At 60.3% G+C, this 56621-nt stretch carries 53 protein-coding genes and 4 tRNA genes (1 of these 57 running past the window's edge); 30 read left to right on the top strand and 27 right to left on the bottom strand.

Features of this window, described 5'->3' with window-relative positions:
• Positions 1 to 29: 29 nt before the first annotated feature.
• The 6 genes from msrQ to IF199_RS25510 all read right to left on the bottom strand — a co-directional run bounded on the left by msrQ (position 30) and on the right by IF199_RS25510 (position 6018).
• On the bottom strand, positions 30 to 653 hold the full coding sequence (gene msrQ / locus IF199_RS25485) for a protein-methionine-sulfoxide reductase heme-binding subunit MsrQ (protein WP_192559000.1): 624 nt from the start codon (positions 651 to 653) through the stop codon (positions 30 to 32).
• The gene (msrP, locus tag IF199_RS25490) at positions 653 to 1666 is read right to left on the bottom strand and encodes a protein-methionine-sulfoxide reductase catalytic subunit MsrP (protein ID WP_192559001.1); all 1014 of its coding nucleotides are present in this window, start codon (positions 1664 to 1666) and stop codon (positions 653 to 655) included. The genes msrQ and msrP overlap by 1 nt, the downstream gene beginning before the upstream one ends.
• A 63-nt stretch (positions 1667 to 1729) precedes the next feature.
• A complete protein-coding gene (pssA, locus tag IF199_RS25495) occupies positions 1730 to 2587 on the bottom strand; it encodes a CDP-diacylglycerol--serine O-phosphatidyltransferase (RefSeq protein WP_096820923.1) in 858 nt (285 codons plus the stop codon).
• Positions 2588 to 2734: 147 nt separating this feature from the next.
• Complete coding sequence (gene ilvC / locus IF199_RS25500) at positions 2735 to 3751, bottom strand: ketol-acid reductoisomerase (RefSeq protein WP_003228216.1); 1017 nt, start codon at positions 3749 to 3751, stop codon at positions 2735 to 2737.
• Positions 3752 to 3799: 48 nt separating this feature from the next.
• On the bottom strand, positions 3800 to 4291 hold the full coding sequence (ilvN, locus tag IF199_RS25505; RefSeq protein ID WP_003205610.1) for an acetolactate synthase small subunit: 492 nt from the start codon (positions 4289 to 4291) through the stop codon (positions 3800 to 3802).
• A 2-nt stretch (positions 4292 to 4293) separates the two neighbouring features.
• The gene (locus tag IF199_RS25510; RefSeq protein WP_096820933.1) at positions 4294 to 6018 is read right to left on the bottom strand and encodes an acetolactate synthase 3 large subunit; all 1725 of its coding nucleotides are present in this window, start codon (positions 6016 to 6018) and stop codon (positions 4294 to 4296) included.
• Between the two features lie 400 nt (positions 6019 to 6418).
• Between IF199_RS25510 and IF199_RS25515 the strand changes: the two genes are divergently transcribed.
• Complete coding sequence (locus tag IF199_RS25515) at positions 6419 to 6835, top strand: DUF4124 domain-containing protein (RefSeq protein WP_102621069.1); 417 nt, start codon at positions 6419 to 6421, stop codon at positions 6833 to 6835.
• A gap of 18 nt (positions 6836 to 6853) precedes the next feature.
• Here IF199_RS25515 and IF199_RS25520 read toward each other — a convergent pair whose 3' ends face one another.
• The 3 genes from IF199_RS25520 to mrcB are packed head-to-tail and all read right to left on the bottom strand — an operon-like array spanning position 6854 to position 10276.
• Positions 6854 to 7189: a YqcC family protein gene (locus IF199_RS25520; RefSeq protein ID WP_192559002.1), complete on the bottom strand. Its 336-nt coding sequence runs from the start codon at positions 7187 to 7189 to the stop codon at positions 6854 to 6856.
• Positions 7189 to 7935 (bottom strand): tetratricopeptide repeat protein, encoded by a 747-nt coding sequence (locus IF199_RS25525; RefSeq protein ID WP_096820920.1) that lies wholly within the window; start codon positions 7933 to 7935, stop codon positions 7189 to 7191. The genes IF199_RS25520 and IF199_RS25525 overlap by 1 nt, the downstream gene beginning before the upstream one ends.
• 16 nt (positions 7936 to 7951) lie before the next feature.
• Positions 7952 to 10276: a penicillin-binding protein 1B gene (gene mrcB / locus IF199_RS25530; protein WP_096820919.1), complete on the bottom strand. Its 2325-nt coding sequence runs from the start codon at positions 10274 to 10276 to the stop codon at positions 7952 to 7954.
• Between the two features lie 117 nt (positions 10277 to 10393).
• Here mrcB and IF199_RS25535 point away from each other — a divergent pair, with 117 nt between their 5' ends.
• The 4 genes from IF199_RS25535 (at position 10394) to IF199_RS25550 (ending at position 13686) form a co-directional block, all read left to right on the top strand.
• Positions 10394 to 11950: a bifunctional aminoglycoside phosphotransferase/ATP-binding protein gene (locus IF199_RS25535; RefSeq protein WP_102621073.1), complete on the top strand. Its 1557-nt coding sequence runs from the start codon at positions 10394 to 10396 to the stop codon at positions 11948 to 11950.
• 91 nt (positions 11951 to 12041) lie between these two features.
• Positions 12042 to 12386: a pentapeptide repeat-containing protein gene (locus IF199_RS25540; protein WP_096820917.1), complete on the top strand. Its 345-nt coding sequence runs from the start codon at positions 12042 to 12044 to the stop codon at positions 12384 to 12386.
• Positions 12387 to 12606: 220 nt separating this feature from the next.
• Complete coding sequence (locus IF199_RS25545) at positions 12607 to 12879, top strand: TfoX/Sxy family protein (protein ID WP_003228231.1); 273 nt, start codon at positions 12607 to 12609, stop codon at positions 12877 to 12879.
• Between the two features lie 15 nt (positions 12880 to 12894).
• On the top strand, positions 12895 to 13686 hold the full coding sequence (locus IF199_RS25550) for a Crp/Fnr family transcriptional regulator (RefSeq protein WP_192559003.1): 792 nt from the start codon (positions 12895 to 12897) through the stop codon (positions 13684 to 13686).
• A gap of 227 nt (positions 13687 to 13913) precedes the next feature.
• Here the strand turns inward: IF199_RS25550 and IF199_RS25555 are convergent, their stop codons facing one another.
• Genes IF199_RS25555 through IF199_RS25570 form a run of 4 tightly spaced genes read right to left on the bottom strand, consistent with a single transcriptional unit; the run spans position 13914 to position 17457 of the window.
• Entirely contained in the window at positions 13914 to 14762 is an 849-nt protein-coding gene (locus IF199_RS25555) for a ChaN family lipoprotein (RefSeq protein WP_192559004.1), read from the bottom strand.
• Between the two features lie 21 nt (positions 14763 to 14783).
• The gene (locus tag IF199_RS25560) at positions 14784 to 15551 is read right to left on the bottom strand and encodes a heme ABC transporter ATP-binding protein (RefSeq protein WP_192559005.1); all 768 of its coding nucleotides are present in this window, start codon (positions 15549 to 15551) and stop codon (positions 14784 to 14786) included.
• Positions 15551 to 16534, bottom strand: a complete 984-nt coding sequence (locus IF199_RS25565; protein WP_170931651.1) for a FecCD family ABC transporter permease — start codon at positions 16532 to 16534, stop codon at positions 15551 to 15553. Before IF199_RS25565 ends, IF199_RS25560 begins: the two co-directional genes overlap by 1 nt.
• A 50-nt stretch (positions 16535 to 16584) precedes the next feature.
• Positions 16585 to 17457 (bottom strand): heme/hemin ABC transporter substrate-binding protein, encoded by an 873-nt coding sequence (locus IF199_RS25570; RefSeq protein ID WP_192559006.1) that lies wholly within the window; start codon positions 17455 to 17457, stop codon positions 16585 to 16587.
• A 162-nt stretch (positions 17458 to 17619) separates the two neighbouring features.
• On the opposite strand from IF199_RS25570, the gene IF199_RS25575 reads away from it, so the two are divergent.
• Positions 17620 to 17937 (top strand): Rieske (2Fe-2S) protein, encoded by a 318-nt coding sequence (locus IF199_RS25575; protein WP_102621079.1) that lies wholly within the window; start codon positions 17620 to 17622, stop codon positions 17935 to 17937.
• Here the strand turns inward: IF199_RS25575 and sfsA are convergent.
• The gene (gene sfsA, locus IF199_RS25580; protein ID WP_192559007.1) at positions 17934 to 18647 is read right to left on the bottom strand and encodes a DNA/RNA nuclease SfsA; all 714 of its coding nucleotides are present in this window, start codon (positions 18645 to 18647) and stop codon (positions 17934 to 17936) included. The two genes, IF199_RS25575 and sfsA, sit on opposite strands and share 4 nt — an antisense overlap.
• Positions 18647 to 19819 (bottom strand): pyridoxal phosphate-dependent aminotransferase, encoded by a 1173-nt coding sequence (locus tag IF199_RS25585; protein WP_102621080.1) that lies wholly within the window; start codon positions 19817 to 19819, stop codon positions 18647 to 18649. Before IF199_RS25585 ends, sfsA begins: the two co-directional genes overlap by 1 nt.
• 333 nt (positions 19820 to 20152) lie before the next feature.
• On the opposite strand from IF199_RS25585, the gene dksA reads away from it, so the two are divergent.
• The 15 genes from dksA to IF199_RS25660 all read left to right on the top strand — a co-directional run bounded on the left by dksA (position 20153) and on the right by IF199_RS25660 (position 40264).
• Positions 20153 to 20596: an RNA polymerase-binding protein DksA gene (gene dksA, locus IF199_RS25590; protein ID WP_085712147.1), complete on the top strand. Its 444-nt coding sequence runs from the start codon at positions 20153 to 20155 to the stop codon at positions 20594 to 20596.
• Positions 20597 to 20679: 83 nt separating this feature from the next.
• A complete protein-coding gene (gene gluQRS, locus IF199_RS25595) occupies positions 20680 to 21576 on the top strand; it encodes a tRNA glutamyl-Q(34) synthetase GluQRS (RefSeq protein WP_192559008.1) in 897 nt (298 codons plus the stop codon).
• A 77-nt stretch (positions 21577 to 21653) separates the two neighbouring features.
• Positions 21654 to 21830, top strand: coding sequence for a hypothetical protein (locus IF199_RS25600; protein WP_003176118.1), 177 nt, complete (start codon positions 21654 to 21656; stop codon positions 21828 to 21830).
• Complete coding sequence (locus IF199_RS25605; protein WP_192559009.1) at positions 21814 to 24768, top strand: sensor histidine kinase; 2955 nt, start codon at positions 21814 to 21816, stop codon at positions 24766 to 24768. The genes IF199_RS25600 and IF199_RS25605 overlap by 17 nt, the downstream gene beginning before the upstream one ends.
• 22 nt (positions 24769 to 24790) lie before the next feature.
• The gene (locus IF199_RS25610) at positions 24791 to 26227 is read left to right on the top strand and encodes a sigma-54-dependent transcriptional regulator (RefSeq protein WP_192559010.1); all 1437 of its coding nucleotides are present in this window, start codon (positions 24791 to 24793) and stop codon (positions 26225 to 26227) included.
• Positions 26228 to 26961: 734 nt separating this feature from the next.
• A complete protein-coding gene (locus IF199_RS25615) occupies positions 26962 to 28362 on the top strand; it encodes a polynucleotide adenylyltransferase PcnB (RefSeq protein WP_192559011.1) in 1401 nt (466 codons plus the stop codon).
• 3 nt (positions 28363 to 28365) lie between these two features.
• Complete coding sequence (folK, locus tag IF199_RS25620; protein ID WP_192559012.1) at positions 28366 to 28851, top strand: 2-amino-4-hydroxy-6-hydroxymethyldihydropteridine diphosphokinase; 486 nt, start codon at positions 28366 to 28368, stop codon at positions 28849 to 28851.
• A gap of 319 nt (positions 28852 to 29170) precedes the next feature.
• Positions 29171 to 29971: a 3-methyl-2-oxobutanoate hydroxymethyltransferase gene (gene panB / locus IF199_RS25625; protein WP_096820903.1), complete on the top strand. Its 801-nt coding sequence runs from the start codon at positions 29171 to 29173 to the stop codon at positions 29969 to 29971.
• Positions 29968 to 30828, top strand: coding sequence for a pantoate--beta-alanine ligase (gene panC, locus IF199_RS25630; RefSeq protein WP_192559013.1), 861 nt, complete (start codon positions 29968 to 29970; stop codon positions 30826 to 30828). Before panB ends, panC begins: the two co-directional genes overlap by 4 nt.
• A gap of 358 nt (positions 30829 to 31186) precedes the next feature.
• A complete protein-coding gene (gene pgi / locus IF199_RS25635; RefSeq protein ID WP_192559014.1) occupies positions 31187 to 32851 on the top strand; it encodes a glucose-6-phosphate isomerase in 1665 nt (554 codons plus the stop codon).
• Between the two features lie 114 nt (positions 32852 to 32965).
• Complete coding sequence (gene acs, locus IF199_RS25640; protein WP_192559015.1) at positions 32966 to 34903, top strand: acetate--CoA ligase; 1938 nt, start codon at positions 32966 to 32968, stop codon at positions 34901 to 34903.
• 50 nt (positions 34904 to 34953) lie between these two features.
• Complete coding sequence (locus IF199_RS25645) at positions 34954 to 35823, top strand: oxygenase MpaB family protein (RefSeq protein WP_192559016.1); 870 nt, start codon at positions 34954 to 34956, stop codon at positions 35821 to 35823.
• 54 nt (positions 35824 to 35877) lie between these two features.
• Positions 35878 to 36894, top strand: coding sequence for a class I SAM-dependent rRNA methyltransferase (locus tag IF199_RS25650; RefSeq protein WP_192559017.1), 1017 nt, complete (start codon positions 35878 to 35880; stop codon positions 36892 to 36894).
• Positions 36895 to 37016: 122 nt separating this feature from the next.
• Positions 37017 to 39968, top strand: coding sequence for a DUF748 domain-containing protein (locus IF199_RS25655; protein WP_192559018.1), 2952 nt, complete (start codon positions 37017 to 37019; stop codon positions 39966 to 39968).
• Complete coding sequence (locus IF199_RS25660) at positions 39968 to 40264, top strand: DUF2845 domain-containing protein (RefSeq protein ID WP_102621087.1); 297 nt, start codon at positions 39968 to 39970, stop codon at positions 40262 to 40264. Before IF199_RS25655 ends, IF199_RS25660 begins: the two co-directional genes overlap by 1 nt.
• Positions 40265 to 40432: 168 nt before the next feature.
• Here the strand turns inward: IF199_RS25660 and IF199_RS25665 are convergent, their stop codons facing one another.
• A complete protein-coding gene (locus tag IF199_RS25665) occupies positions 40433 to 40789 on the bottom strand; it encodes a BON domain-containing protein (RefSeq protein WP_096820895.1) in 357 nt (118 codons plus the stop codon).
• Between the two features lie 298 nt (positions 40790 to 41087).
• A complete protein-coding gene (locus IF199_RS25670) occupies positions 41088 to 41528 on the bottom strand; it encodes a pilin (protein WP_096820894.1) in 441 nt (146 codons plus the stop codon).
• Positions 41529 to 41754: 226 nt separating this feature from the next.
• On the opposite strand from IF199_RS25670, the gene pilB reads away from it, so the two are divergent.
• From pilB to yacG, 5 genes are read left to right on the top strand one after another with little or no spacing between them, the layout of a single operon-like run.
• Positions 41755 to 43455 (top strand): type IV-A pilus assembly ATPase PilB, encoded by a 1701-nt coding sequence (gene pilB, locus IF199_RS25675; RefSeq protein ID WP_096820893.1) that lies wholly within the window; start codon positions 41755 to 41757, stop codon positions 43453 to 43455.
• A 2-nt stretch (positions 43456 to 43457) separates the two neighbouring features.
• Complete coding sequence (locus tag IF199_RS25680) at positions 43458 to 44675, top strand: type II secretion system F family protein (RefSeq protein WP_192559019.1); 1218 nt, start codon at positions 43458 to 43460, stop codon at positions 44673 to 44675.
• A gap of 1 nt (position 44676) precedes the next feature.
• Complete coding sequence (locus IF199_RS25685; RefSeq protein ID WP_192559020.1) at positions 44677 to 45549, top strand: prepilin peptidase; 873 nt, start codon at positions 44677 to 44679, stop codon at positions 45547 to 45549.
• Entirely contained in the window at positions 45546 to 46169 is a 624-nt protein-coding gene (coaE, locus tag IF199_RS25690) for a dephospho-CoA kinase (protein ID WP_096820890.1), read from the top strand. Before IF199_RS25685 ends, coaE begins: the two co-directional genes overlap by 4 nt.
• Positions 46166 to 46366, top strand: coding sequence for a DNA gyrase inhibitor YacG (gene yacG / locus IF199_RS25695; protein ID WP_192559021.1), 201 nt, complete (start codon positions 46166 to 46168; stop codon positions 46364 to 46366). Before coaE ends, yacG begins: the two co-directional genes overlap by 4 nt.
• Positions 46367 to 46374: 8 nt before the next feature.
• Here the strand turns inward: yacG and IF199_RS25700 are convergent, their stop codons facing one another.
• On the bottom strand, positions 46375 to 46590 hold the full coding sequence (locus IF199_RS25700) for a hypothetical protein (RefSeq protein WP_096820888.1): 216 nt from the start codon (positions 46588 to 46590) through the stop codon (positions 46375 to 46377).
• Between the two features lie 65 nt (positions 46591 to 46655).
• Positions 46656 to 47345, bottom strand: coding sequence for an energy-coupling factor ABC transporter permease (locus IF199_RS25705; RefSeq protein WP_192559022.1), 690 nt, complete (start codon positions 47343 to 47345; stop codon positions 46656 to 46658).
• Positions 47346 to 47478: 133 nt separating this feature from the next.
• Between IF199_RS25705 and IF199_RS25710 the strand changes: the two genes are divergently transcribed.
• The 4 genes from IF199_RS25710 (at position 47479) to IF199_RS25725 (ending at position 50406) form a co-directional block, all read left to right on the top strand.
• Positions 47479 to 48105 carry a DUF1780 domain-containing protein gene (locus IF199_RS25710; protein ID WP_003228301.1) on the top strand — a complete coding sequence of 209 codons (627 nt, stop codon included), beginning with the start codon at positions 47479 to 47481 and terminating at the stop codon, positions 48103 to 48105.
• 144 nt (positions 48106 to 48249) lie between these two features.
• Complete coding sequence (locus tag IF199_RS25715) at positions 48250 to 48423, top strand: DUF3094 domain-containing protein (RefSeq protein WP_096820886.1); 174 nt, start codon at positions 48250 to 48252, stop codon at positions 48421 to 48423.
• 63 nt (positions 48424 to 48486) lie between these two features.
• Positions 48487 to 49785: an NAD(P)/FAD-dependent oxidoreductase gene (locus tag IF199_RS25720; RefSeq protein WP_096820885.1), complete on the top strand. Its 1299-nt coding sequence runs from the start codon at positions 48487 to 48489 to the stop codon at positions 49783 to 49785.
• A gap of 213 nt (positions 49786 to 49998) precedes the next feature.
• A complete protein-coding gene (locus IF199_RS25725; RefSeq protein WP_096820884.1) occupies positions 49999 to 50406 on the top strand; it encodes an HvfA family oxazolone/thioamide-modified RiPP metallophore in 408 nt (135 codons plus the stop codon).
• Positions 50407 to 50480: 74 nt separating this feature from the next.
• On the opposite strand, the gene IF199_RS25730 is transcribed toward IF199_RS25725, so the two are convergent.
• From IF199_RS25730 to rluD, 8 genes are all read right to left on the bottom strand, one after another.
• Positions 50481 to 52106 carry a methyl-accepting chemotaxis protein gene (locus tag IF199_RS25730; protein ID WP_192559023.1) on the bottom strand — a complete coding sequence of 542 codons (1626 nt, stop codon included), beginning with the start codon at positions 52104 to 52106 and terminating at the stop codon, positions 50481 to 50483.
• 159 nt (positions 52107 to 52265) lie between these two features.
• Positions 52266 to 52342: transfer RNA gene (locus IF199_RS25735), tRNA-Pro, on the bottom strand.
• Between the two features lie 97 nt (positions 52343 to 52439).
• A tRNA-Lys gene (locus IF199_RS25740) sits at positions 52440 to 52515 on the bottom strand.
• A gap of 5 nt (positions 52516 to 52520) precedes the next feature.
• A tRNA-Pro gene (locus tag IF199_RS25745) sits at positions 52521 to 52597 on the bottom strand.
• A 9-nt stretch (positions 52598 to 52606) separates the two neighbouring features.
• Positions 52607 to 52682 (bottom strand) — tRNA-Asn (locus IF199_RS25750).
• Positions 52683 to 52980: 298 nt separating this feature from the next.
• The gene (gene clpB / locus IF199_RS25755) at positions 52981 to 55545 is read right to left on the bottom strand and encodes an ATP-dependent chaperone ClpB (protein ID WP_192559024.1); all 2565 of its coding nucleotides are present in this window, start codon (positions 55543 to 55545) and stop codon (positions 52981 to 52983) included.
• 131 nt (positions 55546 to 55676) lie between these two features.
• Positions 55677 to 56399: a peptidoglycan editing factor PgeF gene (gene pgeF / locus IF199_RS25760; RefSeq protein ID WP_096820881.1), complete on the bottom strand. Its 723-nt coding sequence runs from the start codon at positions 56397 to 56399 to the stop codon at positions 55677 to 55679.
• Positions 56396 to 56621 carry the 3' end of a 23S rRNA pseudouridine(1911/1915/1917) synthase RluD gene (gene rluD, locus IF199_RS25765; protein ID WP_096820880.1) on the bottom strand. Its footprint extends 737 nt past the window's final position, so 226 of the gene's 963 nt are visible here — the last part of the coding sequence; the start codon falls outside the window, past its right edge — the gene reads right to left on this strand; its stop codon occupies positions 56396 to 56398. The genes pgeF and rluD overlap by 4 nt, the downstream gene beginning before the upstream one ends.

Here is a 56621-nt window from a genome sequence, read left to right on the forward strand (position 1 = left end):
TATAGGCCTCCAGAATCTGCCGTCAACTCTTAATTACGCTTTTCTTGCAAAACCTGCCTTTTACCCGGCAAACGCGGGATTCGGCGGGCTACCGGTGGCAGTCGCAGCACAAGAAGCAACCCACCTATAGAGGCATAGACCGCCCACTCTTTAAGATCGGCGCGCACAATCCACAGCATATGCAGCAATCCCAACCCGAGAATCACATACGCCAGCCGGTGCAACTTCTTCCAGCGCGCGCCCAGGCGACGCTGGCTATAACGATTGGACGTCACCGCCAACGCCAGCAACCCCAGAAACCCAAGCGTGCCGACAATAATGTACGGACGCTTGCGCAACTCGACGCCCAGCTGCGACCAGTCGAAACCCAGGATGAACGCCATATAGCTGCATAAATGCAAAACCACATACGCAAAACACCAGAGCCCCAACTGCCGGCGCACAGCGATCCACCCTGCCCACCCCGTAAGCTTCTGCAGCGGCGTCATGCTCAAAGTGATCAACAGCAATACCAATGTCCCGAGCCCAAGTCGATCAACCAGGACTTTTCCGGGATCTGGCCCGAGCAGATCCTCAAAGGCCTGATAGAACCACCACAACGGCCAGATAGCCGCCGCAATAAAAACGCCCACACGCCAGAACGGATATCGCATCAGTAATTCTTCCGTAGATCGAGCCCTGTATATAAAGAAGCGACTTCGTCCGAGTAGCCGTTGAACATCTGCGTATCACGCACATTCGGCTTGAACAGACTATTAGGAAGACGTCGTTCCCGAGCCTGAGTCCAGCGGGGGTGATCAACCGTCGGGTTCACATTGGCATAAAACCCATACTCGTCCGCTGCAATGCTTTGCCAGGTCGTCTTTGGCTGCTCACTGACCAGACTGATCCGCACGATGGATTTGACACTCTTGAAGCCATACTTCCATGGCACCACCAGACGCAACGGCGCGCCGTTCTGATTCGGCAATTCACGGCCGTACATGCCCACTGCCAGGATCGCCAATGGATTCATCGCCTCATCCAGACGCAAGCCTTCTACATAAGGCCAGTCGATCAGAGCAAATCCCGACCGCTGTCCGGGCATGCTCTTCGGATCCTGCAAGGTTTCAAAACGAATGTATTTGGCGTTGGACGTCGGCTCCACCTGCTTGAGCAGCGCCGAAACAGGGAAACCGATCCAGGGGATGACCATCGACCACGCCTCGACACAACGCAGGCGATAGATGCGCTCCTCCAACTGATAAGGTTTCATGAAGTCCTCCAGTGCATAGCGCCCCGGCTTCCCCACCTCCCCGTCCACCACCACACTCCAGGGTTCGGTCTTCAGCGATCCGGCATTCGCCGCCGGATCCCCCTTGTCGGTACCGAACTCATAGAAGTTGTTGTAGTGGGTCGCGTCCTTATAGGGCGTGATCGCCTCATCCTTGACGTTCACGGCGCCCCATTTAATAGAAGGCTGCTTCTCGGTAAACCAGGCGGGCGCATTGCCAGACTCGACATCGGCATAACGGGCGGCCTCTTCGGCACTGGCCCAACGCGGCAAGCTGCTCACGGCCAAGCCTGCCGCAGTTGCTCCGAGCAATTGCCGGCGAGAGAGATAAATGGATTCAGGCGTGACGTTCGACTCGTGGCAGTCGGACGCTTTGGGGATTTTGATCAGCATGACAACTCCGCAGTTTTGGAGGACAGATGCACCCATAGACTGCGGAGTATGAGGGAAATTACATCACTCGACGTTTTTGTGGCGACGAAGATGCAACAGGTACTGCACAGGGCCCGAGGCTGCATAGGCAAGGAACACCAACAGCAGAATACGCGGAGGATCACTGAACACCACGGCGAACACCAGTACCACCGCCAGGATCGCCACGAATGGTACGCGCCCTTTCAGGTCCAGCTCCTTGAAGCTGTTGTACTTGATGTTGCTGACCATCAGCATGCCGGCAGCCGCCACCATCAATGCAACCAGGAACGACATCTTCGAACCCTGGATCCCGTAATCGCTGAACGCCCAGACAATCCCCGCGACCACACCGGCAGCTGCCGGACTGGCCAGACCGATGAAGTAGCGCTTGTCTGCGGTGCCCACCTGAGTATTGAAGCGCGCCAGACGCAACGCTGCGCCGGCCACATAGATGAAGGCGACCATCCAGCCGACCTTGCCCATGTCACCCAAGGCCCAGCCGAATGCCAGCAATGCCGGCGCGACGCCAAACGCAACCATGTCCGACAGCGAGTCGTACTCGGCACCGAATGCACTTTGGGTGTTGGTCATGCGTGCCACACGGCCGTCGAGACCATCGAGCACCATAGCGACAAAAATCGCGATAGCCGCGAAGGCGAAGTACTTGCTCGCACTCGCCGAATCCCCGGCGCTCAACGCAGCCTGGGCACTCATCGAATTGATGATGGAATAGAACCCTGCAAACAGGTTCGCAGTGGTGAACAGATTCGGCAAAAGATAGATACCACGATGCCGGACTTTACGACCTTCTGCGTCATGCCCTTCTTCGACATGCTCATCGATGGGCAGCAGGCTTTCGGCGTCTGAAGCCTGGTTCGGCTCTTCGGGACGTTCGCTCATGGACATTACCTTGCAACGGATTGGACATTTTCGACAGGTGTCTGGGACGACGGTTCGGCCACAAACGATGCAGCTTTATACCAGAACCGCCCGCCCATACGAAAAAACGCGGCCGAGGCCGCGTTTTTTCATACAAGGGTCGACGACTTAGTTTTTGGCTTTGTCGACGATCTTGTTGGCACCGATCCACGGCATCATGGAGCGCAGTTGCTCGCCGATGATTTCGATACCGTGAGCGGCGTTGTTACGACGCTTGGCGGTCATCGAAGGGTAGCCGGTTGCGCCTTCGCTGATGAACATTTTGGCGTATTCGCCGTCCTGAATACGTTTCAGGGCGTTGCGCATGGCCTGACGGGACTCGGCGTTGATCACTTCCGGGCCCGTCACGTACTCGCCGTACTCAGCGTTGTTGGAGATCGAGTAGTTCATGTTGGCGATACCGCCTTCGTACATGAGGTCAACGATCAGTTTCAGTTCGTGCAGGCACTCGAAGTAGGCCATTTCCGGCGCGTAGCCAGCTTCAACCAGGGTTTCGAAACCGGCTTTTACCAGTTCAACGGTACCGCCGCACAGAACGGCTTGTTCGCCGAACAGGTCGGTTTCGGTCTCGTCCTTGAAGGTGGTTTCGATGATGCCGGTACGACCGCCACCAACGCCGGCGGCGTAGGACAGTGCAACGTTCTTGGCGTTGCCCGAGGCGTCCTGGTAGATCGCGATCAGGTCAGGGATACCGCCGCCTTTCACGAACTCGGAACGTACGGTGTGGCCCGGGGCTTTCGGCGCGATCATGATCACGTCGAGGTCGGCACGCGGAACAACCTGGTTGTAGTGGATCGCGAAGCCGTGGGAGAAGGCCAGGGTGGCGCCTTTCTTGATGTTCGGCTCGATTTCGTTCTTGTACAGGGAAGACTGGAACTCGTCCGGGGTCAGGATCATGACCAGGTCGGCAGCAGCAACGGCGGAAGCAACATCAGTCACTTTCAGGCCGTGGGCTTCAGCCTTGGCAACGGTAGCCGAACCTTTACGCAGACCGACGGTAACGTCGACACCGGAGTCTTTCAGGTTGCACGCTTGAGCGTGGCCCTGGGAGCCGTAACCGATGATGGCAACTTTCTTGCCCTGGATGATCGACAGGTCGCAGTCTTTATCGTAGAAAACTTTCATGAATTTCCCCTTTATATCCAGGCCGTTCAGGCCATTCGCTAATTTGGTTTAGATGCTGAGTACTTTGTCGCCGCGGGCAATACCGGTGACGCCACTACGGACCGTTTCCAGAATCGATGCGGTGCCGATGGACTGAATGAAGCTGTCGAGCTTGTCGCTGGTACCGGTCAGTTGAACGGTATACACGCTGGCGCTGACGTCGACGATCTGTCCACGGTAAATATCGGTGGTGCGTTTGATCTCGGCGCGCTGGGCGCCAGTGGCCTTGACCTTGACCAGCATCAGTTCGCGCTCGATGTGAGCACTTTCCGACAGGTCCACCAGCTTGACCACTTCGATCAGCTTGTTCAGGTTTTTGGTGATCTGCTCGATGATTTCATCGTGGCCGACAGTGGTCAGCGTCAGACGCGACAGAGTCGGGTCTTCGGTCGGCGCCACGGTCAGGCTTTCAATGTTGTAGTTGCGCTGCGAGAACAGGCCGACTACGCGAGACAAAGCACCGGGTTCGTTTTCCAGAAGCAAGGAAATAATGTGCCGCATGATTAGGTACGCTCCGTCTTGCTCAGCCACATATCGCGCATGGAGCCGTCTTTGATCTGCATCGGGTAGACGTGCTCGCTGGTGTCGACCGAAATGTCGAGCACCACCAGGCGATCCTTCAGGGCGAACGCTTCTTCCATCTTCGACTTCAAATCTTTCGATTCGGTGATGCGCACGCCGACGTGACCATAGGCCTCGGCCAGCTTGACGAAATCAGGCAGCGATTCCATGTAGGAGTGCGAGTGACGGCTGCCGTAACTCATGTCTTGCCACTGACGAACCATGCCCAGTACACCGTTGTTCAAGATCACGATCTTGACCGGCAAACCGTATTGCAGGCAGGTCGACAGCTCCTGGATGTTCATCTGGATGCTGCCTTCACCGGTGACGCACGCAACGTCAGACTCAGGGAAGCTCAAGGCGATACCCATCGCGGCCGGCAGACCGAAGCCCATCGTGCCCAGACCACCAGAGTTGATCCAGCGGTTCGGCTTGTTGAACTTGTAGTACTGCGCAGCAAACATCTGGTGCTGGCCCACGTCGGAGGTCACAAAGGCATCGCCCTTGGTCACTTCGCACAGGGTTTCGATCACGGTCTGCGGCTTGATCTTGCTGCCGTCGCCCTTGTCATAAGGGAACAGGCCGCGATCACCGCGCCACTCGTCGACTTGCTTCCACCAGCTGGCGACCGCTTCCTTGTTCGGGGTTTCGCCGATTTCCTTGAGGATCGCGACCATTTCGGTCAGGACGCTCTCAACCGGGCCAACGATTGGCACGTCAGCCTTGATGGTCTTGGAAATCGAAGCCGGGTCGATGTCGATGTGAATGATCTTGGCGTTCGGGCAGAACTTCGGCGCGCCGTTGATCACGCGATCATCGAAACGCGCACCGACCGCCAGGATCACATCGGCATGGTGCATCGCAAGGTTCGCGGTGTAGCTGCCGTGCATGCCGAGCATGCCAATGAACTGACGGTCAGTGCCAGGGTAGCCACCCAGGCCCATCAAGGTATTGGTGACCGGCAGGTTGAGCATTTGCGCCAGTTCGGTCAGCGGCGCGGAGCCGTTGCCGAGAATCACGCCACCGCCGGAGTACAGCACGGGACGCTTGGCCGCCAGGAGCATTTCTGCTGCCTTGCGGATTTGCCCGGAGTGACCGCGAACGGCCGGGCTGTAGGAACGCAGTTTGGCTTTCTTCGGGAAGATGTATTCGAACTTCTCGGCCGGGTTGGTCATGTCTTTCGGGATATCGACCACGACCGGGCCCGGACGACCGGATTGCGCCAGGTAGAAGGCTTTCTTCATGACTTCCGGGATTTCGGACGCGTGCTTGATCATGAAGCTGTGCTTCACGATCGGCCGGGAGATACCGATCATGTCGGTTTCCTGGAACGCGTCGGTGCCGACCATGGTGCTTGGCACCTGACCGGAAATGATCACCATCGGAATCGAGTCCATGTAGGCCGTGGCAATACCGGTGATGGCGTTTGTGGCGCCTGGACCGGAAGTCACCAATACCACGCCGGCTTTACCGGTGGCACGGGCGTAGCCGTCAGCCATATGGGTAGCCGCTTGTTCGTGACGAACCAGGATGTGGGTCACTTCCGGTTCTTTGAACAGGGCATCGTAAACATGAAGAAGAGCACCACCCGGGTACCCGTAGATATATTTGACGCCTTCGTCACGCAAGAAGCGGACGAGCATCTCACCGCCAGATAAAAGCTCCACGTTGTTCACCTCTAAAACGCCAGAATACCGTCCACAAAAAAGCGAACGGGTCTTAATAGGTTTACTTCTCGGCAGAGCATGAGCGACGGTGGTCGCCGACTACGTCAGCACTGACTGAGCAAGTATTGGGATCGTCCCAAGTGTTGCGGGCCTTTCCCACCCAGCGCGAGGTAACGCGTTGCGGGTGTAACAGGTCGACGCGGATATGCGCCTCATGATCTGCCGAGAGGGTCTGCTTCTGGCAGTCCCTGTACAGCGGACTTTGGATTCTTCTGTTTCGCCCTCTCCAAGTCAAGCCGTCAATGTGCTTAATTGTGGGTAAGCACATGAGAACGCAAGAAAAAACCTGAAAAGCGCTACTCTGTTAGCGTCAATTGCGCAATTTTGCCAAGGAATCAGCATGCGAACGCTCCTCGTCATCCTGCTGATCGGCCTCAGCCCCTGGTGCATGGCCGGTCAGATCTACAAATGGGTCGATGCTCAAGGTGTCACGCATTTCGATGCGCAGCCGCCACAAGGTCAAACGGCGACCACAGTGCAAACGCCGCCCTCGCCTGCTCCGCGCCCCACTGCGATGCCCGGCAGCGGCGCGTTGGGCGATCAGAAAGCCATCGACGACAAGGTCAGGAAACAGGTCGCCGAGCAACAGGCTCAGCTCAAGACCTTCTGCGAACAGGCACGCACGAACCTGGCGCAGTTACAGAACAATCCGCGCTTGAGGGAAGAGACCGAGGGAGAATTGCGTCGGCTGAGCGATACGCAACGTCAGGAGCGTATCGCAGAGACGCAGAAGCAGATCGCCGAGAACTGCCAGTGATCACTGGCAGTCGGCCGTTCAGCGCGAAGCAGTGATCAGCAGGTCGAACTCTTTGAGCAATACCTGCAACTGCCGATCCTTGCCCTGCAGATTGCGTTGGGCGAAGACCATTTCGGCCATTTCCTGAATGCCCGAGGCATTGGGCAATGGCAGGTCCTGCTCGAGGATCATCTTCATCCGCGGCAGGAAGATCCATTGCAGCCACTGCTCGAAATCGAGCGTGTCGACCGAGAATGGCTCGACACTGCTCAAGGCTTCAGCCGAAGGCTGGACGTCATCCCACCAGCCCTGGGTACGCAGTTCGCGCTCGATCAACAGCAGTTGATCGGCAACTTTCGAGAAACGCGCGTCCATCACAGCGAAACCTTGGCCTTCTGACGGGCCAGTGCGGCGCCAGCGGAATCACCTTGTTTCTCACGTGCCTGAGCGATCAGTTCCCACAGGCTGGCCTGCAAGTCCGGACGACCGTTGGCCATGGTCAGCGCGCGGCGGGCAGTTTGCTCGGCTTGCGGGGCATCGCCCTGAGCCATGCGCACCTGCGCCAGACGGTAAAGCACTTGTGGCTCACGCGGGGCAACACGCTGAGCGCGCTCAAGGCTGGAGGACGCACCGTTCAGATCACCACCGGCCTGCTGTTGCTGCGCGGTGGTCAACAAGGCGAGCACCGGGCCGTCCAGTTGCTCGTCGGCGGACAGACCGCCACCGCTGCTGGCCGAAGGAATGCCGCTAGGCGTCGAAGGCATGCTGTAACTGCCGGAGCTGATCGGTGCCGATTCGACCGGCGAAGGGTTGTATGGCCCCGCAGTGATACCACCGGACGCCGGGCCCGGAACAATCGGCGAGCTGCTGATCGGCGTCGACGTCGCAGCGCCACCCGGCACCATCACCACCACACCGGTATCGCCCTGCGGGATAGCCTGAGTCTGGCCCTGCACAGGACGTTTCACCGTCGTCTGCCGGAAGCCGCCATTGGCCGAAATGCGTTCACTGTTGGACACAGCCGTGCCCGAATCGACAACCGGGATCGAACCACGCTGTACGGTGGAGCAGCCGCTGAGCAAAGCCACGGCGGTCACCGCTGGAATCAACCACTTGTTCACTTGAAACCCTCTTCGCTTAATTCATCCAGCCCTTGACCCAATCCATCACCGACTCGCTCGACGCCGGGCTTTCGCCCGCGCAGGAGGCGCCGGGTGGCGGTTCGCTGCCGCGAATATACGGCATCTGCACGGCGCCCGGACAGTTGGCATCAGAGCCCTGGCCGGTACGCGAATCAACCCACGCCTGAACCACGTTGTCCGGCTGCGGCATGTCCAGCGGCAGCGGATCGGCCTTGCGCATGAAACTGGTCCAGACCTGCAACGCACCGGTAGCACCGGTGAACGGCGTCTTGCCGTTATCGTCACGACCGAGCCAGACCACCGCCAGCAGATCCTGACTGAAACCGGCGAACCAGCTGTCGCGCGAATCGTTACTGGTACCGGTCTTGCCGGCCAGTGTCAGGGTTTTGGGCAGCACGTTGTAGACCGAGCTGCCGGTACCTTCACGCATGACGCGCTGCATGGCGTTCTGGATCAGGTAGATCGAGGCCGGATCGAAACGCTGCTCGATCTGGAACGGATAACGCTTGAGCGGCTCGCCCTCGGCGGTCAGCACGCTGCGAATCCCGCGCATCGGCGTATTGAAACCACCGTTGGCGAGGGTCTGGTACATGGTCGCCACTTCGATCGGCGTCATGCCACCGGCACCCAGCAGCATCGACGGGAAGGCCGGGAACTCGCGAGTTACGCCCAGACGCCCGATGGTCTTGAGGACATTCGGAACACCCACCGCCAGCCCGAGACGCGAGGTCGACAGGTTGTAGGAGTGCGCCAGCCCTTGATAGAGGAACACCGTACCGTGGGAGCGGCGATCATAGTTCTGCGGTTTCCAGACCTGACCGTCTGCGCCCTTGATGGAAAGCGGATCGTCCGACAGCCAACTGGTCAGCGTGTACTGGCTCGGTTTCTCCAGTGCCGTCAGATAAACCGCAGGTTTGACCAGCGAGCCAATCGGCCGCACGGCATCCAGTGCCCGGTTGAACCCGGCGTAACTGGCCTGACGGCTGCCGATCATCGCCTGGACTTCGCCGGTTTCCGGGTTGGTCACGACCATCGCCGCTTCCACGTCATCGGAACCCTTGCGGCCGGAAAGACGCTTGAAGGTGTCGTTGACCGAAGCTTCGGCTTTCATCTGCAGGATCGGGTCGAAACTGGTGAAGATCCGCAGACCTTCCTCGGTCAAGTCTTCGTCGCGGTAGTCTTCACGCAACTGGCGTTTGACCAGATCGATGAAGCCCGGGAACGAGCTGTCGGCCAGCTTGCCGCGCGAGGTCACGCCCAGCGGCATTTTCTTCGCGGCTTCCACCTGCTCGGCAGAGGCGACACCCTGTTGCTCAAGCACGTCGAGCACCAGGTTGCGTCGCTCCAGCGCCCGCTCCGGGTTGCGACGCGGGTTGTAATAGGAAGGGCCTTTGACCATCCCGACCAACAGCGCGACCTGATGCAGTTTCAGCTCGGACAATGGCTGACCGAAGAAGAACTGACTGGCCAGACCGAAACCGTGTACCGCACGCTGACCGTCCTGACCGACGAAGACTTCGTTGAGGTAGGCCTCAAGAATTTCCTTCTTGTCGTAATGCACCTCGAGCAACAGCGCCATCATCGCTTCGGTGAGCTTGCGGGTCAGGCTGCGTTCGTTGGTGAGGTAGAAGTTCTTGACCAGTTGCTGGGTCAGCGTACTGCCGCCCTGAGTCATCTTGCCGCCAGAGGTGTTGACCCAGATCGCCCGGGCAATCGACTTCGGCGACACACCCCAGTGACTGTAGTAATCCCGGTCTTCCACAGCGACCAGGGTTTCCAGCAGGTACGGCGGCACCTGATCGAGCTTGATCAGAATCCGGTCTTCAAGGTTTTTCGGGTAGATCCCGCCGATCATCAGCGGCTCCAGGCGCACCACCGACAACTTCGAACCGTTCGTCGCCGAAAGCTCGGCCACGTAATCACCGGAGAAACGCACGCGAACCGGCTGCGGTTTCTCGAGGCCTTCATAGAACTGGAAGCCACGGGTGTTCAGATCGACGGTATTGCCGTTGACGGCTGCAGCGCCGGGGCCATTGCTCACGGCCTCGCGGCGATAGCCCAGGGCGTCGAGCTCAGTGAGGAAATCGTCCTTGCTCAGTTTCTGTCCGACGAACAGCTCGAGCGGACGCGCGTATACCTTGGCCGGGATGGTCCAGCGCTTGCCGGAGAATTTCTCCTGCACCACGGCATCGAGGTAAACGGCGAAGCCAGCCAGCACCACAAGGCCGACCAGACTGAGTTTAAGGGCCCAGCCCAACCATGGGCGCAGGCCCCGGGAAGGTGGTTTTTTAGGGGTGCGGGGGGATCGAGTACGAGTCATGGCGGCGGATTATACGCACTTTATTCATACTCAACAGGAGCGCTCCGAGGTTTGCGTCGGGCTGGCGAGCGGCCATAATGGCGACCTCGAATTTCCCCAGTCTCTGAAGGATCGCCTGTGAGCCAGTCCCTGATCGCCGCCCTGCAAAACCCGGCCCTGTTTGCGCACCCTGTCGAAGGGTTTCAGGTCATCGAAACCCATATCTCGTGGGTCCTGCTCACTGGTCCTTACGCTTATAAAGTGAAGAAGCCGGTGAACTTCGGCTTTCTCGACTTCACCAGCCTCGAATCCCGCGAGCATTTCTGCGGCGAAGAGCTGCGCCTCAACCAGCGCCTGACCGACGATTTGTATCTGGAAGTGATTCCAGTCACCGGCACTGTCGAAGCCCCGCAACTGGGTGGCGAAGGCCCGGCCATCGAATACGTGCTGAAAATGCGCCAGTTCCCGCAGACCGGCCTGCTGAGCACCCTGCAAGCCAATGGCGAGCTGACCACCACACACATCGACGAAATGGCCGAGCAGATCGCTCGTTTCCACCTCAGCGCGCCGATAGTCCCGGCCGAGCACGATGCCGGCACGCCTGAAAGCGTGATGGCGCCGGTACGCCAGAACTTCGAACAAATCCTGCCATTCCTCAGCGACAAAGCCGATCTGCTGCAACTGGATGCCCTGCAAGCCTGGGCCGAAAGCAGCTTCGAACGCTTGAAGCCACTGTTCGCCCAGCGCAAGGCACAAGGTTTCACCCGCGAATGCCACGGTGACATTCACCTGGGCAACGCCACGCTGATCGACGGCAAAGTGGTGATTTTCGACTGCATCGAATTCAACGAGCCGTTCCGCTTCACCGACGTCTGGGCCGACACCGGTTTCCTCGCGATGGACCTGGAAGACCGCGGCCTGAAATCCCTGGCCCGTCGTTTCATCAGCCAATACCTGGAGCTGACCGGCGACTATCAGGGCCTGGAAGTACTGAACTTCTACAAGGCTTACCGCGCGTTGGTCCGTGCGAAAGTTGCGCTGTTCAGCATGCCGGCCGACGCAACCCCGGTGCAGCGCGCCACCACCCTGCGCCAGTACCGCAACTACGCCAACCTGGCGGAAAGCTACAGCACCATTCCTTCGCGCTTCATGGCGATCACCCACGGCGTATCCGCTGTAGGCAAAAGCCACGTAGCCATGCGTCTGGTCGAGGCGCTGGGCGCAATTCGCCTGCGTTCCGATGTTGAACGCAAGCGTCTGTTCGGCGAGCAAACCGTTGCCAATGATGTTCAGGCCGGGATTTACAGCGCCGACGCCAGCACAGCGACTTATGCTCGCCTGCATGAAATCGCCGAAGTGATCCTGCACGCCGGTTTCCCGGTAGTGATCGATGCCACTTACCTCAAGCGCGAACAACGTGACAGCGCAGCCAAGGTCGCCGAGGCCACTGGCGCGCCGTTCCTGATCCTCGACTGCAACGCGCCACAAGCGGTGATCGAGAGCTGGCTGGCCCTGCGTCAGGCAGACAAAAAGGATCCGTCCGACGCCACGCTGGCCGTGATCGAAGCACAACAAGCCAATCGTGAAGCGCTGACCCCGGACGAAATCCTGCGCAGCAAACGCGTGCAGACCAATGAGTCCGGCACCCTGGACACCGTCGTGGCGCAAATCCGCCAACGCCTGCCAGGTCTGTAAGAAACTATTTCGGCCGTGAAGCCCTCGCTCGCTTCACGGCCGTCAAATAGTGGCACTATACTGGCGTCATAAAACCAACAGGTGATCTGACATGAGCCAGCCGAAACTTCTCGACACCCCGCTTTATGCCTTGCTGCACAAAGACGACATAACCGGTTTCAACAAAGAACGTCCGAAAGACGGTCCGATCGATATGGTCGGCGGTGATTTTCGCGGCCTCGACCTGCGTGAACTGAACGCCGATGGCGTGGATTTCCGGGACGCCTACTTCCGTTCCGCTGATCTGCGCGGCATCGACTTTCGCAACGCCGCGCTGGAAGGTGCGAGCCTGGCCCACGCGCAGATTTCCGGCGCTTACTTCCCGCCGGAACTGAGTGCAGACGAAATCCTGATGTCGATGAACTTCGGTACACGCCTGCGCTATCGCACTCGCTAAGCCACCGAGAGGCTGACCCGTCCAGCGCCCCCGCTTTGCGCTGGACTGCGTGCTATTCGTGCTTTTCCCACGCCCTCCCCAACCTGATTCATCAGCGAAAACCTGACCTTTCTTAGAAGCGTTTGCGTCGAATCCGACCAAACAACCACGCTTTTCCTACTGATGGCTACACTCCTGAGAAGCTCGCCCACGCACCATTCGGCCGTCGCAAGGAGGCTTGATGAATGATGAACTGCAACACCTGAAGAATCTTGGCAAGACGTCGGCGCAATGGCTGCATGCCGTGGGCATCCACAGCGCCTCGGATCTGCGTCGCCTGGGCGCCGTGGATGCCTATCGGGCCGTGCGCACGCGCGGGTTCCGGGCGTCGAAGGTGTTGTTGTATGCAATCGAAGGCGCCTTGATGGATGTGCACTGGAATGACATCCCCGCTGAACGCAAGGACGCACTGAACAAACAGCTCGAAGCCATTTCCTCTCGCCACAAGAACTGACGGGCACCCACCTTCATGTATCTGCTCGGGGAACAATCGGCACCGGCCGAAGCAATGATCAACCGTTTGCAGAGTCTGCCCGGCCAGTTTCTACGGGACCTTGCACCGTGCGGACCCGCGCTGGAACTGGAGGCCACGGATGATCTGATGGCGCAGTTGCCTGACGATCAACTGTTTCTACTGACTGAGGGCATCATCAATGGCCAGTTCGGTGGCCGGGCGCTTTTCTATTGGCAGGAAGGTGATCTGATCGGTCTGCAGCAAAGCCCGGACTGGACGGATTGCATCCTGCGTTCGGAAGGACCGTTGAGCCTGCTGCCCTACCGTCAACGCGATTTGTTTCAGCATGTGCATTCGGAACCCGTACGTTCGGAGCAGTTTCTGCACTATCTGCTCGGGCAAATGGCGCTCCTGGCCCATGCGGTTGCCGAGCTGAAGCCACGGGAGTTTCGCAGCACCAATGGCTTCAAACGGGTCGAGGCCGGAGAAGTGTTGATCCGCGAGGGCGACCCCGCCGATCACGTGTTCGTGATCATCGAGGGACACGCGCAGGCATTCGTCGACGGGCACAAGGTTGGCGAAGTGCCAAAGGACGAGATTTTCGGTGCCATGGCGATATTTACCGGCGAGCCCCGCAACGCCACGGTCATCACCTGCGAGCCGAGCACGGTGATGCTGATTCCTGGCGATCAGTTTCTGAGCATGACCCGCAGCAATCCGAAAATCGCCCACAGCCTGATCGAAAGCATGGCGCGGCGCATCGACCAGCTCAACAAGCAGCTCACGGCACTTGATCGTCCAAGCTGAAGCCTAGTGTTTGCAGGGCTTTTCAGCCATTCCCCAAACAAAACCGAAGAAATGGAAAAACACACGTTGACTTGTTAATGAGAATCGCTATGATTATCACAACTGGTCGCGAGATCAGTCGATATTCTGAAAAGCCCTTGGTTCGGACTCTCAGATTATCTCCTCATCAGGCTAATCACGGTTATTTGACCCGGTTTTTACCGGGTCTTTTTTTGCCTGCAAGAAAGTCATTGGCCGAACTGTTTACGCATCTCGGCGCAGTAATCCGGTTTCGGTGTGGCCGGCGTGAACCAGACATAATCGGCCATGGCCGCCGTGACCTCGCTGCCCTGCTCCGCCAGCATCAGCACCGTCGGCGCTTCGGGCGCGCCCAGATCCAGCACATGCAGCGGCACACCAACATCCTTGCGCGCATGGAACGCACCAGCGAACAACAACGCCGGCGCAGGCGCCGCCATCAATCGTGAAGCCATCCGCCGATCCCGTTGCTGCTGCACCGCCAGCATCGCCGGCATTTGCGATTGGGGCAGCAAGCCGCAGTGAGAATCGTTGATCTGCCCGGCCAGCTCGTTTTTCACCGACTCGGCGTTGCTGCGATCCCCCTTCAATACCGGAGGGTCACGATAGAACGCACGAATTTCAATGTTATCGAGATTGGCCGCCAGCAATGGATACGGTTGCGTAAAGGCAAACCGCACAATCGGTCCATAGAGTTTCCAGTCCCAACCGTCCTGCCACGCCAGCTCGACCGGAAGATCGACAGGAGGCTTTGGGGAATGGTGTACGTCATCAACCCGCGATTGTTGATCGGGTGTCAGCATTTCAAGCAGGAGACTGCCCTGAGGACGCGCTTCGCCCAGCGTCTGCAACAGCCACAATTGCACGGCATGATGATCGGCGTTGTCATGTTGCTCACCGACGATCACCCGTGCCGGCTTGCCCAGACGCGTCAGCAATTCGTGCGGGGTAATCAGTGTTCCGCTGCGCAGGTCGCGAATCTCGCCAGTGACCGGTGGCGGAGCGACATGTTGGCAACCGCCAAGCAACAACACCGCAAACAGCAAAATCCCACGCATGCTTTCACCTCGATGACGAAATCAGCGGGCGATGATCAGCGGATGCCCGCGCTCCGGGTGCGACTGCACCAAAACCTCCAGACCGAATACGGCCTTGAGCGATTCCGGACGCAACACCTGCTGCGGCGTGTCCAGCGCCACCGGGCGCCCGCTTTCAAGCAGCAGGATGCGATCACAATAGCGCGCCGCCAGGTTCAGATCATGCAGGATCACCATCACTGCAGCGCCACGATCGGCAAACTCACGCACGGCTTGCAACGTGGTGTGTTGATGCAAAGGGTCGAGCATCGAAGTCGGCTCATCCAGCAACAAGGTCTGCCCGGCCTGCCCCGGCCACAACTGCGCCAGCACACGGGCCAGATGCACCCGCTGGCGCTCGCCACCGGACAACGCCAGATAACTGCGCCCGCTCAGATGACTGGCATCCGCTGCCAGCAACGCGGCGGTAACAATCTCGTCGTCGCGCACTCTGCCGGTCTGATAAGGCAAACGCCCCATCCCGACCACTTCTTCAACGCGAAAGGCAAAATCCAGCGTCGACACCTGGGGCAATACCGCCAGCCGCTGAGCGCGCTGACTGCCACTCCAATGGCTCAAGGCTTCGCCGTCGAGAGAAACGCTGCCTTCACTGGCCGTCAGTTCCCCGCACAATGCCCCGAGCAACGTGCTTTTGCCGGCGCCATTGGGGCCGAGTACACCGAGCACTTCACCCGACTCCAATTGCAGATTGACGTCAGCCAGTACCGTCTTGCGGCCACGACGTATGTGCAGATTATGTGCACGCAACATCAGGCACGCCCTCGCAACAGCAGATATAGGAAGAACGGCGCGCCGATGAATGCGGTGACGATACCGATCGGCAACTCTGCCGGCGCCAGCGCCAGCCGCGCCACCAGGTCCGCCAGTAACAACAGACTGGCACCGGCCAGCACCGAAGCCGGCAACAACACGCGATGATCCGGCCCGGCGAGCAAACGCACCAAATGCGGTACTACCAGCCCGACGAAGCCGATCATCCCTGCCGCCGCCACTGCCGCCCCGACACCCAACGCCGTGCAGAACACCAGCTCACGCTTGAGTCGCTCGACATCGATCCCCAGATGCCCGGCTTCCGACTCCCCGAGCAGCAACGCATTCAGGGCTTTGGCCCGACGCGGAAGCCATAACGCGACACCGGCGCTGATGATCAGCAGCGGCCACAACCGCGCATAACTCGCGCCGTTGAGGCTGCCAAGGTTCCAGAAAGTCAGGGTTCGCAGGGTCGCGTCGTCCGCCAGATAGGTAAAAAGCCCCACAGCAGAACTGGCGAGCGCAGTCAGGGCGATGCCTGCCAGCAACATGGTCGCGACATTGGTCTGCCCGTTGCGACGGCCGAGCCGGTAGACCAGCGCCGTCACACCAAGACCACCGAGAAATGCACACACAGACAGCAGATACGGCCCGAACCACTCCGGCAATCCGCCGAAAAACGAACCACCGACAATCGCCACCGCCGCGCCTAAAGCAGCACCACTGGAGACGCCAACCAACCCGGGATCGGCCAGCGGATTGCGAAACAAGCCCTGCATCGCCACACCGGACAACGCCAGCACGCCGCCGACGGCCAACCCGAGCAAAGTCCTCGGCAGGCGAATCTGCCCGAGAATCAGTTCAGCCTGCTCCAGCCCGTCCGGCGCCAGCGGCACGCCGATCATGCGCAAGGCAGCCCGCAAGGTATCGAACAGCGGCAGGCTGACCGGCCCCAAGGCCAGCGACAGCCAGATCGCCAACAGACACAGCAGGATCAGGCCGATGAACAAGCCACGGGGTTTGACCAGCGTGGTCATTGGCCGCTCTGGGTCGGGTAGAAGCCGTCAGACAGGGTTTTCAGCGCTCCCGGCAAACGCGGCCCGAGCCCGCCGACCAGCAGCGTCGGGTCCAGCTCCAGCACGCGTCCGGACTTGGCCGCACGGCTGGAATTGAGGATCGGGTTCTCCTTGAACAGCGCCGCTTTCGCCGCTTCGCCGGTCAGTGCGCGGTCAGCAAACACCAACACTTCGGGGTCGAGCCCGGCCAGGGACTCCACGGAAAACGGTTTGTAACCGGTGTGGGTGGCCAGGTTGTGCCCGCCCGCCTGTTGCAGCAGCCAATCGGCGGCGGTGTCCTGGCCGGCAATCAATGGTTTGCCGCCGGCATGCCCGAGCAGCAACAACACACCGGGAGCCTTGTGTTTTGACTGCACCGCAACCACCCGCGCCTTCTGTGCGTCGAGTTGCTGTTGATAACTTTGCAGCAGTTGCGTCGCCTGAGACTCGGCGCCCAGCAACTGGCCCAGATGGGTGACGTTTTTTTCCAGTGTCGGCAGATCCGGCTGAGCGGAGAACAATTCCACCTGCACCTTGGCACCGCGAACCTGCGTGATCACCGGAGGCGGGCCCATTTCCTCGGTGCCGATCAGGATGTCCGGACGCAGGCTGAGGATGCCTTCCGCCGACAGACTGCGCTGGTAACCAATGCTCGGCAGCGACTTGAGGGATTCGGGATGCTGGCTGGTGGTGTCGACGCCCACCAGTTTCGCCTCGCCGCCCAACGCACTCACCCACTCCGACAAGGCACCGCCGGCACTGACCCAACGTTGCGGCAATTGGGCCGCTGCAGCCTGGTGGCTGACAAAAAGTCCGACACACAGCACGGCAACGCAGGTACTCAGGCGCATAGACAGCTTCCTTGAAGGATTTTCCCGGGCATCGGGACGGCAGGCCAAGTATCCTAGGCAGCGGTCACCGCGCAGCGGGCGAAGGCGGCCATTTGATAATTGTTTGCATTTAAACGTCAAGCTCGGACATATCCGGACACGCGCTGACACTTGAGGATAGCCATGAAGTTTCTGTGCACGGGCGCCGATCTGGCCGAGGCCGCCAGCCGCGGTTTCGAGATCGACGGTAAAAAACTGTTCGCCGTACGCCGGGCCGGCCAGGCGTACGTCTACCTCAACCGTTGCCCGCACCGGGGCGTCGGGCTCGAATGGCAACCCGACCAGTTTCTCGACCCGAGCAACAGCCTGATCCAGTGCGCCACTCATGGCGCACTGTTTCTGATCGAGGACGGTGAATGCGTGGCGGGCCCCTGCGCCGGGCAATCGCTGACGGTCATCGATTGCCGTGAGGACGCACAAGGGCTGTGGGTCGACGTTTAACCGTCGAGCAATACGTCCAGCCGACGATCGATCAACATTTCCTCATGATTTAACCGCACACCATAAGCCAGCACCTCGACCCCGGACGCCACCGCCTCACGCAAGGCATCGGCGTAGGCCGAATCGATTTCCACGGCTGGGCGCACCGCCTCGATGCCGGTCAGGTTCACGCAGTACAACTGCACCGCCCGAATCCCCTCGCGCGCCAGATGCGCGAGCTCACGCAAATGCTTGGCGCCGCGCTCTGTCACCGCATCGGGAAAGGCCGCCACCGCCGTACCGTCGAAACCCAGCGTGACACTTTTCACTTCCACGTACGCCGGCCCTGTCGGGTATTCGAGGCGAAAGTCGATGCGGCTTTTTTCCTGTCCGTAGGCCACTTCACGCTTCAGCGCGGTAAAACCGTTCAACTCGCTGATGACACCGGCCTGCAACGCTTCTTCGACCAGCGTGTTGGCGCGCCCGGTGTTCACACAGAACAACCGGCCCTGCGGGGTTTCGCCAATTTCCCAGGTGCCGGGCAGCTTGCGCTTGGGGTCATTGGAGCGGCTGAACCAGACCTGACCTCCCTCGACCTGACAATTGAGCATCGAACCGGTGTTCGGGCAGTGAATCGTCAGCAATTCGCCGCCAACGGTTTCGATGTCGGCGAGAAAGCGCTTGTAACGGCGGATCAACCGGCCTTCTTCAAGAGGAGGATGAAAGCGCATCAGCCTTGCCAGCTCTTCAAGCCACGGGCGATGCGCTCCACCGCTTCCTGTAGGCGAGGAAGGTTTTGCGTGTAGGCAAAGCGCACGTGATGACTGGCCTGATAGCGACCGAAATCCAGGCCCGGGGTGAACGCCACATGTTCGGTTTCAAGGAAGTGACGGCAGAACGCGAAGGCATCACCGCCGAACTGGCTGATATCGGCATACAAGTAGAACGCGCCTTCCGGCTCTACGGCGATATTGAAGCCCAGCTCCCGCAGTGCGGGCAGCAGGAAATCGCGACGACGGCCGAATTCGGCGCGGCGCTCCTCGAGGATCGCAATGGTCTCCGGCTCGAAACAGGCCAGCGCCGCATATTGGGCCATGCTCGGCGCACTGATGTAGAGGTTCTGCGCGAGTTTTTCCAGCTCACTGACCGCCGCATCCGGCGCCACCAGCCAGCCGAGGCGCCATCCGGTCATGCCGAAATATTTGGAGAAACTGTTGAGGACAAACGCACTGTCGTCGACTTCCAGCACGCTGGCGGCATCGGTGCCGTAAGTCAGGCCGTGGTAGATCTCGTCCACCACCAGATGCCCGTGCCGCGCCTTGATGGCTGTGGATAACCCCGAAAGCTCATCGCGGGTCAGAATCGTGCCGGTCGGGTTGGCCGGCGAGGCGACCAGTGCGCCGACACTGTCGTGATCCCAGTGGCGTTCCACCAGATCAGGCGTCAGTTGATAGCGTACATCCGGCCCGACAGGAACCAGTTGCGCCGCGCCTTCAACCAGACGCAAAAAGTGCCGGTTGCACGGATAACCAGGATCGGCCAGCAGCCAGTGCTTGCCTGGATCCACCAGCAAAGCGCTGGCCAGCAGCAGCGCCCCGGAGCCACCCGGCGTGATCAGAATCCGTCGCGGATCAATATTCAGGCCATAGCGGGTCTGGTAGAAACCGGAAATCGCCTCTCGCAGCTCAGGAATGCCACGGGCGGCGGTGTAACGGGTTTTCCCCGCCGTCAGCGCGGCCTGGCCGGCACGGATGATCGGTTCGGCGGTCGTGAAGTCCGGTTCGCCGATTTCCAGGTGGATCACGTCGTGGCCGTCAGCCTGCAATTCATTGGCCCGCGCCAGCAACGCCATCACATGGAACGGTTCGATCGCACGACTGCGCGCACTGTAGGGCTGAGCCATTGGCCTTCCTTCAACGAGGGAAAAGAAACGATTCTACCCATCTGCCGGAACGAGCGAGAACCCGTAGTGGTCACAGCCTCAAGAACACTGGACTGTAACGACACAAGCGTACGCTCCAGGATTGACTAAAATGATTGATTGTCAGGTCTCCAGCACCACCAGACATGGCTTGGCAAACATTTGCAAGCACCACCGGCCGCGGGCTCGACATCCGGGAGTAGCGCGGGCCGAATTGATCTGGTAAGTTCGCCCGCTTGCAGCCGCAGGGCCGGCAGGTGTCGGTGATGGAGCAATCCTGCGCAATGGATTACAAGAGTAGAGGCGGTCCATTTCATGCCCACCCAAGCAAAGCAACAGCAGCAACAGGCGATCAGCGGTTTCGAACCTTACGTTCCGGCCGAAGGCGAAGAGTACATGGGCAAGCCCATGCGCGCGCACTTCACCAAGATCCTGACCAAGTGGAAACTGGACTTGATGCAGGAAGTCGACCGCACTGTTGATCACATGAAAGACGAAGCAGCCAACTTCCCTGATCCGGCCGACCGTGCCAGCCAGGAAGAAGAATTCGCCCTTGAGCTGCGTGCCCGCGACCGCGAGCGCAAGTTGATCAAGAAGATCGACAAGACGCTGCAACTGATCGAAGACGAAGAGTACGGCTGGTGTGATTCCTGCGGCATCGAGATCGGCGTCAAGCGCCTCGAAGCCCGCCCGACTGCCGACATGTGCGTCGACTGCAAGAACCTTGCGGAAATCAAGGAAAAGCAGGTCGGCAAGTAATCCCGACCTGAACGAGAAACGGAGCGTGCGAACGCTCCGTTTTTGTTTCTGCTGTTTTTTGACTCTCTAGTAGCATCGCTCTCATGACTGCCAACACCTCCCCCGCCTACATCGGCCGCTTTGCGCCTACACCCAGTGGACACCTGCACTTCGGTTCGCTGGTGGCTGCACTGGCTTCTTATCTGGATGCCCGTTCGGTGAACGGCCACTGGCTGGTGCGCATGGAAGATCTCGATCCGCCCCGAGAAGAGCCCGGAGCACAGGCGGCGATTCTCAAAGCGCTGGAAAGCTACGGCTTCGAATGGGACGGCGAAATGGTCCGCCAGAGCGACCGGCATGACGCCTACGCGCAAGTGCTCGACAGTCTGTTCAATCACGGTCTGGCGTACGCCTGCACCTGCTCGCGCAAACAACTGGAGCCCTATCACGGCATTTATCCGGGACTGTGCCGCAATGCCGGCCATGGCCAGGAAGACGCCGCGATCCGCCTGCGCGTGCCCGAGCTGGAATATCACTTCATCGACCGGGTGCAGGGCGAATACCGTCAGCACCTGGGCCGTGACGTGGGTGATTTCGTGATCCGCCGCCGCGACGGCCTCTACGCCTATCAACTGGCGGTGGTGCTGGACGACGCCTGGCAGGGCATCACCGACATCGTGCGCGGTGCCGACCTGCTCGACTCGACGCCTCGCCAGCTCTACCTGCAAGAACTGCTGGGCCTGCGCCAGCCGCGTTATCTGCACCTGCCGCTGATTACCCAGCCCGACGGCAACAAGCTCGGCAAGTCCTACCGCTCGCCACCGCTGGAAGCCGATCAGGCCACGCCACTGCTGCTACGGGCGTTGCGGGCACTGGGGCAAAATCCCGGCGCCGAACTGGCCCACGCCTCGCCGCAAGAACTGTTGAATTGGGGCAGCGCCCACTGGGATGCCTCGAAAATCCCGCGCACACTGACCCTGCCTGAAGCGCAACTGCTGTGACGACACTTGCAGTGGCGCGCCCATCCGTTACCATCGCCGCACGTTTTCGGGCACGCGCATAAAAAAGAGAGGCCGGGATGTACATCTATCGCTTGGTCCTGCTTCTGGTCGTGGGGATCTACCTGTTTTCTCCCGCCATCATGGATTGGTGGATCGACGCCACGGGCGCCTGGTATCGCCCTTATCTGCTCTGGCTGATCCTGATCGTCGTGACCTTCATCCTTCAGAGCCAAAAAGATGCCGATGAGCTTTAGCCTGACCCAGATGCTGCTGATCAGCGCCGCCTACCTGGCCGCGCTGTTCGGGGTGGCCTGGATCAGTGAACGGGGCATGATCCCGCGGGCGATCATTCGCCATCCGCTGACCTACACCCTGTCGCTGGGGGTCTACGCCAGTGCGTGGGCGTTCTACGGTACGGTCGGTCTGGCTTATCAGTACGGCTACGGCTTTCTGTCCAGTTATCTCGGGGTGTCCGGCGCGTTCTTGCTGGCGCCAGTGCTGCTGTATCCGATCCTGAAGATCACTCGCACCTATCAACTGTCGTCGCTGGCGGACTTGTTCGCCTTCCGCTTCCGCAGCACCTGGGCCGGTGCGCTGACCACGATTTTCATGCTGATTGGCGTATTGCCGTTGCTGGCGTTGCAGATCCAGGCCGTGGCCGATTCCATCGGCATTCTTACCGGTGAACCGGTGCAGAGTCGCGTGGCCCTGGCGTTCTGCGCGCTGATCATTCTGTTCACGATCTTCTTTGGCTCGCGCCATATCGCCACCCGTGAAAAGCACGAAGGGCTGGTGTTTGCGATTGCCTTCGAATCGGTGATCAAACTGGCCGCTCTCGGCGGCGTCGGCCTCTACGCCTTGTACGGTGTGTTCGACGGCCCGCAACAACTTGAACTGTGGCTGCTGCAGAACCAGACCGCCCTCGCCGCCCTGCACACGCCATTGCAGGAAGGCCCGTGGCGCACGTTGCTGCTGGTGTTTTTCGCCTCGGCGATCGTGATGCCGCACATGTATCACATGACCTTTACCGAGAACCTCAACCCGCGTTCGCTGGTGAGTGCGAGCTGGGGCCTGCCGCTGTTCCTGCTGCTGATGAGTCTGGCCGTGCCGCTGATTCTCTGGGCCGGCCTGAAACTCGGCGCCACCACCAATCCGGAATACTTCACCCTCGGCATCGGCATTGCTGCCAACAGCAAGGCGCTGGCGCTGCTGGCGTACGTCGGCGGTCTGTCGGCGGCCAGCGGCCTGATCATCGTCACCACGCTGGCGCTGTCGGGCATGGCCCTGAACCATCTGGTGCTGCCGCTTTATCAGCCACCGGCCGAAGGCAACATCTACCGCTGGTTGAAATGGACCCGCCGGGCACTGATCGTCGCGATCATCATGGCCGGCTTCTGCTTCTACTTGATGCTCGGTGCCGAACAGGATCTGGCCAACCTCGGCATCGTCGCATTCGTGGCGACCCTGCAATTCCTTCCTGGCGTGTTGTCGGTGCTGTACTGGCCGACCGCTAACCGCCGCGGTTTCATCGCCGGTCTGCTGGCGGGGATTCTGGTGTGGGTGGTGACCATGCTGCTGCCGCTGGTCGGCAATCTGCAGGGTTTCTATATCCCGCTGCTGAACATGATCTACGTGCTCGACGACACCAGCTGGCACATGGCGGCCATCGCCTCGCTGGCGGCCAACGTCTTGATGTTCACCCTGATCTCGCTGTTCACCAATGCCAGCCCGGAAGAGGCCAGCGCCGCCGAAGCCTGCGCGGTGGACAACGTGCGTCGCCCGCAACGCCGGGAACTGCACGCCGCCTCGCCGCAGGAATTCGCCACGCAACTGGCCAAACCACTGGGTGCCAAGGCTGCGCAGAAAGAGGTCGAACAGGCCCTGCGCGACCTTTATCTGCCATTCGACGAGCGCCGCCCTTATGCCTTGCGCCGTTTGCGTGACCGGATCGAAGCCAACCTCTCCGGCCTGATGGGCCCGAGCGTCGCCCAGGACATGGTGGAAACCTTCCTGCCGTACAAGGCCGGCGGCGAAAACTACGTCACCGAAGACATCCACTTCATTGAAAGTCGCCTTGAGGACTACCACTCGCGCCTCACCGGTCTGGCCGCCGAGCTCGACGCCCTGCGCCGCTACCACCGCCAGACCTTGCAGGAACTGCCGATGGGCGTCTGCTCGCTGGCCAAGGATCAGGAGATCCTGATGTGGAACAAGGCCATGGAAGAGCTGACCGGGATTGCCGCGCAACGGGTCGTCGGATCGCGCCTGAGCACCATCGCTAATCCGTGGAAAGAATTGCTGCAAGGCTTCATCAACCTGCCCGACGAACATTTGCACAAACAGCATCTGGCCCTCGATGGCCAGACCCGCTGGCTGAACCTGCACAAAGCGGCGATCGACGAGCCACTGGCGCCGGGTAACAGTGGTCTGGTGCTGCTGGTGGAAGACTTGACCGAAACCCAGATGCTCGAAGACAAGCTGGTGCACTCCGAGCGCCTGGCCAGCATTGGCCGACTCGCGGCCGGCGTGGCCCATGAAATCGGCAACCCGATCACCGGTATCGCCTGTCTTGCGCAAAACCTGCGTGAAGAACGCGAAGACGACGGCGAACTGACGGAAATCAGCGGCCAGATCCTCGAGCAGACCAAACGCGTGTCGCGCATCGTGCAGTCGCTGATGAGCTTCGCCCACGCCGGCAGCCATCAGCACAGCGACGAGCCCGTCTGTCTGGCGGAAGTGGCTCAGGACGCCATCGGTCTGCTGGCCCTGAACCGACGCAACTTCGAAGTCCAGTTCTATAACCTGTGCGACCCCGACCACTGGGTCGAAGGCGACCCGCAGCGGCTCGCCCAGGTTCTGATCAATCTGCTCTCCAACGCCCGTGACGCCTCGCCTGCCGGCAGTGCGGTGCGGGTCAAGAGCGAAGCCGGCGAACACACGGTCGATCTGATCGTCGAGGACGAAGGCAGCGGTATTCCATCGAGCATCATGGATCGATTGTTCGAACCCTTCTTCACCACCAAGGATCCTGGCGAAGGCACCGGTCTGGGCCTTGCACTGGTCTATTCCATCGTTGAAGAGCATTATGGACAAATCACCATCGACAGCCCGGCTGATGTTCAGAGCCAGCGCGGCACCCGTATCCGGGTGACATTGCCGCGTCATGTCGAAGCGACGTCCGCTGTGAACTGAGACCGTCGAGAGTATCGAATCAATGCCGCACATTTTGATCGTCGAAGACGAAACCATTATCCGCTCCGCCTTGCGCCGCCTGCTGGAACGCAACCAGTACCAGGTCAGCGAAGCCGGTTCAGTGCAGGAAGCACAAGAACGCTTCAGTATTCCCACTTTCGATCTGATCGTCAGCGACCTGCGTCTGCCGGGTGCTCCGGGCACCGAGCTGATCAAGCTCGGCCAGGGCACGCCGGTGCTGATCATGACCAGCTACGCCAGTCTGCGCTCGGCCGTCGACTCGATGAAGATGGGCGCGGTGGACTACATCGCCAAGCCTTTCGACCACGACGAGATGCTTCAAGCTGTCGCGCGGATCCTGCGTGATCGCCAGTCGGCGCCGGCTGCCGGCGAAGTTGTTACCGGCAAAACTGCCAACGGTAACGGCAAATCCGCCGTCGACAACAGCAACGGCGAGATCGGCATCATCGGCTCCTGCCCTCCGATGCAGGACCTTTACGGCAAGATCCGTAAAGTCGCCCCGACTGATTCCAATGTATTGATCCAGGGTGAGTCCGGCACCGGTAAAGAACTGGTGGCCCGCGCCCTGCACAATCTTTCGAAACGCGCCAAGGCGCCGATGATCTCGGTGAACTGCGCCGCCATTCCGGAAAGCCTGATCGAGTCCGAACTGTTCGGTCACGAGAAAGGCGCGTTCACCGGTGCCAGCGCCGGTCGCGCCGGCCTGGTGGAAGCGGCGGACGGCGGCACGCTGTTCCTCGACGAGATCGGCGAATTGCCACTGGAAGCACAGGCCCGCCTGCTGCGCGTATTGCAGGAAGGCGAAATTCGCCGGGTTGGCTCGGTCCAATCGCAGAAGGTCGATGTCCGACTGATCGCCGCAACCCACCGCGACCTCAAGAGCCTGGCGAAAATCGGCCAGTTCCGTGAGGACTTGTACTACCGCCTCCACGTGATCGCGTTGAAACTGCCGGCCCTGCGCGAGCGTGGCGCCGACGTCAACGAAATCGCCAATGCGTTCCTCGCTCGCCAAAGTGCGCGCATCAACCGCACCGACCTGAAATTTGCCGCCGATGCCGAACAGGCGATCCGGCACTATTCCTGGCCGGGCAACGTGCGGGAGCTGGAAAACGCCGTCGAGCGCGCCGTGATTCTGAGCGAAAGCCCGGAAATCTCTGCCGACCTGCTGGGCATCGACATCGAGCTGGGTGACCTGGAGGACGATGAGTTCATCGGTCTGCCGGCGCAACCGGCCGGTAGCGCCAGCAACAGCAGCCACGAGCCGACCGAAGATCTGTCGCTGGAAGACTATTTCCAGCATTTCGTGCTCGAGCATCAGGACCACATGACCGAGACCGAACTGGCGCGCAAACTGGGCGTCAGCCGCAAATGCCTGTGGGAGCGCCGTCAGCGTCTGGGCATTCCACGGCGCAAGACCGGGGTCGCCAGCGAGAGCTGAACGTTACCTGTCGAGTGTGCGGGTAACGGTTGAGGATGTGAAAAAACTGTTACCTCAGTCTTTTCACGTAACAGAAGCCGGGGTTATCGGTAACGAAACCCCGGCTTTTTTTCGCCCTGCGAAAACGGTTATATCGACCTAACCCCTTGTTTTATTGGGGTTCGCAAAAGTTGGCACGGCACCTGCTATATGTTTGGTACAAGAACAATAACAAGCAATGCACAAGACAATAAAAATAAGACGAATCGACTCACGCACAATAAAAACAAGACGGCGAGAGGCGCAGCTAACTGATTCTTTTGGAGAGGCGTTGTATTTGGGGCTTGCCCCACGACCAGGCCGAGAACAACAAAAACTGTCTTAAGACAGAGCCTGTACTGGTTGGATCGAGAGATCACTGCAATTCAGCGACCAAAGCAATCCGTTTGCTCTTGGCTCCCGATTGGGAGGGTCATGAAGGAAAAGCTTCATGGCGAGGGCACTCAACAAAAACAAGAAGCCCGAATCAATAATAAAAAGAGCACGCAACTACTTCTTGGGGAGCTTCGGCTCCCCTTGTAGTTTCTCCCCCGCAGCAAAATCCCCCTCACTCATCCTTTTCGACGCCTTTAGCCTGCGGCTTGCAGCGCAAAATGCCTGCGTCCTACACCATCACTCGACTAAATGCTAGAATCCCGGCCCATCATGCGGTCATTCTTTGGTCTGGCCGAACATTCCTTCAAACAGTGCATCCCATGCTGAAGAAGTTGTTCCAGTCATTCCGAACTCCCGTTCGTCGTACTCAACACATCCGTAGCACGCCTGAAGTCCTCAGCAGCGGCCAACATTCGCTGCAAAAAGGCCAATTCAGCCGTTACGCGGTCAATATCGTCGAACGTCTGCAAGGCGCCGGTTACCAGGCTTATCTGGTCGGCGGTTGCGTGCGCGACATGCTGCTGGGCATCACGCCCAAAGACTTTGACGTTGCCACCAGCGCTACCCCCGAGCAGGTCCGCGCCGAATTCCGCAATGCGCGGATCATCGGCCGCCGCTTCAAGCTGGTGCACATCCATTTCGGTCGCGAAATCATCGAGGTCGCGACCTTCCGCGCCAATCACCCGCAAAACGAAGATGACGAAGACAGCAACCAGTCTTCGCGCAACGAGAGCGGGCGCATTCTGCGCGACAACGTCTACGGCACGCTGGAAGAAGACGCGCAACGCCGCGACTTCACCATCAACGCCCTGTATTACGATCCGGTCAGCGAGCGCATTCTCGATTACGCCAACGGCGTGCACGACATCCGCAATCATCTGATCCGCCTGATCGGCGACCCGAAGCAGCGTTACCAGGAAGACCCGGTGCGGATGCTGCGAGCCGTGCGTTTCGCCGCCAAGCTCAACTTCGGCATCGAAAAGCACACCGTCCAGCCGATCCGCGAGCTGGCACCGATGCTGCGCGAGATTCCGTCGGCCCGGCTGTTCGAGGAAGTGCTCAAGCTGTTCCTCTCCGGACATGGCGCCATCACCTTCGAAATGCTGGTCGATCTGCAACTGTTCGCGCCGTTGTTCCCGGCCAGTGCCGATGCGCTGGAATACAACCCGGAATACACCCACACGCTGATCAGCGAAGCGCTGACCAACACCGATCTGCGGATCAAGCAGAACAAACCAGTGACCCCGGCGTTCCTGTTTGCCGCATTGCTGTGGCCTGCCCTGCCGGCCCGCGTGTTGCGTCTGCAAGAGCGTGGCATGCCGCCGATTCCGGCGATGCAGGAAGCCGCCCACGAGTTGATCGCCGAACAGTGCCAGCGCATTGCGATTCCAAAACGCTTCACCATGCCGATCCGCGAGATCTGGGACATGCAGGAACGCCTGCCGCGCCGCAGCGGCAAACGCGCCGACCTGTTGCTGGACAATCCGCGCTTCCGCGCCGGCTACGACTTCCTGCTGCTGCGTGAAAGCGCCGGCGAGCAGACCGATGGCCTGGGCGAATGGTGGACCGATTATCAGGACGCCAATGACAGCGAGCGCCGCGACATGATCCGCGACCTCAGCGGCAAGGAAGACGGCGCCAGCGGTGCTCCGCGCAAGCGTCGCCGCAGCAGCGGTTCCAAGCGCAAGCGCGCAGGCGCACCGAGCGCCACGGGCGAATAAGGCATGGAACGCATCTACATCGGCATGGGCAGCAATCTGGCTGACCCCGCCGAACAACTGCGCAGCGCGGTCGACGCGCTGGGGCAATTGCCAGACAGCGCACTGGTCGGCGTCTCGGCCTTTTACCAGAGCGATTCGTTGCTGCCGGGCCAACCGCGTTACACCAACGCGGTCGCGGCGCTCGACAGCACACTCGCCCCGCTGGACCTGCTCGATGCCCTGCAAGCCATCGAAAACGGTCAGGGCCGCGAACGCCTGGAGCGCTGGGGCCCGCGCACGCTGGACCTGGACATCCTGTTGTTCGGTGACCGACTGATCGACGAGCCGCGCCTCAAAGTCCCGCATTACCACATGCAGGAACGCGCGTTCGTCCTGTACCCCTTGGCCGAACTGGCCCCCGAAGATCTGCACCTGGCTGATGGCCGTACCCTTGCCGATCTTCTCGCAGCCTGCCCGTTCGTCGGCCTCGAACGCCTCTCCCACGCCTGACCCAAACCGCCGATGCGGGAGCAAACTGGCTCCCGCATTTGCGTTCTTGTAGGACAAAAACTCCGCAGATCAGGCCCGCCGGCCCGCTGAATCGCATCAGTAACGCCGGTAACACTCCCGTCGTAACAATGCGGTAACACATGCAATTGACTTCCTGAGGCCTCATCACGACTATAGGCGTCCCGCTGCCGCCAACCCGGCATACAAGGGCGCAATCCAGGCCTTATAAGCACGACAAAAGAGCGTGCGCCTGAGTAGATGACGAATCACGCGCGTTACTCGCAGTAGTTTCCAAAGCGCCTGAACGAGGATTTCTTACATGCCAGCCATCACCCTGACCACGCTCCAGAGCCTCAAGCAGAAAGGTGAAAAGATCACCATGCTGACCTGCTATGACGCGACCTTCGCCCACGCCTGCAACGAGGCCGGTGTCGAAGTGCTGCTGGTGGGCGACTCCCTCGGCATGGTCCTGCAAGGTCACGACAGCACCCTGCCGGTGACCATTGCGGAAATGGCCTACCACACCGCCAGCGTCAAGCGCGGCAACACCGACGCCCTGATCCTGGCCGACCTGCCTTTCATGGCCAACGCCACCCTTGAACAAACCATGACCAACAGCGCCATGCTGATGCAGGCCGGCGCACACATGGTCAAGGTCGAAGGCGCGCTGTGGCTGGCGGAGTCGATCCGCCTGCTGGCCGAACGCGGCGTTCCGGTCTGCGCCCACATGGGCCTGACCCCGCAAGCCGTGAACATTCTCGGCGGCTATAAAGTGCAGGGTCGCAACGAAAACCAGGCACGCCAGATGCGCGCCGACGCGATTTCCCTGGAGCAGGCCGGCGCGGCCATGTTGCTGCTGGAATGCGTGCCGAGCGAACTGGCTGCCGAAATCACCAGCGCAGTAAAAATCCCGGTGATCGGCATCGGCGCCGGCGCCGACACCGACGGTCAGGTCCTGGTGCTGCACGACATGCTCGGCCTGTCGATCAGCGGCCGCGTACCGAAATTCGTCAAGAACTTCATGCAGGGTCAGGACAGCATCCAGTCCGCATTGAAGGCGTACGTCAGCGAAGTCAAAGCCGCCACTTTCCCTGGGATCGAACACGGATTCTCTGCATGAACACCGTTAAAACCGTACGTGAACTGCGCGCTGCCGTGGCGCGCGCCCGCAGCGAAGGCAAGCGCATCGGCTTCGTGCCGACCATGGGCAACTTGCACAGCGGCCACATCGCGTTGATCACCAAGGCCACGCAGCGAGTGGACTTCGTGGTCGCGAGCATTTTCGTCAACCCGCTGCAGTTCGGCGCCGGCGAAGACCTCGACAAATACCCGCGCACCCTGGCGGCGGATCAGGAAAAGCTGCTGGAAGCCGGCTGCTCCCTGCTGTTCGCCCCGACCGTCGAAGAGATGTACCCCGACGGCATGGCCGGCCAGACTCGGGTCAGCGTGCCGCACTTGTCCGAAGGCCTGTGCGGTGCCAGCCGGCCGGGGCACTTCGAAGGCGTGGCGACCGTGGTCAGCAAACTGTTCAACATGGTTCAGCCGGATCTGGCGATCTTCGGTCAGAAGGACTACCAGCAACTGGCGGTGATCCGTGCGCTGGTGCATGACCTGAACATGCCGATCCAGATCATTGGCGAGCCGACCGTGCGTGCCGCCGACGGCTTGGCGCTGTCGTCGCGCAACGGTTTCCTCAGCGAGGAACAACGTGCCGTGGCGCCCGTGGTCTATCGCGCCCTGAGCAACATTGCCGAGTCGATCAAGCAGGGCGAGCGCGACTTCCCGGCCCTGATCCAGGCACAGCGGCAACAGCTGGAAGCCGCCGGCCTGCGTCCGGACTACCTGGAAATCCGCCACGCCCTGACCCTGCGTCCGGCGACGGCGGAAGATCGTGACCTGGTGATTCTGGTGGCTGCGTTCCTCGGCACCACCCGGTTGATCGACAACCTGCACCTGAATCTCGATACCCCCGCCTGAGCATCGCAATATCAGAATGTGAGGGTGAGCCTGCTCGCTCTCACATTCGTGTCACCTCCTCTTCCAAACCGTATTGCTGACCACCAGACCATCGGGCAAACTGCCCGCCGATCCACTGCGCGCGAAAAGCAGGGACTTGCTCGTATTACCCGCCGTCTGTCGGCGCCTGCTGTTATCGATGTTAAAAAAGTACAGGTAACAGGTCAGAAGAAGCCAAGACAGATCGCAGCGCTAGGTTTACTGTATTCGCCCTGCGCCCGTGTAATCGTGTCGACGCAGTTGCCCCCTCGCCCAAACATGGCGGGGAGGTCTTTTCAGTGTTCAAAAGGCCGTTCAAGTAAAAAGGAAAACCGCAGCGATGGCGTACTACCGCACTCCTCATGACGTTACCGCTCTGCCTGCCTGGCAAGCGTTGAAAGACCACCGCCAAGCCATGCAGGATTTCAGCATGCGCGAAGCCTTCAACGCCGATCCGCAGCGCTTCAATCAGTTCACCCTCAGCAGCTGCGGACTGTTTCTCGACTATTCGAAGAATCTGATCAACGCCGAGACCCGCAACCTGCTGGTGGGCCTGGCCAATGAAGTCGATCTCAAGGGCGCGATCAAGGCGCTGTTCGACGGCGAAATCGTCAACTCCTCCGAAGGCCGCCCGGCGCTGCACACCGCCCTGCGTCGTCCGGTGGGCGACAAGCTGTCGGTCAACGGCGTCAACGTGATGCCTGAAGTACACAAGGTGCTGAACCAGATCACCGATCTCGTGGGCCGTATCCACGACGGTCTGTGGCGCGGTTACACCGAGAAGCCGATCACTGACGTGGTGAACATCGGTATCGGTGGTTCGTTCCTCGGCCCTGAACTGGTCTCCGAAGCCCTGCTGTCCTACGCCCAGAAAGGCGTGCGTTGCCATTACCTGGCAAACATCGACGGCAGCGAATTCCACGAGCTGACGCAAAAACTGCGCGCCGAGACCACGCTGTTCATCGTTTCTTCGAAGTCGTTCAACACCCTCGAAACCCTGAAAAACGCCCAGGCCGCGCGCGCCTGGTACCTGGCTCAGGGCGGTTCGGAAGCCGAGCTGTATCGTCACTTCATCGCCGTATCGAGCAACAACGCGGCAGCCGTGGCCTTCGGTATCCGCGAAGAAAACATCTTCCCGATGTGGGACTGGGTCGGCGGTCGTTATTCGCTGTGGTCGGCCATCGGTCTGCCGATTGCCCTGGCCATCGGCATGTCCAACTTCAAGGAACTGCTGTCCGGTGCCTACACCATGGACCAGCATTTCCAGAGCGCGCCGTTCGAACAGAACATGCCGGTGCTGCTGGCCCTGCTCGGTGTGTGGTACGGCAACTTCTGGGGCGCGCAGAGTCACGCGATCCTGCCGTACGACCACTACCTGCGTAACATCACCAAGCACTTGCAACAGCTGGACATGGAATCCAACGGCAAGAGCGTGCGTCAGGACGGCACCCCGGTGTCGACCGATACCGGTCCGGTGATCTGGGGTGGCGTAGGTTGCAACGGTCAGCATGCTTACCACCAGTTGCTGCACCAAGGCACCCAACTGATCCCGGCCGACTTCATCGTGCCGATCGTCAGCTTCAACCCGGTGTCCGACCACCACCAGTGGCTGTACGCCAACTGCCTGTCCCAGAGTCAGGCACTGATGCTCGGCAAGACCCTGCCGGAAGCCGAAGCCGAACTGCGCGACAAGGGCATGAGCGAAGCCGAAGTGCACAAACTGGCACCGCACAAGGTGATCCCGGGCAACCGTCCGAGCAACACCATCGTGGTCGAGCGCATCAGCCCGCGTCGTCTCGGCGCACTGGTGGCGATGTACGAACACAAAGTCTTCGTGCAAAGCGTGGTCTGGGGCATCAACGCCTTCGACCAGTGGGGCGTGGAACTGGGCAAGGAACTGGGCAAGGGCGTCTACAACCGCCTGGTCGGCAGCGAAGAAACCGCCGCCGAAGATGCTTCCACCCAGGGCCTGATCAACTACTTCCGCGGCCGTCACCGCGGCTGATCCTGTACTGAACACACCCCCTCGCCATGAGGGGGTGTTTGTTTACGGGTCTTGAACCCTCCCCGCTCTCGGCGCATCTTTATCCTTGTCGCATAACAAGAATAAGGAACCGTCATGTTCGATATCAGCACGTTCCCCAAAGCCGATGCCGTCCGCCGGGCTGCCCAGTTGAGTCAGGACGACTACCATCGCCTGTACCGCGAATCCATTGAACACCCCAGCACCTTCTGGGCCGAACAGGCCACGCGCTTCCTCGACTGGAGCACACCGTGGCAGACCGTCCAGCGCTATGACCTGAAGACCGGCGAGGCTTCCTGGTTTGCCGGGGCGAAACTCAACGTCAGCTACAACTGCATCGACCGCCACCTGGAAAAGCGCGGCGATCAGATCGCCATTCTCTGGGAAGGCGACGACCCTGCCGAATCGACGCAAATCACCTACAACAAACTCCATCACTACGTCTGCCGCCTGGCCAACGTGCTGAAAAGCCGTGGCGTGAAGAAAGGCGATCGAGTGTGCATCTACATGCCGATGATCCCCGAAGCGGCCTACGCCATGCTCGCCTGCACTCGGATCGGCGCGATTCACTCGGTGGTGTTTGGCGGTTTCTCCCCGGACTCGTTGCGCGACCGCATTCTCGACGCCGACTGCCGCACCGTGATCACCGCCGACGAGGGCGTGCGCGGTGGCAAGTTCGTGCCGCTGAAACAGAATGTCGACAAGGCCCTGCAGAGTTGCCCGGACGTCAGCACCGTCGTAGTAGTCGAGCGCACCCAGAACAAGATCGACTGGGTCGAAGGCCGCGACCTCTGGTATCACCAGGCCGTACGGGACGTCAGCGACGATTGCCCTCCGGAACCGATGGACGCCGAAGATCCGCTGTTCATCCTCTACACCTCCGGCAGCACCGGCAAACCCAAGGGCGTGCTGCACACCACCGGCGGTTACCTGCTGCAAGCGGCGATGACCTTCAAGTACGTCCTCGACTACCGCGAAGGCGAAGTGTTCTGGTGCACCGCCGACGTCGGCTGGGTCACCGGCCACAGTTACATCGTCTATGGCCCGCTGGCCAACGGCGCGACTACGCTGATCTTCGAAGGCGTACCAAGCTACCCAAGCACTTCGCGGTTCTGGCAGGTGATCGACAAACACAAGGTCAACATCTTCTACACCGCCCCCACTGCCCTGCGCGCACTGATGCGCGAAGGAGCAGGTCCCTTGCAGGAAACGTCGCGACAGAGCCTCAGATTGCTCGGCAGCGTCGGTGAGCCGATCAACCCGGAAGCGTGGGAATGGTATTTCAACGTCGTAGGCGAACAGCGTTGTCCGATTGTCGATACCTGGTGGCAGACCGAAACCGGCGGCATCATGCTCAGCCCGCTGGTCAGCGCCCAACGGATAAAACCGGGCTGCGCCACCCAACCGATGTTCGGCGTGCAACCGGTGCTGCTCGATGAGCATGGCAAGGAAATCAAAGGCGCCGGCAGCGGCGTGCTAGCGATCAAGTCGAGCTGGCCGGCGCAGATCCGCAGCGTCTACGGTGATCCGCAGCGCATGGTCGACACCTACTTCAAGCCCTACCCCGGCTACTACTTCACCGGCGACGGCGCCCGCCGCGACGAGGACGGCGACTACTGGATCACCGGGCGCATCGACGACGTGATCAATGTCTCCGGCCACCGCATCGGCACCGCCGAGGTCGAGAGCGCCCTGGTGCTGCACGACAGCATCGCCGAGGCCGCCGTGGTCGGTTATCCCCATGACGTCAAAGGCCAGGGCATCTATGCCTTCGTCACGCCCATGAACGGCGCCGAACCCAACGACGAACTGAAAAAGGAACTGCTGGCCCACGTCAGCAAGGAGATCGGCAGTTTTGCCAAGCCGGACCTGATCCAGTGGGCCCCGGCCCTGCCGAAAACCCGTTCGGGCAAGATCATGCGGCGGATCCTGCGCAAGATTGCCTGCAACGAACTCGACAGCCTCGGCGACACCTCGACCCTGGCTGACCCGAGCGTGGTGCAGGGGCTGATCGACAAGCGCCTTAACCAGTAGAATCACGGGCGCGGTCAACCGGCCGCGCCGCCCTTCATCACTGAGTTGCCATGGAATTCATCCGCAGCCGTATCGAAAACCAACTCATGAGCCTGACCGGTCTGTCCCTCGGCCAGCTCGATCTGGAAAACCCCAAGGGCGATCCCGGCCTGTTCGGCCCGGACTCGATCAGTTGGCAAGTGCACGGCGACTTCAGCAGCATGTTGATCGGCGGCATCAGTGCCTTGTTGCTGCAAGCCCTGCACCCACTGGCACTGGCCGGCGTCTGGGATCACTCGAACTTTCGCCAGGACATGCTCGGCCGCTTGCGCCGTACCAGCCAGTTTGTCTCCGGCACTACGTTCGGCTCGAAACGGGACGCCGAATGGCTGATCGAAAAAGTCCGCACCATTCACCTGCAAGTCGTCGGCACCGCGCCGGATGGCCGGCCCTATGCGGCCAGCGATCCGGATCTGCTGACCTGGGTGCACGTGGCCGAAGTCAGCAATTTTCTCGCCGCCCATTTGCGTTACCGCAACCCGCAGTTGTCGCCGGCCGATCAGGATCGTTACTACGCGGAAATCGCCGTGGTCGCTGAACGACTGGGTGCCCGGGATGTACCGAAATCACGCCAGGCCGTGGCCGATTACCTGCAACGGATGCGCCCGCAGTTGCTGTGTGACGAACGCAGCCGCGAAGTCCTGCGCCTGTTGCTCGATGCCCCTGCGCCCAGCATTCTGGCGCGGCCGTTTGGCGACCTGATGATGAAGGCCGGCATCGACCTGCTGCCGGACTGGGCCAGCGACATGCTGGATGCCCGCCAGAACCCGCTGCAACGCCAGTTGATCCGCGCCAGCGTCAAACGCAGCGCGCCAATGCTGCGCTGGGCGATGCGCAATGGATCGGTTCAGCGGGCCCAGCGGCGGATGGGGCTGAGCTGAAGCTCAGTAACTGCTAAACTCCCGCGCCCCGATTCCCTCCAGCAAGGCGCAAGCATGTCTTCCCTGAATCAGGCGCTGCGCGCCGCCCTCGATCAACGCCAGGATCTGCTCGCCGAGCTGCACCGCCAGGGCACCGACTGCTATCGCCTGTTCCACGGCAGCCAGGAAGGCGCCGGCGGCCTGACTATCGACCGCTACGGCCCGCAACTGATGGTGCAGAGCTTCCACCAGACGCTGGAACTCGCCGACCTGCTGCAACTGCACGCCACGGTGAATGAAACGTTGGGATTGCAAACCTTGCTGGTTTACAACGACCGCTCCCGTGGCAACTCGCGCATCGATCGTGAAGACAGTGTGTACCGCGCCGACGATGCTGCGCTGGTTGATCTGGTCGGCCACGAATGGGGCCTGAACTACCGTGTGCGCGGGCGCCACGCCGGTCAGGATCCTCTGCTGTTCCTCGACCTGCGCAACACCCGCGGCTGGGTCAAGGATCACGCCAAGGGCAAAAGCGTGCTCAACCTGTTCGCCTACACCTGCGGCGTCGGTCTCAGTGCGGCCGCCGGCGGTGCCCGCGAGGTATGCAACCTGGACTTCGCCGAGGGCAATCTGGCGGTCGGGCGCGAGAACGGCTTGCTCAATCCGCAACTGCCGACCATGGAATTCATCCAGTCCGACTACTTCCCGGCGATTCGCCAGTTGGCCGGTCTGCCGATCAGTCAGCGTCGCGGGCAGAAACTGCCGAGCTATCAGCGCCTCGAACAGCGTCAATACGATCTGGTGCTGCTCGACCCTCCCGCGTGGGCCAAAAGTGCGTTCGGCACGGTCGATCTGCTGCGTGATTATCAAAGCCTGCTCAAGCCAGCCCTGCTGACCACTGCCGACAATGGCGTGCTGATCTGCTGCAACAACCTGGCGAAGGTCAGCATGGACGACTGGCGCGAACAGGTGCTGCGCTGCGCCGAGAAAGCCGGGCGCCCGGTACGCGAATGGAGTGTGATGACGCCGGGTGCCGACTTCCCTTCGCAGGATCAACAACCGCCGCTGAAGACCCTGATTCTTCAGCTCTGATTTTCTGGCTCTAAAGTCGCGCAGGAAATTTCCCACAGAAAAATCTGAACAATCCTGATCACAGGCTATTACTTCGGAACCGGAATCGCGTGCCATACTCCAAGGCACTCCGATTCAGACAGATGAAGCCGCACATGCCCAAAGGATTGATTCGCGCGATTGGCGCCTTGTTGACCGCTCTGGCCCTCTACAGCCTGCTGGGGTTTCTGATTTTGCCGGGCATTGCGCTCCGGGTCGCCAACCAGCAACTGGCCAACTACGCGACGGTGCCTGCGCACATTCAGCGTATCGAACTCAATCCGTTCAGCCTCGAAGTCACGCTTTGGGGCCTGGTCATCGGCGAGCCGGGCAAGGAACAGGTCGGTTTCGAACGCCTGTACGCCAACCTGCAACTCGACAGCCTGTGGACAAAAGCGCTGCACCTGTCCGACATCGAACTGGATAAACCCAAGACCGAAGTCCTGTTCGCCCAGGACGGCAAACTCAATCTGCTGGGTCTGTTCAAGTTGCCGGCCAGTGAACCGACGCCGGCCGATCCGAATGCCAAGCCGTTTCCGCTGCGTATCGACCGGATCAAACTGGCCGGCGGCAACGTGCACTTCCAGGACTCACGCCCGAGCGAACCGATCGAGTTCCTCTACGACAAGCTCGATTTCGAACTGAACAACCTCAGCACCCTGCCCGACGACAACGCCGACATGACCCTGGTCGCCATCGGCCCGGCCGGTGGGCAGATCGACTGGAAAGGCAACTTCAGCCTGATCCCGATCGCCTCCGAAGGCACGCTCAAAGTCACCGATGGCCAGATGAAAGCCTTCTGGCCCTACGTGCGCGACGCGGTGCCATTGGTACTGGAAAACGGCGTAGTCAGCCTGAGCACCGACTACAAGCTCAACCTGTCCAAGGAAACCGAACTGCTGTTGAGCAACGTCTCGGTCAGTGTCGCGCCGTTTGCGATCAAGGCCCCGGACGGGCGCCCGCTGGCGAAACTCGACCGCCTCGACGTCAGCGAAACCACGGTGGACCTGGCCAAACAGCAAGTGGTGGTCGGCAAGATCCGCAGCCAGAAACTCGAAACCTGGGCCGCCCTTGAGGCGGACGGGCAACTGGACTGGCAGAAACTGTTCGCCAGCCAGCCGTCGAAACCTGCCGCCAAAGCGGCGGCGGAACCGAAAAGCACTCCGGCGGCTGCCGACTCACCGAAACCGGAACCGGCCGCACCGGGCAAACCGTGGCAGGTGCTGCTCAAGGACGTGCAACTGCGTGACTACAAAGTGCATCTGGCCGACCGCTCGGCGAAGCCGGAAGTCACGCTGGATGTCACGCCGCTGAACCTCGACCTGCAGAATTTCGACAGCCTCAACGGCTCGCCCTTCAACGTCAAACTGGACACCGGCCTGGGCAAGCAAGGCAAGATCAGCGCCGACGGCGTGGTCAATCTGGCACCGGTCACGGCCCAGCTCAACGTGAAGACGCAGGACATCGACCTTCGCGTCGCCCAGTCCTACATCAACCCGTTCATTCGCCTGGAACTGCGCAGCGGCATGCTCGGCAGCGATCTGAAAGTGAATCTGAAAAGCGTCACACCTCTGGCACTCAGTGTCACCGGTCGCGCCCAGGTCGATCAGTTGCACACCCTCGACACCCTGAAGACCCGCGACTTCCTCAAGTGGCAGCAAGTGGTGGTCGAAGGCCTGAACTATCAGCACGGCGACAACCTGTCGATCGACAGAATCAACCTGTTCCAGCCCTATGTGCGATTCATGATCAACGATGACCGCACCACCAACATCGACGACTTGCTGATTCCGCAACCTGCCGATTCCGGGGCGAAAACGGCAGCGGCCAAACCAGCCGGCAACTCGAAACCGCTGGGCATTCATATCGGCGGTATCGCGATCAATGACGGCTCGGCCAACTTCGCCGACTTCAGCCTGACCCCGAACTTCGCCACCGCGGTCCAGCAGCTCAACGGCCAGATCGGCACCATCGACAGCCGTCAGGCGAAACCGGCCAGCGTCGACGTCAAAGGCAAGGTCGACCGCTATGCGCCGGTGACCATCAAGGGTGCGGTCAACCCGTTCGACCCGATGGCCAGCCTCGACATCGCCACCAGTTTCAAACGGGTCGAATTGACCACCCTGACGCCCTACTCCGGCAAGTTCGCCGGTTACCGGATCCGCAAGGGCCGGCTCAATCTCGACCTGCACTACCTGATCACCAAGGGCCAGCTCAAGGCCGAGAACAAAGTGGTGGTCGAGCAGCTGCAACTGGGTGAGAAAGTCGACAGCCCGGATGCCGTGAGCCTGCCGCTGAAACTGGCGATTGCGTTGCTCAAGGACGTGGACGGGAAGATTTCCATCGAGCTGCCGGTCACCGGCGACCTCAATAACCCGCAATTCAGCGTGATGCCGATTATCTGGCAGACCCTGCGCAATCTGGTCGTCAAAGCCGCCGCCGCACCGTTCAAGATGATTGGCGGGCTGATCAACGGGGGCGGTTCCGAAGACCTCGGCACCGTGTCCTTCGCACCGGGTTCCAGCGAACTGAACAAGGACGCCGAAGCCGCGCTGGTCAAACTGTCCCAGGCCTTGAAGGAACGTCCGGCCCTGCGCCTGGAAATCGAAGGCACCGCCGCCCAGAGCAGCGACGGTCCGTTGATTGCCGAGCAGCGTCTGGAACGTGAATACCAGTACAACTACTACAAGATGCTCCAGCGCCGTGGCGACAAGGTGCCGGCCCAGGCATCACTGATCCAGGTCCCGGATAACGAAAAAGGCCCGCTGCTCGAAGGCATCTACCGCACTCGTCTGAAAACCCAGCCGCCGGCTGAATGGAAAGATCTGGGCAAGGAAGAGCGCACCGCGAAAATGCGTGCGGACGTGATCAAGTTCTGGAGCTCCAGCGATGTGCTGCTGCGCCAACTGGGTCAGGACCGTGCCAGCAGCATCAAGGACTACCTGGTGGACAAAGGCCAACTGGCCGACGACCGCGTGTACTTCATCGACGCCAATCTCGGCGAAGCGGAGAGCGACGGCCGCGTGGTGACGCAAATGCATCTGGACGCCGAGTGATGAACAGCCAATGGCTGGCGGCAATAGTGCTGGCGCTCGTCGCCAGCCAGGCGTCAGCATCCGATACGCTGCGCTGCGGCAGCCAGTTGGTCAGCCTTGGCGACCGTTCCAGCGAGGTGCTGCAAAAGTGCGGTGAACCGGTCAGCCGTGACGTGCTGGGCTACAAGCGCAGCGCCAATCGCCGGGAAGAGTTTCAGGTCGAGGAATGGACCTACGGCCCGAGCAACGGCATGTACCAATACCTGCGGTTCGAAGGTAATCGCCTGCGGCAGATCAACAGCAAACGTGGCAACTGACCTCCCCCATTGGTTTTCCCGTCCCTGAAATAGAACAGGCCCCGACACGAATGCCGGGGCCTGTAATGGCCACTCCCTGTGGCCGTTCGCATGAACTCTAAAGTGCGGCAGACGTATGACTCGGCCCGCCTGTCGCGTCTTCTCCCGGTCCAGGCGAGAAGTCTTGCCTTACTCGGCTTTCAGGCCGTCAGCGGAGACCGCTTTCACGCCTTTGATTTTCTTGGCGATGGCCACGGCGGTGGTTTTCTGAGCTTCGGTGATGGCAACGGTCGAAGACAGGGAAACGACGCCTTTGTTGGTTTCTACTTTGATATCAGTGCCTGGAATGCCTTTTTCGGTGACCAGGTCGCTTTTGACTTTAGTGGTGATCCAGGTGTCGGAAGTGGCCTCTTTCGCCTTGGTCATTTCACCGGCGGCCAGGGTCATTGGCGCCTGGGTTGCCTGAGTGGATTGTGCGAATGCGCCGGTGGCCATGGTCAGGGTCAGCGCGGTAGCAGCAGCGGCAGTGATAGCGAACTTCTTCATACGAGTAACTCCTGTTTTTCTGGAAAGTCTGCTGCGTGTCTTGTCAGCAGGGTTACTGGAGATATTGCGAACGCTGTGCCAAGTCTTCAAAAGACGATAATTCTTTATAAATCAACAAGTTATAAATCATGAACATTTTCGGAATCATGCAAATTGCATGACGTTCGAATTATCTGCATGCAAGTTGCGGCTTTTGGAAAAGTTCCTAACACGCTGAAATGATTGAAGCTTTTGTGAAGTGCCGGGCAAAAGAAAATGCCCCGCAAAGCGGAGCATTTCATGATGCGTGGCTAGCCGGTCAGGCACCGCTGCCCGGGCAACCTTTAGGCGCGTAGTCCGGGTTGACCGTGGATGCGCAACTCCAGACACCGGCGGTGTTGCCGGTAGCAGCACCCGTGCGGGAGAGCGTGATGGTCTTGCCCAGTACCGGGCCTGGTGCGTTGACCAGCGTGCAGGTGATCGTGCCGGCGCCTGTCGAAGCCGTGCCCGACGCCGCCAACGTGCAGTTGGAGGTGGTGGCTGCCGCGTTACCGGCCACCAGCAACAGGGTCGGGTCGGTACCTTGATTAATGGTGTCCTCGAACGGCACTTTGAGTGCGCTGATTTCCGCCAGCCCTGCCGTCACCTTCGACCGTGCCTGGTACTTGGTGTATTGCGGCAACGCGATGGTGGCCAGAATGCCGATGATCGCCACGACGATCAGCAGCTCGATCAGAGTGAAACCTTGTTGTTTCTTCATAGACACGCTCCATGCATGAGTCGGAATCTCATGATCTGAACAGGACTCAGCACAGCCCGTGCCAAGGCGCCCGCACCCGCGCAGGCTGGGCGCGATCACGCTATCGCGGCGTTTCCTACAACCTGTAACCGCACTATCTGACACTTTTTGTCACCTGCACCGAGGCGGTTTGGCGCTGTCACTTGACTAGGCTATAAGTCATGAACTGTCTGCATCCGGGATTCCCATGAATGACATCGCTCTGAGCGGTCTGGCCAAGCAATTGGTACAGGCCGAACTGCTCACGGAAAAAAGCGCCCAGCAAGCCTGGCAGCAGGCCCAGCGCAATCGTCTGTCGCTGGTCAGCTATCTGGTACAGAACAAACTGGTGAAGAGTTCGCAGGTTGCCGAGATCGCCTCGGAGCATTTCGGCATGGCGTTCCTCGACCTCAACTGCCTGGACAAGGAAACCCAGCCCAAGGGCCTGGTCAGCGAAAAACTGGTGCGCCAGCACCACGCGCTGCCCCTGTGGCGGCGCGGCAACAAGCTGTTTGTGGGGATCTCCGACCCGAGCAATCATCAGGCAATCAACGATATTCAGTTCAGCACCGGGCTGACCACCGAAGCGATTCTGGTGGAAGACGACAAGCTCACCGACGCCATCGAGAAGTTCTTCGACACCCACGCCTCCGGCCTGGAAGACATGGCCGATGTCGACCTCGACGGGCTGGACGTCGAGTCCATCGATGACAGCAAGCAGGACGCCATCGGTGGGCTGGACGCCGACGACGCGCCGGTGGTGCGCTTCGTCCACAAGATGCTGCTGGACGCGATCAAGAGCGGTTCTTCCGACCTGCACTTCGAACCCTACGAAAAAAACTACCGGGTGCGCGTACGTACCGACGGCATCCTGCGCGAAGTGGCCAAGCCGCCGATTCAACTGGCCGGGCGCATTGCCGCACGCCTGAAGGTCATGGCCAGCCTCGACATTTCGGAACGCCGCAAACCTCAGGACGGGCGACTGAAGATGCGCCTGTCCAAGAGCAAGTCGATCGATTTCCGGGTCAACACCTTGCCGACCCTGTGGGGCGAGAAAGTGGTGATCCGGATCCTCGACCCCTCCAGCGCGCAGATAGGCATCGACGCCCTCGGCTACGAGCCGGAGCAGAAAGACCTGTACCTCGCTGCCCTGAAGCAACCACAAGGTATGATCCTGGTCACCGGTCCCACCGGTTCCGGCAAGACCGTGTCGCTGTACACCGGGCTCAACATTCTCAATACCGTCGACATCAACATCTCCACTGCCGAAGACCCGGTGGAGATCAACATGGAAGGCATCAATCAGGTCAACGTCAATCCTAAGCAGGGGCTGGACTTCGCCCAGGCCCTGCGCTCGTTCCTGCGCCAGGACCCGGACGTGATCATGGTCGGTGAGATCCGCGATCTCGAGACTGCGGAAATCGCCATCAAGGCAGCGCAGACCGGTCACCTTGTGCTCTCCACGCTGCACACCAACAGCGCCGCCGAGACACTCACCCGCTTGCACAACATGGGCATTCCCGGCTTCAACATCGCCACGTCGGTCAGCCTGATCATCGCCCAGCGTCTGGCGCGAAAACTCTGCAGCCACTGCAAAAAGCCCATCGAGATTCCCCGCGAAACCTTGCTCAAGGAAGGTTTTCCCGAGGAACGCATCGGCAGTTTCACGATCTATGAGCCCGCCGGTTGCGATCAATGCAACGGCGGCTACAAGGGACGCACCGGGATTTATGAAGTGGTGAAAAACACCCCCGAGCTGCAACGGCTGATCATGGCCGAGGGCAACTCATTGGAAATCGACAGCCAGATGCGCCTGGACGGCTTCAACGACCTGCGCACCTCGGGACTGATCAAGGCGATGCAAGGCATCACCAGCCTTGAAGAAATCAACCGGGTCACCAAGGACTGAACATGGCCGTCAAGGCAGCGAAAATCAGCGTCTATGCCTGGGAAGGCACGGACAAGAAAGGCAGCAGGATCACCGGCGAGTTGAGCGGACAAAACCCCGCGCTGATCAAGGCACAGTTGCGCAAGCAGGGCATCAACCCCGGCAAGGTGCGCAAGAAATCCGCGTCGTTGCTGAATTTCGGCAAACGCATCAAGCCGCTGGACATCGCCCTCTTCACCCGGCAGATGGCAACCATGATGAAGGCCGGCGTGCCGTTGCTGCAGTCGTTCGACATCATCGGCGAAGGTTTTGAAAACCCGGCGATGCGCAAACTGGTGGACGAGGTGAAACAGGAAGTCGCCGCCGGTAACAGCTTCGCCGCAGCCCTGCGCAAGAAACCGCAATACTTCGACGAGTTGTACTGCAACCTGGTCGATGCCGGCGAGCAATCCGGCGCCCTCGATACCCTTTTGGAACGCGTAGCGACCTACAAGGAAAAGAGCGAAAGCCTCAAGGCCAAGATCAAGAAAGCCATGACCTACCCCACCGCCGTGATCCTGGTGGCGGCGGTCGTCACCGGGATTCTGCTGGTGAAAGTGGTGCCGCAGTTCCAGTCGGTGTTTTCCGGATTCGGCGCCGAACTGCCAGCGTTCACCCTGATGGTGATCGGCCTCTCGGAGTTCATGCAGCAATGGTGGTGGGCGATTCTCGGCGCGCTGGTCGCAGCGTTTTTCGGCACCCGCCATGCCCTGAAGAAATCCCAGGCCCTGCGTGACCGGCGTGATGCCTGGCTGCTGAAACTGCCGCTGGTGGGCACCATGATGTACAAGTCCGCCGTGGCCCGTTTCGCCCGAACCCTGTCGACCACGTTTGCCGCCGGCGTGCCGCTGGTCGAAGCGCTGGACTCGGTTGCCGGGGCCACCGGCAACGTGGTGTTCAAACGTGCGGTGCTGCGCATTCGCCAGGACGTGGCCACCGGCATGCAGTTGAACTTTTCGATGCGCACCACCGGAATCTTTCCGAACATGGCCGTGCAGATGACCGCCATCGGCGAAGAGTCCGGCGCCCTGGACGATATGCTCGACAAGGTTGCCGGGTTCTACGAGGAAGAAGTGGATAACATGGTCGACAACCTCACCAGCCTGATGGAGCCTTTCGTCATGGTGGTACTCGGGGTGATCGTCGGCGGACTGGTCGTGGCCATGTACCTGCCGATCTTCCAACTCGGCTCAGCGATCTGACATGCCCATCGACGAACTCTTCGCCCTCTATCCGCTGGCCTTTGTCTTCACCGCTCTGGTGCTCGGACTGGTGGTCGGAAGCTTCCTCAATGTCGTGATCTGGCGCCTGCCGAAAATGCTCGAACGCGAATGGCGCCAGCAGGCCCACGACGTGCTCGGGCTGCCCGTCGAAACGCCGCTGCCGGTCTACAATCTGATGCTGCCGCACTCGCAGTGCCCGCATTGCGCCCACCGCATTCGTGCGTGGGAAAACATTCCGCTGCTCAGCTACCTGTTTTTGCGCGGCCGCTGCTCGTCATGCGCGGCGCCGATCAGCAAGCGTTATCCGTTGACCGAACTGGCCTGCGGCGTGCTGTCGGCGTTCATCGCCTGGCATATGGGTTTTGGCTGGCCGGCCTGTCTGATGATCGTCCTGACCTGGGGCTTGCTGGCGATGAGTCTGATCGACACCGAGCATCAGCTGTTGCCCGATGTACTGGTGCTGCCGCTGCTGTGGCTGGGATTGATCGTCAACAGCTTCGGCCTGTTCGTCTCGCTGCACGACGCGTTGTGGGGGGCAGTGGCCGGTTATATGGCGCTGTGGTCGGTGTTCTGGCTGTTCAAGCTGCTCACCGGCAAGGACGGCATCGGTCACGGTGATTTCAAGTTGCTGGCATTGCTCGGGGCCTGGGGTGGCTGGCAGATTCTGCCGCTGACCATCCTGCTGTCCTCGCTGGTGGGCGCCGTGCTCGGGGTGATTATGCTCAAGCTGCGCGACCAGAAAACCTCGACGCCAATCCCCTTCGGGCCGTATCTGGCAATTGCCGGCTGGATTGCCTTGCTCTGGGGTGGTCAAATAACCGACTTCTATTGGCAGTTTGTCGGTTTGAAATGAATACCCCTGTGGAAAAACCCTGGATTCTCGGCCTGACCGGCGGCATCGGCAGCGGCAAAAGCGCAGCCGCCCAGCACTTCATCGACCTCGGCATCCATGTGGTGGACGCCGATCATGCGGCACGCTGGGTGGTTGAGCCGGGGCGCCCGGCGCTGGCAAAAATCGCCGAGCACTTCGGTCCGGATGTCCTGCAGGCCGATGGCACGCTGGATCGCGCAGCGTTGCGCAAGCTGATCTTCGAAGTACCGGAGCAACGCCGCTGGCTCGAAGCGCTGTTGCATCCGCTGATCGCCGAGGAAATCGCCCATCACCTGGCGCTGGCAAAATCGCCTTACGCGATTCTGGTTTCGCCGCTGTTGATCGAGTCCGGACAGTACGCGATGACCCAGCGGATCCTGGTGATCGATGCTCCGCAGCAACTGCAGATCGAACGCACCTTGCAGCGTGACCAGACCAGCGAACAGCAGGTCCAGGCGATCCTCAAGGCTCAATCCAGCCGCGAAGACCGCGTCAGCCGCGCCGACGATGTGGTGGTCAACGACCGCGACCTCGCCTGGCTGCACGGCGAGGTCGAGCGCCTGCATCACTTTTACCTGACTTTATCTGGAGGCCAGTCATGAGCCCGATCCCGACCGTTGAATGCCCGACCTGCGGCGCCCCGGTGGAATTCACCCCCGAGAACAAATTCCGGCCGTTCTGCTCGGACCGCTGCAAACTGATCGACCTCGGCGCCTGGGCGTCGGAAGAACACAAGATCCCGGTCGCCCCGGATGCCGAGGACGAACTGTTTTCCGGCGACTTCGACCAGCGCCACTGATCCTCTGATCAGGGCCGCATGAAGCCGTAGTCCTGATTGTCGTCGAGGTTTTCTGCCAGAAAGCGCAACTCGTCGGCCAGGTCTTCGGCGTTGCGCACCGCCTTGCTCTGCTGCACCACGGCACTGAGCAAGGCGCGCAGACTCAATCCAGGATCGAAGCCTACCTCCTGCGCCATCTCCAGACTTTGCCGGGTTTCCTGCCTCGCCCACTCGTAAACACTCATGCCGCTGCTCCTGAAGGGATTTGGCCGAGCATGAAATGCCGCGCACGGGGTGGATTTGATGTGGATCAAGACTTGGGATCGTCGTCCTTCCAGGGCGCCGAAAGGTAGCGGGTGCGGTTGAAGGTCTCCAGCCATTCCGGGCAGAACACCACCAGCGCACTGATCACCATGCCGTTGATGAACGCTTCCGGAAAAATCAGCAGCCACAGGTAACCGATGAAATCTTCCAGCCATTCGGGCATGGCGAAGAGGCCGTCGTACCAGAGCAAGGTCAGGCTCAGCACCAGGCATGACAGCGCCGACAAGGCCGCCGCGAAGAAGCCAGAGCAAAAGATATACACAAACGGATTACGCGGTTGCGCCCGCTCGACCAGGATCGCCACGCCCTCGGTGATCAGCACCGGCAGCAGGATCAGCAACGCGCCGTTGACTCCGACCGCCGCCAGATCCTGGCGTCCCAGCAGGACCAGCCCGATCTGCGCCACCAGCCCGCCCACAATCGCCAACGGCCAGTCGAGCAGCAACGTCACGGCGGTCATGCCAATGAAGTGATACGACACACCCGTGTCGAAATCCCTGCGCACCATCCACAACAGAAACAGCGCGAACACGGTGCCGAACAGCAAGTGCTGACGACGGCTGTCGCTGAACAACTCGACCCACGGCGCGCGGCAAATCGCCCAGAGCAGCACCGGCAGGTAAATCAGCCAGCCGAGGGTCAGACTTGTCGATGACAGCAGTTCTGCACCGATCATGATCCCATCACCTTCATTCGCACCGCAGACTCCTTTGATTGGCGCTCCTGTGTCGAAGTTTACACCGCCACCTTGGTGAAACTGCCGATGCAAAGCTTTCTGCTTGTCGCAATTGAACGCTAAGCTTGGGCCTATGGATGACTCAGATTATTTACGCCTGCTGACCATCGCGGCCGAGCAAGCCAACGCGTTCCTGTCCAATGCCCGCAAATGGGAGCGTGAGCGTTGGGTCTGCCAGCGCCTGCTGCAAGGCCTGAATATTCCGTATCGCGCCGACGAATTCGCCCCGGCCGGCGAGCCACCGGACGTGTTGTTTCGCGATGCCAACTTCGAGGTGTTTTTCGTCCTCGACGAAGGCCGCCGCCTCAACGATGAATGGCGCGATGAGCTGCAACGTCGACGCAGTGCATTTTCCCTGAGCCAACTGGTGCGCCGCGAGGCCAAGCCACGGCGGATTCCGGCCAACGAGTTTCTGCTCAGGCTGGCGCCGACCTTGCGCAAGAAAGCGCACAACTACAAGGAACGCGGCATGGACCTGGGCGAACTGGACATCATCGCCTTCGCCAGCCTCAAGCGCGAAGTGCTCGACCTCAACAGCCACTTTCCTCCGCCCACCGAATATTTGCGACAGGGCTGGCGCTCGCTGTCACTGGTCGGACCGACGTTCGCCCGCGTCTTGTTCGCCCACCCCGATGCACCGGATTTCCTGCGCAGCAACCTGGGTCGCAGCATCGTGTTCGATGTCGGGATCAGCCTGTAATCCCTAAGCAGGATGGCGCAAACACTGGCCGGATGTTACAAAAGCGCAATCATTCGCCCGGATGACATGCGCCGTTCAACGCTCGCAGGCAAACCGCTGTAACGTCTGCGCATTCAGCAACGTCTATCCCTGACGAGGCCTCATATGACCAGCCGCCTGAACCCCGATGACCAGAAGCATGTCGAAGAGTACCTGCAGTTGTCCCAACACCGTGTCGAGCGCCGGCCATTCCGGCCGTGGATGCTCCTGGTGGTGGTGCTGGCAGTGACCATTGGTCTGGGCCTGTTGAGCCGATTTATCAGTTACCTGACGCTATGAGCTGCATCGCGCTCGCTCGGGTAACCGCACCGATTTCCTTTAAAAACCTTGCGAGCTATTCCCATGTCCCATCGTATTGTCATTGTCGGCGGCGGCGCCGGCGGTCTGGAGTTGGCTACCCGTCTGGGTAAGACTCTGGGTAAACGCGGCACTGCCAGCATCATGCTGGTCGACGCGAACCTCACGCACATCTGGAAACCGCTGTTGCACGAAGTGGCCGCCGGATCGCTGAACTCCTCCGAAGACGAACTCAACTATGTCGCCCAGGCCAAATGGAACCACTTCGAGTTCCAGCTGGGGCGCATGAGCGGGCTCGATCGTGAGCAGAAGAAGATTCAGCTCGCCGCCACCTACGACGAAAACGGCGTGGAACTGGTTCCGGCGCGGGAAGTGCCTTATGACTCGCTGGTGATCTCGGTCGGCAGCACCACCAACGATTTCGGTACCCAGGGCGCAGCGCAGCACTGCCTGTTCCTCGACACCCGCAAACAGGCCGAGCGTTTCCACCAGCAATTGCTCAATCACTATCTGCGTGCTCACGCCGGGCAAACCGATGTGGTCCAGCAGATCAGCGTGGCCATCGTCGGCGCCGGCGCCACGGGCGTCGAACTGGCGGCCGAGCTGCACAACGCCGCTCATGAGCTGGCGGCCTACGGTCTGGACCGGATCAAACCGGAAAACATGCACATCACCCTGATCGAAGCCGGGCCACGGGTGCTGCCAGCCCTGCCGGAGCGTATCAGCGGGCCGGTGCACAAGACCCTGGAAAAACTCGGGGTCAATGTGATGACCAACGCGTCGGTCAGCCAGGTCACCGCCGACAGCCTGATCACCGCCGATGGCAACGAGATCAAGGCCAGCCTGAAAGTCTGGGCTGCCGGGATCCGCGCGCCGGGTTTCCTTAAGGACATCGATGGCCTGGAAACCAACCGCATCAACCAGCTGCAAGTGCTGCCGACCTTGCAGACCACCCGCGACGAAAACATTTTCGCCTTCGGTGACTGCGCCGCCTGCCCGCAACCGGGCTCGGATCGCAACGTTCCGCCACGGGCCCAGGCTGCGCACCAACAGGCGTCGTTGCTGGCCAAGTCGCTGAAACTGCGGATCGAAGGCAAGACCCTGCCGGAGTACAAGTACACCGACTACGGCTCGCTGATTTCGCTGTCGCGTTTTTCGGCTGTGGGTAACTTGATGGGCAACCTGACCGGCAGCGTGATGCTCGAAGGCTGGCTGGCGCGGATGTTTTACGTGTCGCTGTACCGCATGCACCAGATGGCGCTGTACGGCCCGTTCCGCACGGCGATGCTGATGCTGGGCAGCAAGATCGGACGCGGCACCGAGCCACGTCTGAAGCTGCACTGATGTAAAACGCTGTGGGGGCGGGCCTGCTCGCTCCCACAGGGTTTTGTCTTTTACTGTATCTGCCCGCGCTTTCCTCACCTTCGCTTACAAACGCCCCCGCTCCTCGACACAGACGCGATACACCGCCACCGCTTAATGGCCACACCCGAGCACACCTGCTCCGGCTGATCGCCCTTAACGTGTGGTTGCGCAGTGCAACCGAAGGAGAATGAAATGACCCGCACTTCGAAAATTGGCAAAACCTCCCTTGGCCTGGTCGGTGCCGTACTGGCTGGCGGCCTGATGCTGTCCGGCTCGGTGTTCGCCGCACAACCGCTGGCCCAGGGCTACATGGTTGCCTCGGCTGAAACCTCGGTGAAAACCCCGGAAGGCAAATGCGGTGAAGGCAAATGCGGCGACGCGTCGATGGCCAAGACCGACACCGATGGCGACGGCAAAGTCTCGCGCGCCGAGTTCCTGAAGGTTGCGCCGAAGTCCGACTTCGACAAGATCGACACCAACCATGACGGCTTCATCGACGAGCAAGAGGCTTACAACAACGTCAAAGCCAACTTCGAAGCCAACGGCAAGAAAATGCCGAAAGGCCTGTTCGAACACCTGAAAGACCAGGACGGTGCCTGATTTTCATTCTGTCCCGACAAAACAAAGCCGCGCTTTCTCTCACGAGGAGCGCGGCTTTTTTACGTCTGCCGGGATTACAGCTGGAAGCGCCGCACCATACCCTGCAATGCATTGGCCAGTTTCGATAGCTCATGACTGGAAGCGCTGGTTTGATCGGCGCCGGCCGCCGAACGCACCGACAAGTCACGGATGTTCACCAGGTTGCGATCCACTTCCCGTGCCACTTGCGCCTGCTCTTCGGCGGCGCTGGCGATCACCAGGTTGCGTTCGTGGATCTCATGCACCGACGCGGTGATGGTTTGCAGCGCCTCACCGGCCCGCTCGGCCAGCACCAGCGTGGTGGACGCACGCGAGGCACTGGCCTGCATCGACTCCAGCGCCAGGCATGAACCGTTGCGCATGCCTTGCACCATCTGCTCGATTTCCTGAGTCGATTGCTGCGTGCGATAGGCCAGCGCGCGGACCTCGTCAGCAACCACCGCGAACCCGCGTCCGCTCTCCCCGGCCCGCGCCGCTTCGATGGCGGCGTTGAGCGCCAGCAGGTTGGTCTGCTCGGCGATCGCCCGGATCACGTCCAGCACCTTGCCGATGTCTTGAGATTGATTGGCCAGTGATTGCACCAACTCGCCGGTGTGTTGCACCTCACTGGCCAGCGCATTGATCGCGCTGGCGGTTTCACTGACCCGCTCTTGCCCCAGATGCGCCGATTCGCTGGACTGGCGTGTCGCGTCGGAGGTCGACACTGCATTGCGTGCGACCTCTTCGACCGCGGTGGTCATCTCATTGACGGCGGTGGCGGCCTGTTCGATTTCGTTGTTCTGTTGTTGCAGGCCTTGGGTGCTGTCGAGCGTGACGGCGTTGAGCTCGTCGGCGGCGGTCGCCAGTTGCGTGGCTGAACCGTTGATGCCTTGCAGGGTTTCACGCAGGTTTTGTTGCATGGTCGCCAGCGCCTTGAGCAAACGGCTGACCTCATCATTGCCATCGGTCTCGATCGGACGCGTCAGATCGCCTCTTGCGACGTTTTCCGCAGCATCCACAGCGGCGCTCAGGGGGCGAACGATGCTGCGCGTCAGCAGCATCGCCAGGGCCACGGTCGCCAATGCTGCCAGCGCGATGAACAGGCTGACGATGGTGCGTGAGGTTTCGTAGTGCGCGGCGGAGTTGCGGCTTTCGGCGGCGACCTGTTTGGCGAACAGATCCGCCAGGTCATTGAGTTGTTTGCCGGAGCCATCGACCACGGTTTTCATGTCGACCAATAGCAGCTTGGTCAGCTCGTCACGCTTGCCTTGCTCGGCCAGTGCGAACGATTGAGCGATGCCGGCACGGTAGGCCGCGAAAGTTTTCTTGAACTGATCGTACAACTGCTGCCCTTCCGGGGTGGTGACCAGTCGGTCGTACGCGGCGATTTTCTCGCTCAGCTCCTTGTCGCGGGTGTCCATCTGGCTGCGGTAGGTGGCGACGTTGTTCGGGTCCTGATCCAGCGCCATGCGCAGGGAGATGGTGCGGATGCGCAGCATGATCTCGCGGATCTCGTCACCGCCACGAATGCTCGGCAGCCACTGATTCTCCACGGCGACCTCGCTCTCGCGGATGCTCGACATCTGCCCCAGGGCAAACACGCCGAGCAACGCCACCAGCACAGCGATCAGGGCAAAGCCCAGGGCGGCACGGGGAGCAATATTCAACTGACGAAGCAACATGACGAACGCCCTTTTTCTTGTATTGGCCGGATTCAAGGGGCGATCGACGGCAGCCCCTTTTCGTTAGCGGGCTATCGGCAAGTTGTACGATGACTTGAATGAAACATGTCTGGAGGGCAAAAAAAATCCCCGTATCTTTCGATACGAGGATTTTTAATATGGTCGGGGTAAGGGGATTCGAACTCCTGACATCCTGCTCCCAAAGCAGGCGCGCTACCGGACTGCGCTATACCCCGGTAAAAAAAAGGCGACCTTTCAAAGATCGCCTTCTTCGATCAGCGCTTTTGGCCTCTGATCTTAAGATTCGATCCCAGCGTTAACTGGTTTCAAAAATGGTGGGTCGTGTGGGATTCGAACCTACGACCAATTGGTTAAAAGCCAACTGCTCTACCAACTGAGCTAACGACCCAAAAATGGTCGGGGTAAGGGGATTCGAACTCCTGACATCCTGCTCCCAAAGCAGGCGCGCTACCGGACTGCGCTATACCCCGGCTTGAAATTGGCTCCGTGACCAGGACTCGAACCTGGGACCCAATGATTAACAGTCATTTGCTCTACCGACTGAGCTATCACGGAACTACATATTTCAATTTACTACGGTGAAACTTGCAGCTTCTCGACATCGTTTTCGCATCGCTGCGTTCGTGTGTCTGAGGCGCGCTATTCTACAACCTAGAACACCTCTGTCAACCCCCTAAATTGCTTTCAAGTTAATGATTTGCAACTTATTTCAGATTTCTGCCCAGTGAGCTGAAACCGTGTTGGTGACTGACTGCGGGGCGCACTTTACAAGCCTTTTCCTTTGAGTTCAACAGCCTAACGAAAAAAAAGGCCTCGCAGTGCGAGGCCTTCCTTACTTCACCACCTTCAGGTGTCAGTTGAACGTGATCTCGTCGTTCTCCACGACACCGGTCGCGGTCTCGCCCGGCAGGAAGCGTCCCGACAGGATCAACTGCGCCAGCGGGTTCTCGATCCAGCGCTGGATCGCCCGTTTCAGCGGCCGTGCGCCATAGACCGGGTCGTAGCCGACGGCAATCAGCTTGTCCATCGCCTCCGGGCTCAGTTCCAGCTTCAGCTCGCGCTCGGCCAGACGACTGCGCAGACGACCCAGCTGGATCTCGGTAATGCCCGCGATCTGATCCCGCGCCAATGGCTCGAAGATCACCACTTCGTCGACCCGGTTGATGAACTCCGGACGGAAGTGGGTGGAAATCGCATCCATCACCGCTGCACGTTGCGCCTCACGGTCACCGACCAGTTCCTGGATCTGCATCGAACCGAGGTTGGAGGTCATGACAATCACGGTATTGCGGAAATCCACCGTACGGCCGTGGCTGTCGGTCAGACGACCATCCTCCAGCACTTGCAGCAGGATGTTGAACACGTCCGGGTGCGCCTTCTCGACTTCGTCCAGCAGGATCACCGAGTAAGGCTTGCGCCGTACCGCTTCGGTCAGGTAACCGCCCTCTTCATAACCCACGTAGCCTGGTGGCGCACCGATCAGCCGCGCCACGGAATGTTTCTCCATGAACTCGGACATGTCGATCCGCACCATCGCCTCTTCAGTATCAAAGAGGAATTCGGCCAGCGCCTTGCACAGCTCGGTTTTACCGACACCGGTCGGGCCGAGGAACATGAACGAGCCGCTCGGACGATTCGGGTCGGACAACCCGGCACGGGAGCGCCGCACCGCATTGGCCACTGCGACCACGGCTTCGTCCTGGCCGATCACACGCTGGTGCAACAGGCTTTCCATCTTCATCAGCTTGTCGCGCTCGCCTTCGAGCATTTTCGACACGGGGATACCGGTCCACTTCGAGACGACTTCGGCGATTTCCTCTTCAGTCACCTTGCTGCGCAACAACTGGTTCTCGCTCTTGCCGTGCTGGTCGACCATTTGCAGGCTGCGCTCCAGATCCGGGATCACCCCGTACTGCAACTCGGCCATGCGGTTCAGGTCGCCTTTGCGGCGCGCGGCTTCCAGCTCCTGACGGGACTGTTCGATCTTCTGCTGAATCTGCGCAGAACCCTGCACCTCGGCTTTTTCCGAGTTCCAGATTTCTTCCAGATCCGAATACTCACGCTCGTGGCGGACGATTTCTTCCTGGAGTTTTTCCAGGCGCTTCATCGCTGCCTCGTCGCTTTCTTTCTTCAGTGCCTGGGATTCGACTTTCAGTTGAATCAGGCGACGCTCCAGACGATCCAGCACTTCCGGCTTGGAGTCGATCTCCATACGGATGCGGCTGGCCGCTTCGTCGATCAGGTCGATCGCCTTGTCCGGCAACTGCCGGTCAGTGATGTAACGATGGCTGAGCTTGGCCGCGGCGATGATCGCACCGTCGGTGATCGCGACCTTGTGGTGGACCTCGTAACGCTCCTTGAGGCCACGCAGGATCGCGATGGTGTCTTCTTCACTCGGCTCGTCCACCAGCACTTTCTGGAAGCGCCGTTCGAGAGCCGCGTCCTTCTCTATATATTGGCGGTACTCGTTGAGCGTGGTCGCGCCGACGCAGTGCAGCTCGCCACGGGCCAAAGCCGGTTTGAGCATGTTGCCGGCGTCCATCGAGCCTTCGCCTTTACCGGCACCGACCATGGTGTGCAGTTCGTCGATAAACAGAATGATTTGCCCTTCCTGCTTCGACAGCTCGTTGAGCAGGGATTTCAGGCGCTCTTCAAACTCACCGCGATACTTGGCACCAGCAATCAGCGCACCCATATCGAGAGACAGCAGACGCTTGCCCTTGAGGCCATCCGGCACTTCGCCGTTGATGATGCGCAGGGCCAGACCTTCGGCAATCGCGGTTTTACCCACGCCCGGCTCACCGATCAGCACCGGGTTGTTCTTGGTGCGGCGTTGCAGAACCTGAATGGTGCGACGGATTTCGTCGTCACGGCCGATCACCGGATCGAGCTTGCCGTCTTCGGCGCGCTTGGTCAGGTCGACGGTGTACTTATCCAGTGCCTGACGCGATTCTTCGTGGTTGGCGTCATTGACCGCTTCACCACCGCGCAGGTTGTTGATTGCGTTTTCCAGCGCCTTTTTGCTCACGCCCTGGCCGAGCAGCAACTTGCCGAGCTTGCTGTTCTCGTCCATCGCGGCGAGCAGCACCAGCTCGCTGGAAATGAACTGGTCGCCCTTCTGCTGGGCCAGACGGTCGGCCTGGTTGAGCAGACGCGCCAGATCCTGCGACATGTTCACATCGCCGGTCGGGTTCTGGATTTTCGGTAATTGATCGAGCTCTTTGGTCAGCTCTTTGCGCAGGCTGTTGACGTCGAAGCCCACCTGCATCAACAGGGGTTTGATCGAACCACCCTGCTGTTCAAGCATGGCTTGCATCAAATGCGCCGGCTCGATGGCCGGATGATCGTGGCCGACAGCCAGGGATTGGGCATCGGACAACGCCAACTGTAATTTGCTGGTTAAACGGTCTATACGCATGGGTCACCTTCCTTTTGAGCAGGCCGGACCTAAAAAACCATCCTGAATAAAGAAACCTGCCAGATACCGCTATAGATGCGGTCGATTCTGGAAGATTCAAGCGTCAGGGAGTTGATACAGGTCAGACAAGCTTAGCGGGTGAGCCAGACTAGAGAAGCAAAGCGACCGGTGCGTGGCGCACGGCGGTAGGAAAAGAAGCGCGGATCGGTCACGGTACAGAAACCGCCACCATAAACAGCAGTGACACCCCGAACCGCCAGACGCAGTCGCGCCAGCTTATAGATGTCGGCCATGAACTTGCCGGCATTGTGGCTCGGGACAAAGGCTGTCGCGGCTTCGGGCAATTGATTGATGAAGACTTCCCGGACTTCCGGGCCGACTTCAAAGGCCTGCGGGCCGATGGCCGGGCCGAGCCAGACCAGAATGTCTTTCGGATCGACGGCCAGACTGTCGAGGGTGGCTTCCAGCACGCCGGCCGCCAGTCCACGCCAACCGGCATGAGCCGCTGCCACACGAGTACCGGCACGGTCGCAAAACAACGCTGGCAGGCAATCGGCGGTCATCGCTGAACAAGCAATACCGGGTGTTGCAGTCCAGCTGGCATCCGCCGTGGCCACCACGGACGGATCGGCATGTGCCACGGCAATCCCGTGCACTTGCTGCAGCCAGGCAGGCTTTATAGAGAAGTGTTCGGTCAGACGCCGACGGTTTTCGGCGACGGCCTCAGGGCGGTCATCGACATGATCGCCCAGATTGAGGCTGTCGAACGGCGCCTCGCTGACGCCGCCCTCGCGGGTGGTGACACAGGCCTTGACGCTGGCCGGCGCGGGCCAGTCCGGCGTCAGCCAGTTCATCCGACGAATGCCTCGCGATCCTGCTTGAGCAGCGTCAGCAGCCAGACGAAGTCTTCCGGCAACGGCGATTCCCAGCTCATGCGCACACCGGTGGTCGGATGATCCAGCTCCAGGAACCGTGCGTGCAGCGCCTGACGCGGGAAGTGCTTGAGCGATTCGACCATGGTCGGGTTCGCCGCCGGCGGAATGCGGAAACGACCGCCGTACGCCGGGTCGCCGACC

The sequence above is a fragment of the Pseudomonas allokribbensis genome, assembly GCF_014863605.1.
Lineage (GTDB): Bacteria > Pseudomonadota > Gammaproteobacteria > Pseudomonadales > Pseudomonadaceae > Aquipseudomonas > Aquipseudomonas allokribbensis.

Excerpts from the sequence above, each read along its gene's own strand:
- folK (WP_192559012.1), top strand. The coding sequence starts at position 28,366 with ATGGAACGCATCTACATCGGCATGGGCAGCAATCTGGCTGACCCCGCC.
- IF199_RS25680 (WP_192559019.1), top strand. The coding sequence starts at position 43,458 with ATGGCCGTCAAGGCAGCGAAAATCAGCGTCTATGCCTGGGAAGGCACG.
- pgi (WP_192559014.1), top strand. The coding sequence starts at position 31,187 with ATGGCGTACTACCGCACTCCTCATGACGTTACCGCTCTGCCTGCCTGG.
- ilvN (WP_003205610.1), bottom strand. The coding sequence starts at position 4,291 with ATGCGGCACATTATTTCCTTGCTTCTGGAAAACGAACCCGGTGCTTTG.
- panC (WP_192559013.1), top strand. The coding sequence starts at position 29,968 with ATGAACACCGTTAAAACCGTACGTGAACTGCGCGCTGCCGTGGCGCGC.
- IF199_RS25550 (WP_192559003.1), top strand. The coding sequence starts at position 12,895 with ATGTATCTGCTCGGGGAACAATCGGCACCGGCCGAAGCAATGATCAAC.
- pssA (WP_096820923.1), bottom strand. The coding sequence starts at position 2,587 with ATGAGCGAACGTCCCGAAGAGCCGAACCAGGCTTCAGACGCCGAAAGC.
- msrP (WP_192559001.1), bottom strand. The coding sequence starts at position 1,666 with ATGCTGATCAAAATCCCCAAAGCGTCCGACTGCCACGAGTCGAACGTC.
- IF199_RS25570 (WP_192559006.1), bottom strand. The coding sequence starts at position 17,457 with ATGCGCCTGAGTACCTGCGTTGCCGTGCTGTGTGTCGGACTTTTTGTC.
- IF199_RS25540 (WP_096820917.1), top strand. The coding sequence starts at position 12,042 with ATGAGCCAGCCGAAACTTCTCGACACCCCGCTTTATGCCTTGCTGCAC.
- dksA (WP_085712147.1), top strand. The coding sequence starts at position 20,153 with ATGCCCACCCAAGCAAAGCAACAGCAGCAACAGGCGATCAGCGGTTTC.
- IF199_RS25715 (WP_096820886.1), top strand. The coding sequence starts at position 48,250 with ATGACCAGCCGCCTGAACCCCGATGACCAGAAGCATGTCGAAGAGTAC.
- gluQRS (WP_192559008.1), top strand. The coding sequence starts at position 20,680 with ATGACTGCCAACACCTCCCCCGCCTACATCGGCCGCTTTGCGCCTACA.
- IF199_RS25600 (WP_003176118.1), top strand. The coding sequence starts at position 21,654 with ATGTACATCTATCGCTTGGTCCTGCTTCTGGTCGTGGGGATCTACCTG.
- ilvC (WP_003228216.1), bottom strand. The coding sequence starts at position 3,751 with ATGAAAGTTTTCTACGATAAAGACTGCGACCTGTCGATCATCCAGGGC.
- IF199_RS25560 (WP_192559005.1), bottom strand. The coding sequence starts at position 15,551 with ATGTTGCGTGCACATAATCTGCACATACGTCGTGGCCGCAAGACGGTA.
- IF199_RS25610 (WP_192559010.1), top strand. The coding sequence starts at position 24,791 with ATGCCGCACATTTTGATCGTCGAAGACGAAACCATTATCCGCTCCGCC.
- msrQ (WP_192559000.1), bottom strand. The coding sequence starts at position 653 with ATGCGATATCCGTTCTGGCGTGTGGGCGTTTTTATTGCGGCGGCTATC.
- IF199_RS25645 (WP_192559016.1), top strand. The coding sequence starts at position 34,954 with ATGGAATTCATCCGCAGCCGTATCGAAAACCAACTCATGAGCCTGACC.
- IF199_RS25705 (WP_192559022.1), bottom strand. The coding sequence starts at position 47,345 with ATGATCGGTGCAGAACTGCTGTCATCGACAAGTCTGACCCTCGGCTGG.
- IF199_RS25585 (WP_102621080.1), bottom strand. The coding sequence starts at position 19,819 with ATGGCTCAGCCCTACAGTGCGCGCAGTCGTGCGATCGAACCGTTCCAT.
- IF199_RS25650 (WP_192559017.1), top strand. The coding sequence starts at position 35,878 with ATGTCTTCCCTGAATCAGGCGCTGCGCGCCGCCCTCGATCAACGCCAG.
- mrcB (WP_096820919.1), bottom strand. The coding sequence starts at position 10,276 with ATGACTCGTACTCGATCCCCCCGCACCCCTAAAAAACCACCTTCCCGG.
- IF199_RS25545 (WP_003228231.1), top strand. The coding sequence starts at position 12,607 with ATGAATGATGAACTGCAACACCTGAAGAATCTTGGCAAGACGTCGGCG.
- IF199_RS25725 (WP_096820884.1), top strand. The coding sequence starts at position 49,999 with ATGACCCGCACTTCGAAAATTGGCAAAACCTCCCTTGGCCTGGTCGGT.
- IF199_RS25720 (WP_096820885.1), top strand. The coding sequence starts at position 48,487 with ATGTCCCATCGTATTGTCATTGTCGGCGGCGGCGCCGGCGGTCTGGAG.
- IF199_RS25575 (WP_102621079.1), top strand. The coding sequence starts at position 17,620 with ATGAAGTTTCTGTGCACGGGCGCCGATCTGGCCGAGGCCGCCAGCCGC.
- yacG (WP_192559021.1), top strand. The coding sequence starts at position 46,166 with ATGAGCCCGATCCCGACCGTTGAATGCCCGACCTGCGGCGCCCCGGTG.
- IF199_RS25730 (WP_192559023.1), bottom strand. The coding sequence starts at position 52,106 with ATGTTGCTTCGTCAGTTGAATATTGCTCCCCGTGCCGCCCTGGGCTTT.
- clpB (WP_192559024.1), bottom strand. The coding sequence starts at position 55,545 with ATGCGTATAGACCGTTTAACCAGCAAATTACAGTTGGCGTTGTCCGAT.
- IF199_RS25700 (WP_096820888.1), bottom strand. The coding sequence starts at position 46,590 with ATGAGTGTTTACGAGTGGGCGAGGCAGGAAACCCGGCAAAGTCTGGAG.
- IF199_RS25685 (WP_192559020.1), top strand. The coding sequence starts at position 44,677 with ATGCCCATCGACGAACTCTTCGCCCTCTATCCGCTGGCCTTTGTCTTC.
- panB (WP_096820903.1), top strand. The coding sequence starts at position 29,171 with ATGCCAGCCATCACCCTGACCACGCTCCAGAGCCTCAAGCAGAAAGGT.
- IF199_RS25605 (WP_192559009.1), top strand. The coding sequence starts at position 21,814 with ATGCCGATGAGCTTTAGCCTGACCCAGATGCTGCTGATCAGCGCCGCC.
- IF199_RS25670 (WP_096820894.1), bottom strand. The coding sequence starts at position 41,528 with ATGAAGAAACAACAAGGTTTCACTCTGATCGAGCTGCTGATCGTCGTG.
- IF199_RS25515 (WP_102621069.1), top strand. The coding sequence starts at position 6,419 with ATGCGAACGCTCCTCGTCATCCTGCTGATCGGCCTCAGCCCCTGGTGC.
- IF199_RS25655 (WP_192559018.1), top strand. The coding sequence starts at position 37,017 with ATGAAGCCGCACATGCCCAAAGGATTGATTCGCGCGATTGGCGCCTTG.
- IF199_RS25520 (WP_192559002.1), bottom strand. The coding sequence starts at position 7,189 with ATGGACGCGCGTTTCTCGAAAGTTGCCGATCAACTGCTGTTGATCGAG.
- IF199_RS25665 (WP_096820895.1), bottom strand. The coding sequence starts at position 40,789 with ATGAAGAAGTTCGCTATCACTGCCGCTGCTGCTACCGCGCTGACCCTG.
- IF199_RS25555 (WP_192559004.1), bottom strand. The coding sequence starts at position 14,762 with ATGCGTGGGATTTTGCTGTTTGCGGTGTTGTTGCTTGGCGGTTGCCAA.
- pilB (WP_096820893.1), top strand. The coding sequence starts at position 41,755 with ATGAATGACATCGCTCTGAGCGGTCTGGCCAAGCAATTGGTACAGGCC.
- coaE (WP_096820890.1), top strand. The coding sequence starts at position 45,546 with ATGAATACCCCTGTGGAAAAACCCTGGATTCTCGGCCTGACCGGCGGC.
- acs (WP_192559015.1), top strand. The coding sequence starts at position 32,966 with ATGTTCGATATCAGCACGTTCCCCAAAGCCGATGCCGTCCGCCGGGCT.
- pgeF (WP_096820881.1), bottom strand. The coding sequence starts at position 56,399 with ATGAACTGGCTGACGCCGGACTGGCCCGCGCCGGCCAGCGTCAAGGCC.
- sfsA (WP_192559007.1), bottom strand. The coding sequence starts at position 18,647 with ATGCGCTTTCATCCTCCTCTTGAAGAAGGCCGGTTGATCCGCCGTTAC.
- IF199_RS25615 (WP_192559011.1), top strand. The coding sequence starts at position 26,962 with ATGCTGAAGAAGTTGTTCCAGTCATTCCGAACTCCCGTTCGTCGTACT.
- IF199_RS25660 (WP_102621087.1), top strand. The coding sequence starts at position 39,968 with ATGAACAGCCAATGGCTGGCGGCAATAGTGCTGGCGCTCGTCGCCAGC.
- IF199_RS25710 (WP_003228301.1), top strand. The coding sequence starts at position 47,479 with ATGGATGACTCAGATTATTTACGCCTGCTGACCATCGCGGCCGAGCAA.